A 56,922-nucleotide genomic window follows, 5' to 3' on the forward strand; every position below is an offset into this window, starting at 1 on the left:
CATCGCCGCGATAGCAGCCTGCGCGGCGCCTGCCACAGACAAAGCCGTGCTGGTCTCGATGTCGACTGATCGGGAGGTAAGAATCTTACCTGCTAGATCAACAATTGCTACCTCCATTCGGGAGACCGAGAATGTTATCCCCGCGGAAAGATACCGGTCAGCCCGCAAGCTCAGCAAGCGCCGAGGCTGGCCTTGGGCGCCGGTCCGCTCGACCACCTCGATGAGAAGTCCGATCTCAAGTAAGCGACCTATCAGCCGAGTGACAGAAGCGCCTGTCATGCCGGACCGTTCGGCCAGGTCGACGCGCGCAATCTTCTTGCCCACGAAAATCAGTTCGACCAGTCGTCGTTCGTTCCGTGAAAGGTCCATTGGTTCCAAGAGTGCCTCAAATCGTTAGTAGCCAAAGAGCTATTGCAATATATATTAAATTACGCAATGTAATTAAACTGTCATGTAGCTCCGGTAATAAGGCGCCAAGCCGGGGATGACCGGCCAAACTGAAACGAGAGGAACACCATGCATCAGATCAAACGTTTATTGACCCTCGCAGCCGTACTGATCGCGGTCACCTCTCCGGCCTTGGCCAATAGTCTTGTCGTCTATTCACCTCAGGGAGAAGAGAACGTTCAGTGGATAATCGACCAGGCTAAAGCCGCCGGTCACGATGTGCAGTTTCTGCGCGCACCCGGAGGAGAACTTTTTGATCGGCTGGTCGCCGAGAAGAACAACCCCCAGGCCGATGTCGTACTCGGCATGGTCGACACGTCTATGGCTCTGCTCAAAAAGAACGGCCTGTTCCAACCATACACACCAGCCTGGGCAGCGGACCTCCCTGCGCAATACAAGGACAAAGAAGGCATTGTCTACAAATTCTGGAGCACACCGGTTGTCATCGCCTATGATTCCGACAAGCTTGCCGCTGAGCGGGCGCCGAAAAGCTGGCTGGACCTGACAAGGGGCGAATACAAAGGCAAATACGTCATCGGCAACACCGCCTGGCAGACGACAAGGGTCTATCTTGCCGGCATCTTGGCCCGGTTCCTCGACGACAAGGGCGAAGTCACTCAGGCTGGATGGGATTTTCTTGGCGCATTCTATGCGAACGCCATCGTTGTCGATGACGCCGATGCGCGCAAAGAAGCCTTCAAATCGGGCGGTGCGATCATCAATCTGAACTGGTTCGGCGGCGTCATCAAAGACGCCAAGGAGCTCGGCATGCAAGTCAAGGTCATTGACCCGGAAGGTGGCACGCCCGTCATCTCCGAAGGCGTGGCGATCATGGCGGGAACCGATCAGCTGGAGCAGGCAAAGGCATTCGTCGACTGGTTCGGCTCTGCCGATGTCATGGCCGGCTACGCCAAAAAGTTCGGTCAGGTTCCGGTGCTACCGGCGGCGCTGGCGAAATCACCGCCAGAGGTGCAGGCGAATGCGGAACTAGTCAAGGCGCAGCCTATCGACTGGGATGCCGTCGCGCCCAAACTGGACGGCTGGTTGCAGAAGATCGAGCTTGAAATCCGGTGAGGATGCAGGACCGGGCGACACAGATCGCCAGGCTTCACAGGAGTATGATCATGCCGACCCCGATCCTCATCATCGATAAACTGCATATTGGCTATGGCGATAAGGTAGTCATCCGCGACCTCTCGCTTGAGGTTCACGAAGGCGAGTTCGTTGCTCTGCTCGGGGCCTCCGGCAGCGGCAAATCCAGCGTTCTAAGGACCCTCGCCGGCTTTCATCCGGCCATGAGTGGGCGGATTATTCTTGAAGGAAAAGATATCACCAACGAGCCGCCGGAGCGCCGTAATGTCGGTATGGTATTCCAGAACTATGCGCTGTTTCCAACGATGACGGCGTTCGAAAACATCGCCTTTGCTTTGCGTGTGGCGAAGATGCCGCAGAGCGAGATCGGCAAGCGCGTCGCCCAGATCGCCGAAACATCCGGGATTACGGAGCAGCTGCACAAGAAGCCAGCGACCATGTCAGGCGGGCAACAACAGCGGGTCGCGATTGCGCGCGCGCTTGTCGCGGGCTCCAAGGTGCTTTTGTTCGACGAACCATTGTCCAATCTCGACGCCAAGGTGCGAGTGACGATGCGCCGCGAGATCAAGAGGCTCCAGCAGGAATTTGGCTTCACGGCAGTCTTTGTCACGCATGATCAGGAAGATGCACTCACGATGTCCGACACGATCGTCGTGCTGGCGAACGGTGGCGTTGAACAGATCGGTGACGGACGTACTCTTTATCGAGAGCCGGCGACGCCGTTTATCTGCGAGTTCATCGGCACCGCCAACGAACTGCCCACGCCGCTTGCCGGGCAAATCCTGGGCAGCGACGTTCGGGGGCGCATTTTTGTTCGCCACGAAGATGTACTCGTTGGGAAAGTGATACCAGCCGGGTTGCCGGCGACCGTCCGTCATGTGGAATTCCTTGGCGCCCACAGCCGTATCGACCTGGATACCGGCGGATACTTCATTTCGGCCGCCAGGATGGGGCACGAGTTACCCGAAATCGGTGAGACCGTGTCCTGGACGATCCGGCCGGGCTCGGTGCATATCTTCGAGGAAGCGGACAGATGAACCGCGCGGCTGCCGTCGAGCGCGTAGTCTATTGGATCGGGTTGGCGGCCCTGATCTGGATCGTCGTCACCTTCCTGATACTGCCGCTCGTCGCGTCACTTCAAACGGCATTTTTCAGGGACGGCAGCCTGGTGGTCGGTCAGACCCTAAGCGAACTTTCAAGATCACGAAGAGTGCGCGCTGCCCTTTGGAACACGGTTTGGATGACGTCAGCGACCATGGTCACGGTGACCATTGTCGGGATTTTCCAGGTGGTCGTCCTTGAATATTTTCACGTACGCGGTCGCGCACTCTTGAAAATCGCCTATGCAACGCCGCTGGTCTTCGGCGGTGTCGTTGCGGCGGCGGGCTATAACTTCACCTATGGTCCCGGCGGTGCGGTGACACATCTGGTGAAGGCGATCGTTTCCAGCCTCCCGCAAGACTGGTTCATCGGCTGGTTTGGCGTGCTCTTCACGCATACCTTTCTGATGACCAACTTTTACTATCTTTTTCTGCGTGCTGCGATGCGCCGCGTCGACTGCGCAACCATCGAAGCCGCGCGCAGTATGGGTGCCTCGGAATATACGATCCTGTGGCGTGTGGTACTGCCCGCAATCATGCCGACGCTCCTCGCTGTCACCCTTCTCACCCTTTACACCGCGATCAGCTCTTTCGCCGCCCCTCAGGTGCTGGGCGGTCGCGATTTCCACATGCTGAGCCAGATGGTGCTGACTCTGAACAGCCTGCGCCGTCCCGACATGGCCGCCTTACTGGCGCTTATGATGGGACTGTGTCTGATGGCGCTTATCCTGCTGTCTCAATATTACGAAGCGCGCGGCTCCTATGTCGGCGGTGCGAAAGCGACTGCGCCCATCCAGCTACGCAAAATTTGCAGCCCGGTCGGCAATGCAGTGCTACATTTTTTTGCCTATCTTCTCGTGGCTATTTATGCGGTGCCGATCGCTCTTGTCGTACTCTTCTCCTTCGCCCCGGCCGCGAGCATCGGCATCGAAGTGATCCCATCCAGCCTGACACTGAAGAACTATGCCCGCGTCTTTACCGAAGGCACCGCCTTTCTTCCGTTCTTCAACTCCATAGTGATGAGCCTTGTCGCAGTATCGGCGGCGCTCGTCGTTACACTGTTTGCCGTCCCGGTTATTCTTGGCCGGCGCAGTTGGCTGACGCGCCTTCTGGACATCACTTTCTTCCTGCCATGGGTAGTTCCTAGCATTCTGCTCGCAGTCGGGCTGATCGTCACCTTCGACACGCCAAACCCGCTCGTTGGAAACGCAGTCCTCCTTGGCGGCTACTGGCTCCTGCCGATTGGCTACGCCATCGTCGCCTTGCCGCTTATGGTGAGGTTCCTGCGGGCAGCCTTCGTAGGAATCGATCCGGCCTATAACGAGGCGGCCCGCTCGATGGGCGCCACTGGTCTTTATCGCTATCGCCGCATCATTCTGCCGATAGTGGCGCCGACTGTAATCCTCGTCGCCGGGATGGCCTTCAACGATCTCCTGTCGGAATACCCCCTGTCGGCGTTTCTATACAACGTCAACAACAAACCGCTGCCGATTGCAATCGTAGACAGCTCGCTGTCTGTCGATCCTGAGCAGGCCGCGCTCAATCTTGTCTATGTCACTCTGATCATGGCGTTTTCACTGGCGATCATTCTGTTGGCCGAGCGCATCGGCCTTGGCAAAGGTCCAGAAACCACAACATTGTAGAACCGGAGACTGATCCATTGGATACCTGCATCACCGTCTGGCATTGGCCGCACCAGGAGCGTTGGTACGACGAAGGCATTCGCAACTCGCTGACCCTCATCAAGGAAGCTGGCTTCACACACATCAACTGGAATCCCGACTCCGGCAGTTCGTACTGGCTGGCCGACGCCGAGATTGATTTTACAAGCAGGATCGTGGCCGATGCTGGGCTGAAAGTGCACTCGGTTCATGGCAGCAATGGCCGCAATCCTATCACCGAGATCGGCCACAAAAACCCGGGCCCTTTCGCGATGGAGACGCGCAAGGACTTCCTGTCGCCGCATGAATGGCAGCGCCGCAGCGGAGTAGAGCTGTTGCGTAACCGTGTCGACTTGGCGGCCGCGTTCCAGTCCCCAAATATTGTTCTGCACATAGATATCAACGACAACGTCTTCGGCAGCGAAGCCGCCGAACGAGCGTTCTTCTATCCCCTTTACCAGTCTCTCGACGAGATCAGGCCTTACTGCGTCGAAAAGGGCGTCCAGATTGCCGCGGAAACTCTCCTTTGCGCCAACGCCCAGAATTTCCTCAACCTCTATGATCGATTGTTCGCTCGATACGGCAAGGAGTTCATCGGCGTCTGCTTCGATTGTGGCCACTGGGAACTGATCGAGCCAGGCAAGCTCAGCGTGCTTGAGCGTTTCGCGGATCGCCTCATCGCTACTCACATTCACGACAATTTCGGAGCAATGGATAACCATCTCTTGCCATTCGACGGACGATTAGATTGGCACACGATCGCCTCGGCGATCGCCGCAACTCCTTATCAGACTCCGCTCAACTTCGAGACGCCGATGGACCGGTATGGGATTCCAGAATCCGCCTACTATCGCCGCGCTCACAGTGTTGCTGTTAGGCTCGAGGAGATGGTCGCCGAGGCGCGCGAGAGGAAAAGCACGTGATGGCGAATGCGCTTACCCTCGACATTTCTCCACTATGTCGTGACAAAGGTAGCAGCGTTGACGCTTGAACAGTTCCGGGGCGGAAGCCGAAATGGGTCTGCTGCCGGTCGAGCCTTGAGAGATAGGCGATCGAGTCGTGGACATTGGCCGGCGTAACATGAGCATCGGTGATGATGGCGAGCTTGCCGTGCACCGTGCGATGATCGAGAGAGAAGAAGCCCTTCGGCTTGCCGTCGCGCACCATATAGTCGCCGTCTGGATCGCTGCGGGAGACCTTGGTCTTCTTCACCTCCGGCCGGCGTTCCTTGTCCTTCAAGGGCTTCTGGCCGTGCGGCTTGCGTTCGGCCTCGATCGCCGCATCCAGATCGGCCCAGTAGTCGGCGCGCGGCTTCTCGACCATCGCAAGATCGTATTTGCCCTTGTTGGCATTGGCCTTCAGATGGGGTGCCGTCGACCAGCCCGTGGCCGATCGCCTGTTCGACGATGTGATCGAAGATGTCCTGGGCAACCGATGTATCCTTGTAACTGCGGCGGTTCTGGGCTGAGCGTCGAGACGTCGAGCACTCCATCCGTCAGCTTCAACTGCAGAAACCAGCGATAGGCGACATTGACCTCAATCTCGCGCACCAGCTGCCGCTCCGAGCGGATGCCATAGAGATCGAGGAACAGCGCCTTGAACATCAAGGTCGGGTCGAGCAGAGGGCGGCCGTTGTCGGGGCAATAAAGTCCCGCAACACGATCACGAATGAACGAAAAGTCGATAACAGCGTCGATCTTGCGAAGCAGGTGATCCTTCGGAACCAAGCTGTCGAGCGTCACCATCTCGAGAGCGGCGCGGGTTTCATCAACATGTCCCACTGAATCATAAACCCGCAGCCAAGGCCAGGGGTTTGTCAGCAATCTGACGGCGGGGAAATCCCCGCCGCTTCGATGTTATTTTGGAAAGACAGGCTTACGCCATGGCCTTCTGCAGGTTCTGATCGATCTTGTCGAGGAAGGCAGTGGTCGAGAGCCACGGCTGGTCGGGGCCGATCAGCCGCGCCAGGTCCTTGGTCATGAAGCCGGATTCGACAGTGTCGACGCAGACCTTTTCGAGCGTTGCGGCGAAGCGGGCGAGCTCGGCATTGTCGTCGAGCTTGGCGCGGTGCGCCAGGCCGCGGGTCCAGGCGAAGATCGAGGCGATCGAGTTCGTCGAGGTTTCCTGACCCATCTGGTGCTGGCGGTAGTGGCGGGTGACCGTGCCGTGAGCGGCTTCGGCTTCGACCGTCTTGCCGTCGGGCGTGAGCAGAACCGAGGTCATCAGGCCGAGAGAGCCGAAGCCCTGGGCAACAGTGTCGGACTGGACGTCGCCGTCATAGTTCTTGCAGGCCCACACGTAGCCGCCAGACCACTTGAGCGCCGAGGCGACCATGTCGTCGATCAGGCGGTGTTCGTAGGTGATGCCGGCTTCCTTGAACTGATCCTTGAATTCGGTCTCGAAGACTTCTTCGAAGATGTCCTTGAAGCGGCCGTCATAGGCCTTGAGGATGGTGTTCTTGGTCGACAGATAGACCGGCCACTTGCGCATCAGACCGTACATCATCGAGGCGCGGGCGAATTCGCGGATCGATTCGTCGAGATTGTACATGGCCATGGCAACGCCGGCGCCCGGTGCGTTGAAGACTTCCCTCTCGATGACGGTGCCGTCTTCGCCGACGAACTTGATCGTCAGCTTGCCCTTGCCGGGGAACTTGAAATCGGTGGCGCGGTACTGGTCGCCGAAGGCGTGGCGGCCGACGACGATCGGCTTGGTCCAACCGGGAACGAGGCGCGGCACGTTCTTGCAGATGATCGGCTCGCGGAAGATGACGCCGCCGAGGATGTTGCGGATCGTGCCGTTCGGGCTCTTCCACATTTCCTTGAGGTTGAATTCCTTGACGCGGGCTTCGTCCGGCGTGATCGTCGCGCACTTGATACCGACGCCGTACTTCTTGATGGCATTGGCGGCATCGACGGTGACCTGGTCGTTGGTGGCGTCGCGGTTTTCGACCGAGAGGTCGAAATAGTCGATGTCGAGGTCGAGATACGGATGGATCAGCTTATCCTTGATGAGCTGCCAGATGATGCGCGTCATTTCATCGCCGTCGAGATCGGCGACGGGATTGGCGACCTTGATCTTGTTCATGTATCTGCCTCGTTCGAGCTTGAATGGGGACGGGGTCCCGGGTGGGTGATATGATCCGGAGCGCTGCCGGCGCCACAGGCTGGCCTCGCCAATACCCGCGTCGTGATCACGCGCTGATTCCGAATTCGGCAGATGATCCCGTTTTATGCGCTGATCATCCGCTCCAGTTCATCCATGTCGGGGACGATGATATGTCGAAAGTTCTCGATGCGAATGACACCGCTCTTGCGCAGCTTGGTCAACTGGCGGCTGACGGTTTCAATGGTCAGACCGAGAAAATCGGCGATCTCGGCGCGGGACAGCGGCAGGTCGAAAGAGGTGGTCGTGGCGGTCTGCGGTTCGGCGTGGGTGGCGATGAGGTGGAGCAGGCTTGCGACCTTCTCCTCGGCGGTGCGCCGGCCGAGCGTCAGCATCCATTCGCGCGCGGCGTCCAGCTCCTTCAGCGCCTGATCGTGCAGGCTGCGCTGCAGCTTCGGCGTCTCCGATATCATGCGGTCGAGCAGGTTGCGCGGGAAGACGCAGATTTCGGCGTCGGTCGCAGCCTGAGCCGACAGCATGCTTTCGGGCACGAAGGGCCTGCCGACGAAATCGGGGGCGAATTGCAGGCCGACGATCTGCTGGCGCCCGTCCGGCATCACCTTGCAGAGTTTTATCACCCCGCGCATGATGTTCGAATAGACAGAGCTTTCCGACCCCTGGGCGATGATCTCGCTGCCGGCATCGACCGTGCGGCGCAGCGACTGGCAGCCGAGCTCTCGGAGTTGGTCGCTCCACAGCGCGCCGCAGACGACGCCGTGCCGCGCTTGGCAGGAACGGCAGGCGACGGGAGTGCCGGCGTCGGAAACCTTACTGCGTGCAACGTCCATTTCCTGATTCCCTTCAAAATCCGCGTGTGCCATGATGTGGCTGCGCATGCTGGGCGTACCCCAGACGATTACGCCGTGATTGCGGGTTCGGCTATCCCGATTTCTTCCGGCGCGGCTTGATGATTACCAATTTCGCCGGGACCGCGAGTTGATCCAGATCAAAGTTTCGGTGCCATGGCTGTTTTTGTTAGCGCCTGCCTCGACACGAGGCCGTCCCGCAGAGTCCTTCAAACTTGAACGACGGAGCAAAGATCTTCCAATCCTGGGCGACGAAGCCGCCGACCTGTTTGCGCACGAGCATTTCCCAAATTGTATGACGGTTACCCGCGACGGGGAAAGGGTTCAGGTCGAAAGGCATTACGGGTTCCTTCAGCTGGGTCGCCCATACTCTCTCTAGCCGGCTTCCAGTTGACAGTCGAGTATGTTTGTGCGACGTACGTACTAACGCAGTGCGCGCAGCTGGTGTGGCCCGAACGCGATCGACGTTGTGTCAGATGACCTCCTGAAGGAACGGGCGGATGACTGTCTATCTAATCGGAATCGACGGCGGTGGCACCAGCTGCCGTGCGGCAGTCGCCGGTGCGAACGGTAGTATCCTTGCGCGGGCTCAAGCCGGGCCAGCCAACATTCTTTCCGATCCGGATACGGCGCTCGACAACATTGCCAGTGCGACCCGCGCGGCTTTCTACGCAGCTGGCATCAATGCGCGTAGCATCGCCTCGGCGCGTGCAGTTCTTGGGGTCGCGGGCAATAATGTCGGCGAGGCCGTTCACTACGTGAGAAACAGGCTACCCTTCGCCGAGGCGGACATCGAGTCAGACGGGCTGATCGCGCTACAAGGCGCGCTTGGCGATAAAGACGGAGCCGTCGCCATTTTAGGAACAGGGACGATCTACATCTCCCGCCACTGCGATTCGGTAACCTACACCGGCGGATGGGGCTTTACTGTCGGCGACCTCGGCAGCGGCGCTCGTATTGGACATGCGCTTTTGCAAGAAACGCTGCTCGCATATGACGGCATCCATGACATGTCCGCGATGACCGCCTCAGTCCTTGCGGAATTCAAGAATGACCCACGCAATATCGTCGAGTTTGCGCGGCAGGCAAAGCCCGGCGCCTTTGGTCGCTATGCGCCGCGCGTATTCGAGCACATCAAACAGGGTGATGCCGTCGCCGCGCGCCTGTTGAAAGAAGCCGCTGTTTCAGTTGACGAAGCACTTGATCGTCTAGTCGCTCGAGGAACGCAGAAGATTTGTCTGCTCGGGGGATTGGGGCCGCTGTATTCGTCCTGGATCGCTGCACGGCATCAAAGTTTATTGGTAACTCCCGAAGGCGATGCACTGAGCGGGGCCGTGGCCCTGGCTGTGTCGCGCTTCGGGCATCTGAAAGCGATCGAATGAGTGACAGGCTTGCGGCCATGCTTCCAGGATGGGGCATAGACATCAAGGGCGCCGGCCCGCTCTACCATAGGCTTCGCCTGGTGCTTGAAAAGGCAATCCTGTCGGGTAAACTCAAAGAGGGCGACGTTCTTTATTCCGAACGAGACCTCGCTGAACATCTCCGCGTTAGCCGTGTAACGGTCCGCAAAGCAATCGACCATCTCGTCCAAGACGGCTTTCTGGTCCGTCGCCGCGGCTCAGGAACCTTCGTTGGCGGATCGGCGGTCCACGCAGATCAGCCTCCGTTATGCGCGAACTCTTTGACGGGTAACATTTCCTGGCGTGGATCGGACACGAAAGTCGAGTGCATCGAGCGCAGCACGTCTCATCCCGCACCGGAGGAGATGATGACACTCGGCCTGTCAAGCGACAGTCACGTCGTGCGCATCACCTGCTTGCGGAGCTCGGTGGGCCAGCCGCTTGCGATCGAACGCACATGCATTTCCTCGGAGTTCCTGCCCCACGCTCGTACCGTTACCTCTTCTATCTGCAACACACTCGCGGACGCAAACTTTAGACCCGTTCGTGCGATCCAGCGCACTTTCGCATCCAACATCGAAGATCCGGACGCCTCCTTGCTTGGCGTGGCGATTGGAACGGCTGGTCTTTTGACAAAGCGCGTTGCCTATCTTGCTTCGGGCCGTGCGATCGAATTCACCCGCTCACTTTTTCGAGGCGATGCCGGAGGTTTTGTCAGCAAGCTCACCTTTCTCGAAAACTGACCGCTCTTCTTACAAGACAGGATCCTATCATGCAGGCCACCGTGCAAACGAACATGCGCCGTGAGATCGACGAAATTCCAGAAGCTGCGGCCAGATTACTCGATCGCTTAGCGAAAGACTTCGCTGCCACCGGAGCGGCTTTGCGGGCCGAGGACTCCACATTCGTCGTCACAGCCGCGTGCGGCTTGTCCGACCACGCCGCCATGTCCCTGAAATATTCAATCGAGCTAAGCGCGAAATTGCCGTCGCTTCGATTCGGCTTTCACTCGCTTCAATCTACGGTCTCGAGGCCAACTTGGTCGCGGGCCCCCTTCCCAAGGCAGCCACGCGCGCCATCGCCGCTTGGATTGCGCTGAAAATACGCTTCCCGCTTGCGGGACCCACCAACGCCATGAGCATGCTGAGCAGAGAGGTCGGCTTGTGCCTGAAGACGACGCAGATCTCTTGGTGTTGACCCTAAGTTTGAGTTGAAGTCGAGCTGGACCGGTGGGCCAAAGGGTTTCGAGACAAGCGATCATGGTGATCTTGGATCAAATTTGCACAGGTTCTCCAATCTTATGGTCGATGTTTTCCGCTCGGAAACCTACTGGCTTTAGCTGAGTGGGACCAGCGCGTCATGAAGATAGCAATGCTCTCGCCGTTTGAACGAACCTGTCTCCATTGGATATCGAGAGGCTGGACTGTAGCTGATATCGCGTTGATCGAGGGAAAGGATACCGCTGAAATTCAGGCGTGCGTGGAGCGTGCGGTTATTTCGCTCAACGCCGAATCATTGGAACAGGCGCTTGAGAAAGCGAAGCTCACGCGATCAGACTGATCGCATCATGGTGGCGGGCGCCGGACACTTTCACCTTACCTTGCATGCTGCTTGTAAATGCACCGTTTTGGCGACGTCAGGCACAGCAAGGTCGCGCCATCGGTTTTGAAATGGATCCAGCGGTCGTTGCGGAACGTAGCCGAACCGAGGTGGCCACGAAAGCAAACCAATCCGCGTTTTCCCCGCTGTAAGGTCCCACGCCTTTGAGAAGCCATCGAGCGGGAATTGGCCGGTTCCCGCTGGAGCCTCTTTAAAGTCGCTCGGTCTTTCCCGCGCACAGTGCCGCTCCTTCCAGCTCCCATGACCTCATGGTCCGGTCACGGTCTTTGAAGTCGACGGTGAATACAGCGTCTTTCCCTCTGCCGAGATCGATGCCGACGACGACCTTGAGATCGTCCATGAATCCTTTCCCTGGCCGGCTCATTGGAGGCGGCCTTGCCTTTGGCGTGCCGCCAGCGAGCCGCATGCCGCAAGGGAGGCTTCGCCGCGACCGGGCAGATCATTGCATGATCCGACAGTTGCCGGCCGCGCCCTTGCAGCCTTTGCTCTTCGCGGCGGGAGGAAGTGTCCGCGAAACAACGGGCAGGGACGGGCAACGAGGGCCGATCGCCGGGCGATCGGAAATAAAATGAAGAGAAGAAACATAGAAGCGCTCCGCGAACGGGTCAGTTGCGCGGCCGTTCTCGAAAAGGCGAGCTTCGCCATCGACATCAAGGAAAGCACCCGGCGGGCGATCAAGTTTCGCCGTGGCGGTGAAATCATCATCGTCACGCATGAAGGGCGTGGATGGTTCGATCCGCTCAGTGATGCGAAAGGCGATGTGTTCGGGCTTGTCGAGCATCTCGATCATGTCGGATTTTGCGAAGGCGCCGAAAGGGTCGCGGATCTCGTGGGATTCACGATCACCGAGCCGGAGTGGCAGTCGTTGGAGCCTGATGGAGGATACGACCTCTCCCTCCCCGATCGTTGGCAGGCGCGCCGCCGCCCATGGCCCGGATCGTCGACATGGCGTTATCTTAATGGCGAGCGTTGCCTGCCGTCGCCTTTACTCCGCACCGCGATCAAAGGCGGCCTTCTTCGAGAAGGTCCGCATGGCAGCATATGGGCAGCTCATACGGACAAGACCGGAGTTGTGACTGGCTGGGAGGCACGAGGGCCGCAATACCGCGGCTTCTCCTCTGGCGGAAGGAAGGTTCTCTTCCGTCTCGGGTCGGTTACTGCGTCGCGCCTGGCCGTCACGGAAGCTGCGATCGATGCCATGAGTCTCGCGGCGATCGAGGGGATGCGGGAAGGCACGCTCTATCTCAGCACCGGCGGCGGGTGGTCGCCGGCCACGCAGGCCGCGCTGTGGGACTTGGCCTCCCGACAGGATGCCCGGCTGGTCGCTGCGACGGACGCCAATGCACAAGGCGATCTGTTTGCCGAGCGGTTGCGGGCGCTTGCCGAGGATGCCGGCTGCGACTGGTCGCGGCTGCGCCCGCACGAGGAGGACTGGAACGAGACCCTGAAGATCAGGGAGAAGGAAATGAGGGAACGAAGAGAAAGAGGCGTGCCGCATTCCCGCCGCCCGCGTCAAGGGAGGCTTCGCCCGGCTGAGCCGGCCCTTGACCCGACCGGTCGCGATGCCGGCGGCAGGCAAGGGGTCATGGAGAACTGAAGAAGATGGCGAGGTCGAGAGGACGGCGCCGTACATCAGTTCGAAGACGCGCAAGGAGCCGCAGATGATCCCCTCTCCCACAACCACCTGGAAGCACTGCTTTTCACAAACCCGGAAGTGTCGCACCTGCGGGCGCAGTTTACGCCGGAAACCATGCAGGTCTCCGTAATCACGCGCTTGTAGCGCGCGATCGCTGCACAGCCGAAACCAAGTCCATCCCTCACCTCATTTTCATCCGCCTTCGCAGCCGCGGGACCTGTCCCGTGGGCGATGGCGCACATCCTCGAAAAGGAGTTTTCCATGTCCACCGATCCCTTCGCCCTCGATATATCAGGCAGCAGCGCATTGTCGTTCGGGCTTGGCTTGGGCGTCACCGCGTTTGGCGGTTTCGCCGCCAACGACGACGATCCCGATCCGCCGCCGCTCTCCCCGACGCCGGCATTGCATCTGCCAGCTGCGAAGCGGCCGGCACCGCGGAGACAGGGCGCGTGCGCTAACTTCTATCTCGAGGATGGCGATCGTGGACTTGCGATCGACTGGAAGCAAAGAGCGAAGGCGAATCTTGCAGCCATCCTGACCGCCAACGAAATCGAAAAGCAGGACCGACCCGCCATCCGTGACGAGCAGGCGAAGCTGATCCGCTTCACCGGTTTTGGCGCATCGGAACTCGCGAACGGCATGTTCCGGCGTCCAGGCGAAGTCGATTTCCGGGAAGGCTGGGATGACCTCGGCAGTTCGCTGGAAAGCGCCGTCACCGATGCCGATTATGCTTCGCTCGCGCGCTGCACCCAATATGCTCACTTCACTCCCGAGTTCATCGTCCGGGCGATCTGGGCGGGCTTGCGGCGGCTCGGATGGCGCGGGGGCCGCGTGCTGGAGCCGGGAATCGGCACGGGCCTGTTTCCGGCGCTGATGCCAACGGCGCTCCGCGACACAAGCTATGTCACCGGCATCGAAGTCGATCCGGTGACGGCGCGGATTGTCCGGCTTCTTCAGCCGAAGGCGCGGATCATCAACGCCGACTTCGCCCGCACCGAACTCAACGCGATCTATGATCTCGCGATCGGCAATCCGCCCTTCTCCGATCGAACAGTTCGGTCGGACCGGCAGTACCGTCCGCTCGGTCTGCGGCTGCACGACTACTTCATTGCCCGGTCGATCGATCTCTTGAAGCCCGGTGCACTCGCCGCGTTCGTGACAAGCAGCGGCACGATGGACAAGGTGGACAGCACAGCGCGAGAGCATATCGCCAGGTCCGCCGATCTGATCGCAGCGGCCCGCCTCCCCGAGGGCAGCTTCCGCCGCGCCGCTGGCACGGATGTGGTCGTGGACATCCTGTTTTTTCGCAAGCGCAAGGCCAGCGAGCCGGAGGGTGATCTATCATGGCTCGATCTCGAAGAGGTTCGTCCTGCGACATCCGACGAGGGGGCGATCCGCGTAAACCGCTGGTTCGCACGGCACCCGAATTTCGTGCTCGGCGAGCACGCCCTAACGTCTGGCCCGTTCGGCGAGACCTATACGTGCCGGCCACGCTCCGGTGAGGATCTGGAAACGGCACTGAAGGCAGTGATCGCTCTACTCCCCGAAGATCGGTATGACGGCGAGCCGTCGCAGATCGACATCAATCTGGAAGAGGAAGTGGGCGAGATCGTCGATCTCCGCCACAGCAACGACAAGGTCCGCGAAGGCAGCTTCTTCCTCAACAGCCGCCACGGTCTCATGCAAATGATCGACGGAGCACCGCTCGCGGTGTCGGTGCGGAAAGGCAGGTCAGGCGAGGGCCTGTCCGAAAAGCATGTCCGGATCATCAAGAAGCTGATTCCGATCCGCGACGCCGTGCGCGAGGTGCTGAAAGCGCAGGAACGCGATCAGCCGTGGCGGGATCTGCAGGTTCGGCTGCGCATCGCCTGGTCGAGCTTCGTCCGAGACTTCGGGCCGATCAACCATACGACGGTTTCGATTTCTGAGGATGATGAGACGGGCGAACTCCGCGAAACCCATCGCCGGCCGAATCTCCAGCCGTTCCTCGACGATCCCGATTGTTGGCTGGTGGCCTCGATCGAGGACTACGATCTCGAAACCGATACGGCAAAGCCCGGTCCGATCTTCACCGAGCGGGTGATCTCGCCGCCCGCGGCGCCGGTCATAACCTCGGCAGCCGACGCGCTCGCCGTCGTTCTCAATGAGCGTGGCCGCGTTGATCCCGACCATACTGCCGAACTGCTGCACCGTGATCCGGATGCTGTGATAGACGAACTCGGTGACGCCATCTTCCGCGATCCCGCCGATGGCTCCTGGCTGACGTCCGACGCCTATCTCTCCGGTTCGGTCCGCACCAAGCTCACAGTCGCCGAGGCAGCCGCGTCGCTTGATCCAGTATACGAGCGCAATGTCCGAGCGCTGCAGGATGTCCAGCCTGCCGACCTCCGGCCGTCGGATATCACCGCCCGTCTCGGCGCGCCATGGATCCCGGCTGCCGATGTCGTCGTCTTCGTCAAGGAGACGATGGATGCCGACATTCGGATCCGCCACCTGCCGGAGCTTGGGTCATGGACGGTGGAGGCGCGACAGCTTGGCTACAACGCCGCTGGAACCTCCGAATGGGGCACGAGCCGCCGTCACGCCGGTGAATTGTTGGCGGATGCGCTGAACAGCCGGGTGCCGCAGATCTTTGACGTGTTCAAGGACGTTGGCGGTGAACGTCGCGTTCTGAATGTCGTCGACACGGAAGCAGCCCGCGACAAGCTGCAAAAGATCAAGGAAGCTTTTCAGAACTGGGTCTGGACTGACCCCCACCGCACCGACCGGCTTGCGCGCGTCTATAATGACCGCTTCAACAACATCGCGCCGCGAAAATTCGACGGCTCCCATCTGAAGCTCCCCGGCGCCTCTGGCGCCTTTGTTTTGTATGGGCACCAAAAGCGCGGTATCTGGAGGATCATTTCCTCCGGCTCGACCTATCTCGCTCACGCTGTCGGCGCCGGCAAGACGATGACGATGGCAGCCGCGATCATGGAGCAGCGCCGGCTCGGCCTGATCGCCAAGGCGATGCTGGTCGTGCCAGGCCATTGCCTCGCACAGGCGGCGCGTGAGTTCCTGGCGCTGTATCCGAACGCTCGTATCCTCGTCGCCGACGAGACCAACTTCACCAAGGACAAGCGGGCACGTTTCCTGTCCCGAGGTGCCACGGCCCCCTGGGATGCAATCATCATCACCCATTCGGCCTTCAGGTTCATCGCCGTGCCGTCTGCGTTCGAGAGCCAAATGATCCATGACGAGCTGGAGCTCTACGAGGATCTTCTGACCAAGGTGGACAGCGAGGATCGGGTGTCGCGTAAGCGGCTCGAGCGCCTGAAGGAAGGTTTGCAAGAGCGGTTGGAAGCGCTCTCAACCCGCAAGGACGACCTTCTCACGATCTCGGAAATCGGCGTCGATCAGATCATTGTCGACGAGGCGCAGGAATTCCGCAAACTCTCTTTTGCGACCAACATGTCGACACTGAAAGGCATCGACCCGAACGGATCGCAGCGGGCTTGGGACCTCTATGTGAAGTCCCGCTATATCGAGACGAAGAATCCCGGCCGCGCGCTCGTGTTGGCCTCCGGGACACCGATCACCAACACGCTCGGTGAAATGTTCTCGATTCAGCGACTGCTCGGCCACGAGGCGCTCCGCGAACGCGGGCTGCATGAATTCGATGCCTGGGCCTCGACCTTTGGCGACACGACGACCGAACTCGAAATCCAGCCGTCCGGCAAATACAAGCCAGTGAGCCGGTTTGCGAGCTTCGTCAACGTGCCGGAGCTGATCGCCATGTTCCGCTCGTTCGCCGACGTTGTGATGCCGCAGGATCTGAAACAATATGTGAAGGTTCCGGCACTCTCGACCGGTCGGCGGCAGATCCTGACGGCGCAGCCGACGGCGGCATTCAAACTCTATCAGCAAATCCTCGACAGCCGCATCAAGGCGATCGAGATGCGCGAGGGGCCGGCTCAGCCCGGAGACGATATACTGCTGTCCGTCATCACTGACGGCCGCCATGGGGCGGTCGACCTGCGCCTGGTCATTCCGGCAAACGACAACGAGCCGGACAACAAGCTCAATCTTCTCATCGAGAACGCCTTTCGCATCTGGACGGAAACGAGCGAAAACACCTATCTTCGTCCGGACGGCAAGCCCTATGAGCTTCCGGGCGCCGCGCAGATGATTTTCTCCGATCTCGGCACCATCAATGTCGAGAAGACGCGCGGTTTCTCCGCCTACCGCTGGATCCGTGACGAATTGATCCGACTGGGCGTACCCGCGTCGGAAATCGCCTTCATGCAGGACTTCAAGAAGACCGAGGCCAAGCAACGTCTGTTCGGTGATGTCCGTTCGGGCAAGGTTCGCTTTCTGATCGGCTCGTCTGAGACCATGGGCACCGGCGTCAACGCTCAACTCAGGTTGAGGGCGTTGCATCACCTCGATGTGCCGTGGCTGCCGTCGCAGATCGAGCAGCGCGAGGGCCGCATCGTCCGCCAGGGCAATCAGCACGATGTCGTCGATATCTTCGCCTACGCCACGCAAGGGTCACTTGATGCTGCCATGTGGCAGAACAACGAGCGCAAGGCCCGCTTCATTGCGGCGGCCCTTTCCGGCGACACCTCGATCCGTCGGCTGGACGACCTCGGTGACGGCCAGGCCAACCAGTTCGCCATGGCCAAAGCGATTGCCTCGGGCGACGAGCGCCTGATGCAGAAGGCAGGGCTCGAAGCGGATATCGCTCGTCTCAAGCGGCTACGCGCCGCCCATGATGACGACCTGTTCGCCGTGCGCCGACAGGTCCGGGACGCCGAACGCGACATCGAGATATCAATCCGGCGGATCGGCGAGATTGGCAAGGACATCGCGCGGCTGGTTCCGACTGCGGGAGAGGCTTTCACAATGACTGTCACGGGTGTTTCATATGATGAGCGAAAGGATGCCGGCCGCGCGCTGATGAAGGAAATCCTCACTCTCGTTCAGCTTCAACAGGAGGGTGAGATCGTCACCGCCTCCATTGGTGGCTTCGATCTCCTCTACGATGGCGAGCGCTTCGGCAAGTCTGACGGATATCGCTACACCACCATGCTTCAGCGCACGGGCGCGGACTACGAGATCGATCTCGCCGTCACGGTGACACCGCTCGGCGCCGTCTCCCGCCTCGAGCATACGCTCGATGATTTCGACGGGGAGCGGGAACGCTATCGCCAACGGCTGGAGGAAGCGCGCCGGCGTCTTGCTTCCTACCAGTCCCGTCAAGGTGGCGATTTTGCCTTCGCAAGTGAACTGGCCGAAAAGCGTCGCCAGTTCCAGGAGGTTGAGGCGGAGCTCGCGGCCGAGGCGCGCGAGGCAGGGGCGTCTGCCAGGGAGGCAGCCTGATTTTGGAAGCAGTGCAGCATGTGCATAGGTGCATTGCACAATAAATGTTTTCCATCTGATCAAAATATCATCATAGTGCACACAGCTGATGCACATGGCGGTCTCCTCCCAGTGCCGCCGCAACAGCTGTTCCCCTCTGGAGGTTAAATAACCTTCACACTTCATGGGCCTCGGTTCTTCCGGCGGCCCATTTTTTTGTTCCCGCTCGACCCGAATTCTGACCTTCGCATGGGATCGCCCGTCTGAAAAAACAGGAAAAGAGGGTGAAAGGAAACCGGTCGCAGATCGGTCCTCCCGTCGCCGCTGGCGCTCAACCGCGGCCTACGCATCCCGGCCACTCGTCCTTCGCAAGGCTGTTAGCCCCGCTTATCCTTCGCGGCAGGGCCGCTCGCCCGCAGTTGCGCTGGTCGGACCGCTTTGCGGTCCGGGAGGTGTCTTCAGGAAAAAATGAGGACAGGAAGGACCGGCAGAGGGCCGCGTCCGCATCCCCGAAAAGGAACACTCCCATGCAACTCATGAAGGTCGATCCGCGTGCGCTGAAGGACAATCCCGACAATACGCGCCAGTCGAAGTCGACGCCCCAGGCCGACGCGCTGCTGCTTGCGACCATTAAGGCGGTCGGCGTGATCCAGCCGCCCGTGATTTTTGCGGAAACTGGCGGCAACGGCTATGTCATCGAAGCCGGTCACCGACGCACCCGCATGGCCATCGCCGCCGGCATCGAGGAAATCGATGTCATCGTCGTCGAGGCGGCCAACGACAACGGCGCCATGCGCTCGATGATCGAAAACATCGCGCGCGAACCGCTCAACCCAGTCGACCAATGGCGCGGCATCGAGCGCCTCGTTGCTCTCGGCTGGACCGAGGAGGCGATCGCGATTGCGCTGGCATTGCCGGTCAGACAGATCCGCAAGCTTCGACTGCTCGCCAACGTCCTGCCGGCGATGCTCGACCACATGGCCAAGGGCGACATGCCGAACGAGCAGCAGCTTCGCACGATTTCCGCGGCGTCGCTCGACGAGCAAAAGGAAGTCTGGAAGGCCCACAAGCCGAAGAAGGGTGACACAGCATCATGGTGGGCGATCGCCAACGGCCTCACCAAGACCCGCATGTTCGCGCGCGATGCGAGTTTCGGCGACGATCTTCGCCAGGCCTACGGCATCGAGTGGGCGGAAGACCTGTTCGGACCAGCCGACGAGGATAACCGCTACACCACCAACGTCGAAGCATTCCTCGGTGCGCAGCAAGAATGGATGAGTAGCAATCTTCCCAAGAAGGGTTCCATCGTCGAGGTCAACAATTGGGGCCAGCCGCAATTGCCGCCGAAGGCGGAGCGTGTCTACGGCAAGTCCGGCAAGGGCGATTGCACCGCCATGTTTCTCGATCGTGAGGGCAAGGTGCAGTCTGCCCATTTTCGGATGCCGGAAGCCAGACAAGCGAAAGGCAAGGGCGATCCGACCGCGCCCGGCGTCGAGGACGGAAACGAGGCCATCGACGTTTCAGCCAAGACCCGGCCGGACGTGACCCGAAACGGCATCGACATGATCGGCGATTTCCGCACCGACGCGCTGCACGAGGCGCTGGCACGGGCTCCGATCGAGGACGATACGCTCATGGCAATGCTGGTGCTCGCGTTTGCCGGGCAGAACGTCTCGGTCGACTCCGGCTCCGAAGTCTCCGGGCATCTCTATGGGTCCAGGCGGTTCGTCCGGCACGTCGTCCGGCTGATCGGTGAAAGCGGCAAGCTGGAGTTCGACATGGATACGCTTCGCGTCGTGGCTAGGTTGACCCTGATAGACGCGCTGTCGGCCCGCACCAATCGTTCGGATAGCGGCGTCGTTGTCCGGGTCGCCGGCGATGCCATCGGTGCCGACGCTTATCTTCCGAACATGGGTACGGAGGAGTTCCTCACGTGCCTCTCTCGCCCGGCATTGGAAGCGTCCTGCGGCGGCACGAGTGTCGTTCCCTGCCCGCGCGTCCGGGACACCCGCGCTGCCCTTGTCGAGCACTTCAAGGAAGAGCGCTTCGTGCATCAGTCTGCCCTCTTCGCGCCCGATGACGCGAAGCTGGCCGAGTGGCTTGCCAAGAACAGGGAACATGGTGGCGAGGACGGCGAAGCCCCCGCCGACGGGCCGGTCGGCGGCAGCGAGGACGACGGCAACGCGGCGGACGCCGAGCACGAAGAGTTGGACGAAGCCGACGCTGACGCCAGCGCCAATGGCCTCGAGACCGCTTACGGGATCGCCGCCGAGTAGCAATCTCCTCACTTCATTTCGACCAATACGGCCGCCGGCCATCGCCGGCGGCGGCTTTGTTTCCACACTCAAAACAGGAGAACGAAGATGTCTGCGTCCTTGGAATCGACCCGGAAACCTACCGGGCGCATGCGCTACATTCCGGCGAGCGCGCCTGGCCGGAAACCAATTGCTATGTCGATCTCTGGATCGAGGTTCTGGCAACATCAGGCGTTGCGCCGGAGGCGATGCTGGGCTTTACCCTGACGCAGGATTTCGAGGGCGACCAGTTCACTTTCTTCAAAGTGCCGCTCGAGGATCTCGAAGCGCTCTACGGCATTCGTGCGACCGAGCTTGCCATCTACGACCGTGTCGAACGCCATGTCGAGGTTCAGATCGCGCGGGCTCGTCTCTGCCTGATCGAAATGGATTCCTTCTACATGCCGGATACGCGCGGCACTGCTTACCGGCAGGAGCACGGCAAGACGACGGTTGCGATCAACCGGCTGGACGTTGCGGCCAAGCGCGTCGATTATTTCCACAATGCCGGTTATTTCCGGCTCGAAGGCGAGGATTTCGACGGGCTGTTCCAGCTGCTGATGGAAAACGACCCGCCGTTCCTGCCCTACACGGAATTTGCGCGGTTCCCGGAAAGGCCGGCAGACGAAGCGCATCTGCGCGCGACCGCATGGCAGCTTGCCGGCTTTCACTTCGCCCGGCGTCCCCGCGAAAACCCGATCCGCGCCTTTGCAAGCGTCTTTCCGCAACAGGTCGAATCGCTGGCGGAACGGCCGTTCGGCTTCTTCCACAAATACGCCTTCAACACGCTTCGCCAGGTGGGCGCCAATTTCGAGTTGGCGGCCGATTACCTCGCCTGGCTTTCCCCTGGTGAATTCGCCGCTGCCGCCGAGCATGCCAGGCGTATTTCGGAGGTGGCGAAATCGGTGCAGTTCCAGCTTGCTCGCGCCGTCACCCGCAGGAAGTTCGAGCCGTTGCAGGCAGCACTTGATCCGGCCGCCGATGCATGGGATTCCATGATGGCGTCGCTTGCGGGGCGAATCTGAGGCCGGAGATCTGACCATGCGGGGGGCGTTTGGCAAGCATCGGTGCCGAGGAAAGTCTACTTTCCGAAGGCTGGAACCTGATCCTGACGGAGCCGGGCGCGTGCGCCGTGCGATGACGCAGACAGCGCGGCGGCGTGAGCCTGGCCAGGGGGGCGCGTTTTTGGTGCGAGCTGATGTGCTGGAGGAGGAATGCGGGCTGTCGGTCGCAAGGGGTTCTCTCCCCGGGGTTTCGGAGTCATAGCCCGGCTCCCGCCGGTCTGCCCTTCGTTTTCGCTGCGGTCTGAACCGGCGGCCGGTCGTTTCAAGGCCGCTGGCGCGCCGCGGAGCGGCCGGTGCAGCCTTCCTCGCAAAACGGGTTCGCGCCCTTCGCAGGGCTTTACCCCGCTTGTCCGCAAACCCGTTTCGCTCTTCCAGCCGTCCCGGACCTGTGAAAGCGCCCGTCCTCAGCCGGTTCCTGTCGACCGCATCGAAGGGCAGACCGGCAGGGGCCGGAGCCGCTTCGGTGGAAACCACGAAAGGAAGATCCCATGGCCAAGCCCGTAACGACTCGATCCGCAGCCCGCGTCGTGCCACTCCGCAAGGGCGCCACCCTCGAAATGGTCAGGTTCACTTGCCCGGACACCGCGCAGGCAATGCTGATCGCCGAGAGTTTCGGGACCGCGGTGGTCGACAGCGATGGCATCCGTGAACTCCACGAGCGCCTGATAATCGAAACCGCCGACAGCCTCTCGAACGGCCTCGGCGAGAAGGCGATGCAGATCCATCTCCAGCGCATCGTCGGAGCCTATGTCGGCTCGGCGCACGGAGCCGGCCAGTTCTACAGCCGGGCAGTCTCCGAGGCGCGAGACGCCACCGCCAAGTCGGCAAACGATGCCCGTGACGAGGATCTCGATGGCCCGGTCGGCTACGACAGCGCCGCCCAGCGAAAACGCGAGTTCGCGGCCGACATGGGCATTCAGTCCCACGCGCTGCGGATGGCCGCTGAGGGTGCCGTCGCAGCCTACGGCCAAGTCATCGGCGAAGCCTGGAAGCCTTTCGACCGCCCGGTCGAAAACGCGGGCCACTCGCTCGACCGCAAGGCGGCCGAGGCGCAGCTGGCGGCTCTCGGTTGAGCCGCGTTTGGCGGAGCTTCGGCTCGCCCATTTCCCTCTCTCTTAATTCTCGGGCCGGTTCCTTTGGGACCGGCCTTTTCCGTGTCAGGGGAAGGAAAGGAAGGACAAGGACCCAGCCCGCCACGCCGGCCCCGTCCCGGTCGGCGGTCCTGCAGGAGCCGGCGGTCAGCCGCAACGGCTTTGCCGTCCTCCACTCCGTTCTGGCCGTTCCGGTGCCGCGAGCCGCCTGATCCTCCTGCCTTCGGACCTCCGCGACGGGGTCGCGATGGCGCGGCCTCAAACGAAGGATAAGGACATGAGCAGGAAAGCCGAAGGCGAACGCGCCGACATCTATGCGCGGATCACGGATAGAATCGTAGCCGACCTTGAAAAGGGCGTAAAACTCTGGATGAAGCCATGGCATGCGGCCAACATCAATGGCCGGATTACCCGGCCGCTGCGCCACAACGGTCAGCCCTATTCGGGCATGAACATTCTCTTGTTATGGTCGGAGGGGATGGCGCGCGGCTTCACTTCACCCATGTGGATGACCTTCAAGCAGGCGCTTGAACTGGGGGCGGCGGTGCGAAAGGGCGAGACCGGCTCGACGGTCGTCTTCGCCAGCCGGTTCACCAAGCCCGAGGCGGACGGTAGTGGTGGAGAAGTCGATCGGGAAATCCCATTCTTGAAGGCTTACACAGTGTTCAACATCGAGCAGATCGACGGACTGCCCGAACACTATCATCACCCACCGACCCCGGTGCTCGATGCGATCGAGCACATCGAGCACGCCGATCGCTTTTTCCGCAACACGGGCGCTGTCATTCGGCATGGTGGCGCGCAGGCCTATTATTCGCCGGTCACGGACCACATCCAGATGCCGCCGTTCGAGACATTCCGAGACGCGGCGTCCTACGTGGCCACGCTCAGTCACGAAAGTTGCCATTGGACTGCGCGCCCCGATCGCGTCGATCGCGATCTTAGCCGCTATACGAAGGACAAGACCGAGCGGGCTCGCGAAGAGCTGATTGCGGAGCTCGGGAGTTGCTTCCTATGCGCCGATCTCGGGATCGCACCGGAGCTGGAGCCCCGGCCGGACCATGCGTCGTACCTCCGCTCGTGGCTGAAGGTTCTATCCGACGACAAGCGGGCCATCTTCCAAGCCGCGGCGCATGCCCAGCGTGCCGTCAGCTTCCTGCACGGTCTCCAGCCCATTCAGGCCGACGAGAGAGCGGCCGCGTAGGAGACGTCAAGGTCGGTCGTTGTCACCCGCAACGGCCGACAGCTCTTTCGGCGCTCTCTCCGCGAGCGCGTGCTCATCGGGCGTGAGGTCCAGCCTCCCCCAGATCGATGGTTTCCGATCGTTGGCTTTCAGCTTTCGGGACTGCTTGATTTCGACGGTAAACGGCTTTGTCTGCTGACGCATAGATCCTCCAGGCGACGAATCGCGGCCCGACAATATTGCGTGATGAGAGGAGACAACTGCCCGGGCGGCCGAGTTTGTCGCATCGGAAGCCGACGCTATGCTTTAGAGACTGGGGAACGGCTTTGCGGCCGGGCTGTTCTGCCGGGGCAACGCACGGCGAGGGCCATGACCAAGTTCCCTCCACCGCTGTCATAGGCCACGCCCTCCGCGGGCTCGATGAGGCATGTCTGATCGGAGACCGGCTTCGCCTCGATCGTTCTCCCGCAACGGCCGTCCGCAACTTTCTTCCCCAGCGAACTGCGTTCGCATTCCTCGCGCGACAACAAAGTTTCTCCCGACCGCCCTCCATTTCATTACGGCCTTCCAGGTGCGGTCCGATCGTCCCCGATCCTTACGACAGCCATCGAGGCCGCGAAGGGCGCGGCTCGAAACAACCGAAAGGAACAGACAATGGCTACCATCGGCACTTTCACCGCAAACGAAAACGGCTTCACCGGCTCGATCCGCACCCTCGCACTCAACGTCAAGGCCCGCATCGCCCGCGTCGACAGCCCCTCCGACAAGGGCCCGCACTTCCGCATCTACGCCGGCAATGTCGAGCTGGGTGCGGCTTGGCAGAAGCGCTCCGGCGAGAGCGACCGCGATTATCTCTCGGTCAAGCTGGACGACCCGAGCTTCCCCGCCCCGATCTACGCAACGCTCTCCGAGGTCGATGGCGAGGACGGCTACCAGTTGATCTGGTCCCGCCCCAATCGGGATTGAGATCCCAACAAGGCCCCGCCACCGAGGCGGGGCCAACTGGCCGCTTTGAGAAAGCCGGCAACGGACATCGAGCCCGCTCCCGACTTTTAGGGTGCCATACGGAGAGGTGGGGGTCTGCTCATATCGGGCCTATCGTGCCGTGGAGCCGGGACAGCCTCAAGGACGAGCGGTTCCCCCCCCAAAATGCCGGCGCATTTCGGCTCCCCCACTCACCGCCGCTGGCGGTCGCATGCGCGATCCTTGACCCTGACCCACCGCCACGCCGGAGGGCGTCATCTTTCTCAAACATCAAGGAGATGACGATGATCGAACAACAAATCGAAGAACTGCGCGCCGAGCTGAACGCTTGCATCGAGCCCGCCGAGCGTCGCGAGATCGAAGCCGAGCTCGAAATCGCCCAGGCCGAGCTGATCATGATGCTTGGCGAACAGGATGGTTCCATCGACGCCGAGCCGCCCTTCTGAGGGCGGCATACCACCAGCACTGGGGGACCGCCGGCATCCAGGATCCCGAGAGGGGCGATCCGCTGCGACTCTCCTTTCGATCTACCGTCATCGACATCGGGGATGTTGCATCCCGTCCGTCGCCCGCAACCAGCCGGCGCCAGAATTTTCCCCGCCGTATTGCGGCTCCTCGCGTGCTAAATTCTTGGCGCCGGCAGGTCCTTCACTCTCGTTTCGTCCTTTCAGGTGCGTCCCTCCTTGTCCGCCATGCGGCCTATCCCCGCGATATCCGCATTTCGAAAGGAGAAAATACCGTGCAACAGCTCGCTCAGTTCCTCACCGCCACCGGCCGTCGGCTCCGCACCCTCGGCAAGGTGATCTGTCACTACTTCCGCAAGGGGAAACTCGGCCTGAAACTGGCCATCAAGATTCCGTTCTTCGTCGAGATCGAGGCGTCGTTCGAGACCGACTGGAACCGGCGCGAATAACACGCCGTGGGCCGCTTCAGCGGCCCCTCCTCTACCAGCTGGAACGCGGAACACAATCATCGTCAGCTCGGCGAATATCGGCAGGTTGTTTTTGGGCGATAGCCGCGACCACGTTTTTGCTTCAACAGCTCAAGGAACAAGCGAACCGCTTCCTCCTCCCGTTCGAACACATGCTGTTTTTCCTGTCCACGCTTGCCGATCCGTCCCCATCGCCGAGTCAGGCAGGCCTCTCCGAACATCGTCTGCTCAATCTCCATGGCATAATACCGCGCCATGTTCTTGGCTGGATCCGTTCGTTCGACATAGAGCTGGTATGGTTGCGAAATCATGCCGGCATGATCGTCACACGGCGCCGCTACGTCCAACGACATATGTGAATCCCACAGATGCGACCGATTCATTTTCGTGAAGAATGGGGCTTGGGCGAGGCGCCGATGGCGCACGGCTCTGGTCGCACCGCGACCGGAGCCCGCACGCGGCCTCCGCGCCGCCGGGTTACGATCCTCTCGCAGCAAGAAGCATGCCTCTGCGAAATCTCATTGTCCGGAGACAGCCGGAGCCTCCCGTCGCCATCGGAGATGGCAAGCGGTCGCGTCCCTTCAGGACGCGGTTCTATCTCTCTCTGACGTCCCATTTTGCACCCGCCGTTCCGGCGTCAAGGACATCGCGGCCCCTCCAATTTTCCCAACGCCGCAAGCGGCACAGAGAAAATCGGTTCCTCCGCTCGCCGCAGGGCGGCCGCGTTCCGCGGTCCCTGACCCCTCACGGACTACGGTGCCGACACCTTTCGTCAGAAAACGAAAAGGAGACTCTGATGACAAAGCATCAATTGGCTCGTGTGGTGGAAGGAGATCAGAAGCGGCCGGATCAACAGCCGGATTGGCTTGAACGACTGCGCCGAAATTTTGATGCGGAAGTGCATCTTCCCGCCGATATCTCGCGGGAGTTTCTGTCTGCAGCGCTGCTTTGGGCAGTCGACAACAAGGTCGATTTCGCTTTGTTCCACGAGGCCAGCGAGATCATCATTGCGCACTTCGGCGGTGATGAGATCTACCTCCCGTCGCGGTGGTCCGACAAACGATGGCACATCGGCCTTGAGGACAAAGAGCCTTTCGATCCGAGCGACTGAGGTCGAGACCAGAGGCGGCTTTTCGCCTCTGGTCTTTGCCTATTCACATGAGCCCTTCCAGCCGGATCGACCGAGCCGAGCGGCTATGAAAGGGGGGCTCTGCCGCCCCTCTCAATCTCACCCCATGAAGGAAGGGCAATGCCCCTCCTTCAAACTTCCTCCCATGGAGAAAGGGGACGGTTCCCTCCTCCCTTTCCCCAAGCCCCTATCCCTCTCCCGTGCAGGGAAGGTGATGATGGCTGTCACCCGCCCTGGCACCAGCCGTGTCGGGCACCATCCCATGATCGGGCAAGCCCTTCCTTGATCAAGACATCGCCCAGCGAATTGCCTGCACGAAATACGGTTCGCAGTTTGCGTCCATATTTGTCTTCGTCACGGAACCCGGCCGCTAGCGAGAATTTTCCAGCGTTGAGCAGCGTCAGCAGGCGGGATTTTGCCGCCTCACCCTTTATCCGTTCCGCCTCGCAGCGGGGCGGGCTGAGTTCGGGCGTATCGATATCGGCGATGCGGATTTTCTGGCCCTCGAACCAGAAGGTGTCGCCGTCGACGACGCAGTTTGCTCGATGGCTTCCGTCGCAGATCGAAAATGCGGCCGACAATGAATCCGTCGTCGGTGTCTTGGCCAAAGTGGCGAAACCGGGGAGAGCGTCGGCGCCGCCATAGGCAAGCCAACCTCCAAAAGCAATGATCACGGTGCATAGAACTGCCGTCGAGCGTTTACGCCATCTGTTCCGGCGAGATCTCAGCAATCCTCCACCCGCGCGCTGCCGATCGCGGCCGCCTCCGGCCTTCGGCGGCTTTCTGAACGGAACCACATTTGATTTCGCCACTTTCCGATCCCCTCGTTTCGCCTCAGCCTATGTCGGACCCGGTTTCATCTGCGTTTACGGAGGAGCTTGGCTCCGGGCTGCGGTGTGGCCTGCAAAATGGTGCGCGACGGGCGGGGGCAGTCGATCCCGCCTCCCCTTCGGGCCACTATGTTGAGGCTCCTGCGGCTGCCCTGTTTCCCACCCATCGCACGACGAGAATTCCCGAAATCCCGCCCGCCGGGCGTCGCTATGCTGATTTCTCCGATACTCTTCATTTTTCTGGATCAGCCTTGCTCGGTTGCACCGCGCGCCGGCTTGGATCATGCAGGCTTTGGCGTATCCCCGACCATGTGAAACCTGTTTGTGCCGACGCATGCTTTCATGTCGTTACGACGGAACCAGATGGCTCGTCCGCATCGGAGTGGGGCGTTTCCTGCGGTGAAGACGATCTGTTCGTCGGCGCGCATGCGCAAAACTTCATGCGGCTGGATGAGCGGTCTGGCGGCAAGCTGTTTCGAGCGCGTGCGCGATGAACCCTTCGACTGGACACTGCGACTGACCTGATCGCTCTCGACAGTCGTCATGCCGCAGCGTCGCGAGATGTAGTCGGCCGTTTCCGGATCGTTGATGGCAGCAAACGAGATCCAGCTCGCACTCTCAAACCATTTGCTCGCCGCGTCGCGGCCGCCATAGGTTTCTCGCATCTGGCCGATCGACTGGTAGATCATTGTCAGCGTGATGCCGTATTTTCGGCCGGCGTCACGAGCCGTTTCGAGAATCCGCATGTAGCCCAGGCGTGCCACCTCGTCCAAAAGGAACAGCGCCCTGCCCTTCAAGGCGCCATCACGATTGTAGATCGCGTTCAGGAAGGACCCGATGATGACGCGGGCAAGACCGGAATGGGTCTCCAAGGTCTTGAGGTCTATGTTGATGAAGACGTCCGTATTGCCGGCCGCGATGTCGTTGGTCGCGAACTTCTTTCCAGACACGAGTGCTGCGTAGTTCGGATAGGAAAGCCAGTGTGTTTCCTTGACCGCGTTGGCGTAGACGCCGGAGAAAGTTTCCGGCGTCATGTTGACGAAGGCTGCGACGTTTTCCTTCACAAAATCCGAGCCCGAATTGTCGTAGATGTCTTGCAGTCGTTTGCGCAATGTCGGCTCCGGCTCCGAGAGGTTCATGCGCACCTGCCGAAGCGTCTGGTCGTGCTCGTCCGTGCGGCCGGACAGGCAGACATCGGCGATCAGCGCCGTCAGCAGTTGCAGCGCCGATGCGCGAAAGAAGTCGTCACGGACACCACGCACGCCTCCGCCGTCGCTCATGATCCATGAGGCGACCGAGGCAATATCCTCTTCCTTCGTCCCGCCGAAACGACCAACCCAGTCCAGCACGTTAAAACCGATGTCAGGCTTCCTTGGATCGAGGACGAATACATCCCTTCCGGCTCCGCCGCGATGCACGGAGACCATCGGTGCGACCTCGTTCGAAGGATCGAGCACGATCAGCGTGCCGCCCCATTTCAGTGCCGTCGGGATCGTCACCGACGTCGTCTTGAAGCCACCGGAACCGGCAAAGACGATCCCGTGCGACGAGCCGAACGAGCCATCGAAGCACAGCAACGGCGACTTGCCGCCGGCGCCCCACGTCTCAGCGCTGTCGGCGCGAAACGCTTGGCTCCCGACACTGTCCTTGTCGACCCGATAGCGCTCGCCGATGACGATACCACCGGCATCGGGAAACAGCTTTGCTGCCTCCGTCAGTTTCATCCAATCCGCTTCGCCATGGAGCGCCCGCTTGCCCTGAATGCGTTTTGGCTCGGCCCTTGCGAATGCCGCATTGCCGATGAGCGCGACGCGAAGCGCGAAGCAGGCACATAAGAGCGCCGCACTCGCGCCGATCGACGTCGCCGGATCGAGAAAGGCCCAGACCGTCTTGTCGGCGGGTACTGTCATGAAAGCGGAAAGGCGCATTGTTTCGCGAATGGCTGCGATCAAGATCGTCCCACTGCATCCCGCGACGACGCCCCAACCTGCCTGCTTGATATTGATCGAACCCGCGCTCGAAAACAGCAACAGAATTCCGATCGCCGCACTGGCCACATAGGGCAATGCGATGCCCGCCCGCCCCCATGCCAGTCGCGCGGCCTCGGTCTTGCCAAAACCGGAAAGCCACTGCTCTACCCCTGTCATCCCGATGACGACCAGGATCATCAACGTCCCTGGCATGACGACGAGCGCAATCCTATTGATCGTCATTGCCGAAGGCCTCCACGCCGATTGCCGTGAGCCTGGACCGCTCGGTATCGTCACTCTTGATGCGGCGCGCTGCATCGACCAGCGCGCCCAGCAACAGCGCTCGCTTCTCGTAGCGCAGACCGGCCTTGACGATCAGTCCGCCGAGCTCGATCTTTTCCCGCGTGTCCTTCTTGCGGGCGTCGGATGTCATCGTCCTCGCCATGCGTTCAAGCCTCGCCAGCGCTGCCCGCGCCCGCGCCAGACGTGACCGGCGCGGTTTGCTGCGAGACGACGGCTGCCCCTCCCCTTTCTTTTCCGGCCGTAGCGCCCTGCCCTCCGCGAAATCGCTTGGTCAGTTGCTCAAACGCTGCCTGAAGCTCCGCCTCGTCGATCTCGATCTCGCCAAGGCCCGCCTTGAGCGCGATCCGTCCGATGCGTTCCGCTTCCCGGGTCTCGGCGATCTTGAGCTGTTCCTGCAGCTTGGCGATTTCGTCGCGAAGTTTCGCGGATGGCTTCTTCATGTCCGTCTGTCTCCCTGGGTGCGAAAGCTTGTCTTTCGAACCCAGTTTTTCGGACCGGAGTGCGGAACGCACTACTGTGAATCCTACAATCGCCAAGGGCGATGCTTTCGGGAATGATCCCGGCCGTTCCGAAGGAGCGGCTTCCAAGGGCGCAATTATACGTCGCTGGCGCGACGTGTTGCTGAGAGAGCCTCGTGGGGCGGCAGCTCCCGACGAACCTTTTGATTTCATTCGCAACCGGGAGAGAACTCCGCCGTGGCCGTCCCTCACTTCTCCGTCAGCGTCGTCGCCCGTGGCTCCGGCCGCAGTGCCGTGCTGTCGGCGGCCTACCGGCACTGCGCTAAGATGGAGTTCGAGCGGGAAGCCCGGACGATCGACTACACGCGAAAGCAGGGGCTCCTGCATGAGGAGTTCGTGATCCCTGCCGACGCGCCTGAATGGGTGTGCAGCATGACTGCCGATCGCTCGGTCGCCGGCGCATCCGAGTCCTTCTGGAACAAGGTGGAGGGCTTCGAGAAGCGATCCGACGCGCAGCTCGCCAAGGACGTCACCATAGCTCTGCCGCTCGAGCTGACGGCCGTGCAGAACATCGCGCTCATGCACGACTTTGTGGCGGGCCACATCACTGCGCAGGGCATGGTCGCGGACTGGGTCTATCACGACGCCCCCGGCAATCCTCACGTCCACCTCATGACCACATTGCGCCCGCTGACCGAAGACGGTTTCGGTTCGAAGAAGGTCGCGGTGCTCGGCCCGGATGGCAAGCCAATCCGAAATGACGCCGGTAAAATCGTCTATCAGCTGTGGGCCGGTAGCACTGAGGATTTCAACGCGTTTCGCGACGGTTGGTTTGCCTGCCAGAACAAACATCTGGCGCTTGCCGGCCTCGATATCCGCATCGATGGCCGTTCCTTCGAAAAGCAGGGTATTGACCTCGAGCCAACCATTCACCTCGGCGTCGGCGCCAAAGCCATCGAGCGCAAGGCCGAGCAATCCGACCACAAGTCGGAGACCTCGACTCCCAAACTCGAACGCATCGAGCTTCAGGAGGAGCGCCGCAGTGAGAATGCTCGACGCATCCGGCGTCGTCCCGAGATCGTGCTTGAGCTGATCACGCGGGAGAAGAGCGTCTTTGACGAGCGCGATGTAGCGAAGGTCCTGTACCGGTACATCGACGATGCCCGGCTTTTCCAAAGCCTGATGGTGAGGATACTGCAGAGGCCGGAAGCGCTCCGGCTCGAACGCGAGCGGATTAATCTTGCGACCGGGGTCCGGGAGGCGGCGAAATACACCACGCGCGAGATGATCCGGCTCGAAGCCGAGATGGCCAACCGTGCGATCTGGCTCTCCGGCCGCGCCTCCCGTGGGGTCCGTGAGACGGTGCTGCAAGCGACATTTGCGCGCCATTCCCGTCTGTCGGATGAGCAGCGAACGGCGATCGAGCATGTCGCCGGGGCCGCGCGGATCGCCGCTGTCATCGGCCGCGCCGGCGCCGGCAAGACGACGATGATGAAGGCTGCGCGCGAGGCATGGGAAGCGGCCGGCTATCGTGTCGTCGGCGGCGCCTTGGCGGGCAAAGCCGCCGAGGGATTGGAGAAGGAAGCCGGCATTGTTTCCCGCACGGTGTCGTCGTGGGAGCTTCGCTGGAACCAGGGTCGCAACCAGCTCGACGACAAGACTGTTTTCGTACTCGACGAGGCGGGCATGGTGTCGTCACGGCAGATGGCGCTGTTGGTCGAAACTGCGACCAAGGCCGGCGCCAAGCTCGTCCTTGTCGGCGATCCGGAACAACTGCAGCCGATCGAAGCGGGCGCCGCCTTCCGTGCGATCGTCGATCGCATCGGCTATGCCGAACTCGAGACTATCTACCGCCAGCGCCAGCAATGGATGCGCGACGCCTCGCTCGATCTGGCGCGTGGCAAGGTCCGCAAGGCTGTCGATGCCTACACCGCCCATGGTCGAATGATTGGTTTGAGACTGAAGGACGAGGCCGTCGAAAGCCTGATCGCAGCTTGGGACCGGGACTACGACCCTTCGAAGACCAGCCTGATCCTCGCACACCTTCGCCGCGACGTCCGAAAGCTCAATGATATGGCCCGCGCCAAGCTGGTCGAGCGTGGCGTCGTCGCACACGGATTTGCGTTCAAGACAGAGGACGGAACCCGCATGTTTGCGACCGGCGATCAGATTGTGTTCCTCAAGAACGAGGGCAGCCTTGGCGTCAAGAACGGCATGCTCGCAAAGGTGCTTGAAGCCGTAGCTGGCCGGATCGTTGCGGAGATTGGTGACGGCGAGCACCGCCGTCAGGTTACGATCGAGCAGCGCTTCTACAACAATCTCGATCACGGCTATGCGACGACGATCCACAAGAGCCAAGGCGCGACCGTCGACCGGGTGAAGGTACTTGCTTCCCTGTCGTTGGACCGGCATCTGACCTATGTGGCTATGACTCGCCATCGTGAGGATCTCGCCGTCTATTACGGCAGTCGCTCCTTCGCGAAATCCGGCGGCCTCATCCCGATCTTGTCGCGCCGAAACGCCAAGGAGACGACCCTCGATTACGAGAAGGCGTCGTTCTACGGCCAAGCGCTGCGCTTCGCGGAAGCGCGGGGCCTTCATCTTGTCAACGTCGCCCGCACGATCGCACACGATCGCCTCCAATGGGCCGTCCGGCAAAGCTCGAGGCTCGCCGACCTCGGCGCCCGTCTAGCCGCCATCGGTGCGGCACTTGGACTGGTCCGCGACAGCAACAAACACTCCATCCCGGACACAATCAAGGAGGCCAAGCCCATGGTATCAGGCATCACCACCTTCCCGAAATCGCTCGACCAGGCTGTCGAAGACAAGCTCGCCGCCGATCCCGGGCTCAAGAAGCAATGGGAGGACGTCTCGACCCGCTTCCAGCTCGTCTACGCGAAGCCGGAAGCTGCCTTCAAGGCGATCAATGTCGATACGATGTTGAAGGACCAGTCGGTCGCGCAGTCCACCCTGGCAAAGATTGCCGGCGAGCCGGAGAGCTTTGGCGCGCTCAAGGGCAAGACCGGTCTTCTCGCGAGCCGTGTCGACAAGCAGGACCGGGAAAAAGCGGTCGCCAATGTGCCGGCGCTCGCCCGAAATCTTGAACGCTACCTTCGTGAGCGGGCCGAGGCCGAATTCAAACACGAGACGGAGGAGCGCGCGGTCCGGCTCAAGGTTTCGGTAGACATCCCGGCGCTCTCCCCATCTGCCAAGCGAACGCTCGAACGCGTGCGCGATGCGATCGATCGCAACGATCTTCCGTCCGGCCTCGAATACGCGCTCGCCGACAAGATGGTGAAGGCCGAACTCGAAGGTTTTGCCAAGGCGGTTTCCGAGCGTTTCGGGGAAAGGACCTTCCTGCCTTTGGCTGCGAAAGACACTGATGGCAAGACTTTCGAGACCGTCACATCGGGCATGACGGCCGGCCAGAAGGCCGAGGTCCGGTCCGCGTGGAATTCCATGCGGACGGTCCAGCAACTTGGCTCTCATGAACGAACGACGGAAGCGGCCAAGCAGGCTGAGACGATGCGTCAGACGAAGAGCCAGGGGCTTTCGCTGAAATGACCGCGGGAGCTGGAACGCGGCGGGCGATGACCGCGGAACAACGACGAGCGGCTGGAATCATTTTTATGGCCGCATTGGTGGTCATACTGGCGATCGGCACCGGCCTCGCCGGCGGCTACCGCATCAATCTGACGCCGAGCGAGCCACTCGGCGTATGGCGTATCGTTCCGCTCCATCGCCCCGTTACTGTCAATGATCTGGTGTTCATCTGCCCACCGGCTACCGCGGAAATGCGGGAGGCACGAGCGCGTGGCTATTTTCGTTCTGGTTCCTGCCCGGGCGGCGTCGCACCGTTGATCAAGACAGTGATCGCCGTAGGAGGACAAAATGTCGAAATCAGCGTCAGCGTGAGCGTGGATGGGTGGAGGGTTTCCTCTTCCAGTCTCGCACTACGAGATGGAAAAGGCCGGCCGTTGACGCCCTCTCCGAGCGGCATCGTACCGCCAGGATATGTCTTCCTGCATTCCGCATTCCCCGGCTCCTATGACTCCCGATATTTTGGTCCGGTGCCAGCTTCCGGCATCCTCGGCCTGGCGCAGGAGGTGTTCACCTATGTGCCGTGATTACCTTCGGCCGTTGCTGCTGATATTCGCTTCGATTGCGGTCGGCGTGGTGGGCTGGAGCGGCTATATGTTGCTCCTTCCTGTCGCGCTGGGGTTTCCGGTTCTTTGGTCGCTCGCGCGAACGAGATCAGTGGCGGCACTTGTCTCCGCCGGATATTTTCTGGCCGCATCACGTGGTTTGCCGCAAGGCGTGGCCGCCTTCTATTCGTCGGATATCTGGCCGGGCTTGTTGCTCTGGCTGTGCGCCTCTTTGAGCTTTGTGGTGGTGCATGCTGTCCTCTGGTCAAAGAACACGCGCGTTCGTCCTTCTCGCTATCTCCTTGCGGCCGTCATCATGGCCATCCCACCATTCGGCATCACGGGCTGGGCACATCCTGTCACGGCGGCGGGTGTTCTGTTCCCGGGATGGGGATGGTGGGGCCTTGGCTTCATGACAGCCGGCCTTGCGGGCCTCGCAACACGCATTTGGCCAGCTGTCGCCACCGCCTTTGCAGGCCTTTGGCTGTGGTCCGCCGCGATCTGGACCGATCCGAAACTACCGGAAGGCTGGCGCGGCGTCGATCTGGAGTTGAGCGCTTCGCTCGGCCGAGAGGCCGGTCTTCAACGCCAGCGTGACATAATCGCAACGGTGCGGAACGCCGCCAGCGACGGTGCCCGCTATGTCGTGCTGCCGGAAAGTGCGCTTGGCTTCTGGACCCCGACCGTGGCGCGGCTTTGGACAGGCGCCCTCAGCGATAGCAATGCCACAGTGATGGCCGGGGCCGCGGTGGTCGATCCCAGGGGCTACAACAATGTTCTGGTCGCGATCGACAGGAAGGGCAGCCGCATCCTCTATCGCGAACGCATGCCGGTTCCCGGCTCGATGTGGCAGCCGTGGCGTTTCTTGTTCGGGGAGAGTGGCGGTGCCAGCGTGGATTTTTTTGCGAACCCGGTCGTCCCGATCGGTGCCGGCCGCGCGGCGCCATTGATCTGCTACGAGCAACTGATCGTTTGGCCGGTGCTTCAGTCCATGCTCCACGATCCCGATCTCGTCGTTGCCGTCGGAAACGGATGGTGGACCGAAGGGACGTCGATCGTTGCCATTCAGCGCGCCGCTGCCACCGCATGGGCAAAGCTCTTCGCAAAACCGCTTGTCATTGCCTTCAACACCTGACTGCCCAGGAGACATCATGCTCGACGCCGCCCTGATAAAAGAATGCGCAGACCCTTCCCTCAAGCCCGCGATCGTGGAGCAGTTCGTGATGGCAGCGGGCTCGGGTGATCCCCTCGCCGTCACTGTTAAATCGGGCGGCCGGTTAATACTCGTTCCGAAAGCCACATCGACTGAGGAGGCGATGGCGATCATGCGCCAATACGCTGGTCAGGCGGTCGTCCGAGTCGGCCTGACCCAGTTTCCTGCTGAGGTTGGAGTCAAGGAGCCCGCCGATTTGAAGCCTGATCTCGTCGATCCTTGCCAGAACCTCCGCAAAGGCACGGCGATGTTCGCCAAGGTCCTGAGGATCGTTGCGAAATGGTATGGCAACCCCACGAGCAAAGATGTCTTCCCGCAGATTTTTGATGATGCAGTCTACGCATGGAAAACCGGCGAGTTCGAGGGCGTGAGTGTGTTTCAGGCGGAGGATCCTGGAATACCCATCGAAGCGCCGCAGCAAAGCGATGAGACTCGTCCCGCCGAGTCAGTGGATGGCGAGGAAGCGACGCCAAAACACGTACAGCCAGAGACGATGCAGGATGTTAGGCATGCGGGGATACGGATCGATCTTTCCCGCATCGGTGGTCAGCAATAGCGTTGAGTTCACCTCGCATTGGCGAGGCATGTTCCGGCCAACCCAAAGTCTAGGCGACTCCAAAGCATGAAATTACTGTGCTTCCAGATGCCTGGTCCGTGGTTGTAATGGCGGCGAGCCAGTAAGAAACCGCATACTGACGGGTTCCAGCTATGGAGTTGCCCGATAAAAAACCCGACAGGATCTGATTTCTGTTCGCTGAGCCATGAACTCGCGTGGTTGCGACCAAACCGCTCATTCGTCCAGCCTCGCAGCCGCAACCGCGTGCGGCATCAGGAATGTGGCAATCTCCGCGATGACGTCTGTCAGATCGCCAGGATTGTGTGCAACGCCTTCAACGAAAGCTCGCCATTGCCGCTGCTTTTGCTGGTCCTTGGCAAAGGCGTCCGTTAGGGCGTCGGGGAGGTCAATGGGGATCGATGTCTCGCGGCGATCAAAGGTAGCGGCTATTGCGCGCGCCAGCCGATCATCGCCGAAGTCGAAAGACCTGCTGAGGATCCAGATGTCGTAGAAATCCTTCATACGGCTGTTTACTCGCCCCAGCATCACCATTGCCTGGAACTTCTCGGCAATGACCGTTTCTCGCGCATAGGCCCGAAGCCGCGGCATCGGAAAATCGAGCATGGAAGGATAATCCAAAACCTCCACCCCAGGCTCAAGCGCATCGCCAAAACCGATGTCGATCGTCAGGTTAATCCGGGCTCCGCTGATCGAAGCGATCACCCGCAGCCTGAGCCCACCATAATCCAATGCCTCGCGAATACGATCCACATGCAGCGTATCAGCGTCGAACGTAACGCCATCGTCGGCCTCTTGCGCCAGAATTTCCCGAAATGTCTCAAGCATCGGGTCCGGACTCGGATCACCGAAACCCAAAAGGTCGAGGTCGCGCGTGCCTCGGTGCGGATTGTCGAACCAACTCATCATCAACATCGCCCCTTTTAGAACGAAGCGACCGGCGTGGGGCGACTGGCTAAGCCGGAACAATAACCGTTCAAGAGCAAAACGCGTCAGGACCAGATCGAAGCTTTGCCCGCTTGCCTTGGCGAGTTGCAATAGGCGGGCGCGCACCGAGGCGCCGACGTTTCTGATTTCTTTAGCCATTGGCGGTCAGCGCCTCGAGATACGGCCGGATCACCGATCCGACGCCACCGCGTTCGGCCTGGTTGGCGATTTCGCCAGGAGTAGCCCTTCGTTGCCGCAGCGCCTCCTGCAGCCCTTCTATCGCTACCGAAAGGCCGATCTTGTTGCGATAGCGAAAGCAATCGGCAATTGTCTTGGCAATTCCAAAGACCCTCACGGGAACGCCTTCAATGACATGGGGTTCGACGCTTTCGTTGAGAAGGCCGTCTGTGAAACGCACGATGCGCATAGCGGGGCCGTCCAGTTTCGGAGCCCAGTCCTTACGGCCTATGGCAAGCCAGATTTGTCCTGGGAGCTGATCTGTCAGGCCGTGGAACGCCAGTGCCGAAACGAGGCAGATAACGCCTTTGGGTGCGCGTTTGGCAACCTCCGCCAGGCTGTGGTTGACGTCGAGCTGCGCATCAGGAAGTTGATAAAGACCGCGGGCAAGCCGGAGCACTTCACCATCTCGTTCCATTCGGCTCATGGTGGCAGCCGTCACACCTGCGTTCCGCAGTTCCACCAAACGTGCTATTCCGCGCTCAGTTAGCACGGTTCGGGCGATCTGGCGTTGCGTGACGGAACCGGGCATTGATATAAAAGCTCGGAAAGTGGATCTATTATCCTAGGATTTGTATCACAGTCCCTGAGGTGGAGAAAGCCCTCGCTCTTGGAATTTCATCCAGCGATTGTTCGGACTGGGACGCGCATACCCTTGCCTTTGAAAACCGGCTCGCCGCCAACTAACCTTTCACGCAGTGGATGATCTAGTCCACTCCAGAGCACTTCGCCGCGCGCGGCCCAGTGCTCCCTCGCTCTCGCGACGTCGATGATCAGATAGTCGTCCGCTCTAACAGTTTCTTCTGCATAGGGGTTCTGGTCAATGATACGAACAAACGCTTGCGACGCTCTGCCGACAGGATCGAACCGACACCGTACGAGAGTTTCAACGAAGCAGATCTTCGTCTGCCAGCGCTCGGGCGGAACTGCGCGACAGTCGGGTTGAGAGGATGCGCTTATCGATGGCATTGTGTACCGCCTTCACAGCGATCTCGCTGACGGCTGCGGCTTCGGCAGCCATACATTCACGAAGAGCGTTGCTAATAATCATTCCTTTTAGAGAGAGTATATACGAGAAGCGAACAGTCTCAATGCCGCCGGCTTGCGAAGACGATTCTCGCTGTCCCAGGCCGGAGGTGTTACAAGGTTATGCACCTGCTTTCGCACCAACCTGGGTCTCACCAATTGGTCGAACTAATTCGACGTGGCTGACATCTAAGGCTTGAGCCAGTTCATAAAGCGTAATTACAGTTGGGTTGCGACGACCTCGCTCCAGGCTACTAAGATATTGCTGACTGAATCCGGAACGCGCCTCGACCTCTTCCTGTGTCAGGCCTTTCTCCCGACGCAGGCGGGCAAAATTCGAGCCGACCAGTTTGCGCATGTCCATGCGCCGAAAGATCGCCGTTTACACACTTTGAGTTTATCAACTAAAGTATGTAAAAGCCTTTCCTATAAATGCCCGCCAATGCGGGGCGGGTAATGGGTTTAGGGTCGATATAAGCATCAGCGCTTTGCCAGCAACCCAGAGATTTCGGACGTAACGGTGCCGGATTTGATGTAGGCGAACCTTCGGGCCACTTGGTGAGAAAATGAAAGTTTGGGAGAAGCGGGTGAACAAAGCGAGCTCATCCGATGCAAATGGTCAAGAAAATGAAAGAGAATCGCGCTTCAGCTCGATGCAACAGCCGGAGCTGGAGGCGTTGGCTGTCTCGGCAATTCTCGAACACCGCCGCCTGATTGCCGCCGACGAAGCTGTCTACGAGGAATGGACTCGCGCGAGCGGCGATCCGTCCGTTTCCGGTGCCGTACTAAAAAGTCTGCAGGATGAGTACGTCGCGCGTCAGAACAAATCTGAGGCCCAGCAGGAGGTGCTGTCGGAAATCATCGATGCGCTTGGTTACATCCCTGAAGTTGCCCCAGATTGCGAAGAGTGACGCTCATACCAGACCGTGGTCTTTGGCGATCGCGACAAGTTGCGGAACGGTCGCTGCGTCGAGCTTTTCGCGCGCTTTATCCAGGTAGTGCTGCACTGTCCTCGGATTGATCCCTGTCAACATTGCCGTTTCCGGAGCGCTTTTGCCCTTTGCCGCCCACATGAGGCACATTGCTTCTCTTGGTGAAAGCAACCGTTTCGGAGCGACAATCGTCGTCGCAGCGATGATCTTCAGGCGGTAATGGATCGCCAGAACCGCCCGGATCGCTTTTTGCGCATCCCGCAGTTTTGAAACGTCAGCCGTCTGCGCTGAGGATGCAAAGGTCAGCATCATCGTTGACCCGAAACTTCCTTCGACGGGAATCGTCACCCCACTCCGAATGCCGTAATCGATCGCCTGGTCCCGAAAACGCCTGAGTTCGGAGGTTCCACGAGCGGGCCAATCGTCGGCCGTCCAGGAAAACATTTCCATGCGACGCTTGGCTTCAGTAACGACCGGGTCGATGCGGGAGTACTGGCCTTCGAGATAAACGCCCTGCCATTCCTCCGGATAGGAGTTGAATGTGCGGATTTCCAACCCCTCGGTCTGCAGATAAGCAAAACGGTCGAAGCCACATGCGTGCGCAAATGTCTTCAAAGCACTTTTGATCATACGTTCATCATGCGCGGCTTCTGTCATATCGATGAGAGAGCGAAGGTCACCGTCCACTAACTTTTCTCCTTTTGCGACGGTGCAAGCCTCCCACTCGTGGCGCCGTTCTGACGCCGCGAGGTACCGGTTGGCACCGTTCGGCTAGCCGGAGCCACATGGGACATTGGACCATACGGCGGTTGCTTTTACGCGAAGCAGATCCACGTTCGTTGCATCCCTTAGGTCTATTCACCTCTGCCGAGTATTCAACTCTTTCTGATCTAAAGACGATGATTTTTGTAGAGATTTTTAGTCACACCTGCGCCGCCGCGCGGAATGACCTTGCGATGTTCAGCGATAAGCGAAAATCTGAGGGTCCATTAGCTGGTTAGCGGCCGCTATAGACTGACGGAAAAACAATATCCTGATCGACCAGGACGTTGAACTTGTAGCCCGGCCGGATGCGAATTGTCGGCTGAACGTTCAGATTCTTCGAGATCGTCTCTTCCGCTACCCGGCCGAATGATTCGGCAAAATTACGTCGTGCTGCATCCGAGGCCGTGTCCTGCATCGCGAGCGTCGAACTCTCAGGCATCGACATATCGATACCAGTTCCGATGATTGCCACCAGCGCAGCCGAACGGAAAGTCCTCCAGAGATGGCGGTCGACCTTATCCTTGAAGCCCCCATATCCTTCTGCGTCTGTGCCAGCCATGCCGCCGATCTGCAGGGTAGACCCATTCGGGAAAATGAGGTCCGTCCAGACAACGAGTACCCGCTCCTGGCCGAATGAAACCTTGGAATCGTAGCGACCGAACAGCTTTGCGCCCTGGGGGATGAGAAGGCGATAGCCGGTCGCGCTGTCGTAGACATTCTGGCTGACCTGAGCCGTGATCCGCCCTGGCAAATCGGAATTCAGGCCGGTGATCAAGGTGGCGGGAATGACTGAGCCGCGCTTCAATTCATTGGGTGACATCTGCGGCACCACCTGGTTTGGCAGGTAGCCAAGATTCTTGATGTCCTGATTGAAGAAGTCCTCCTTCGACGTCTGGCCGTTCTGATCGACGTTCTGACCCATCAGTCCGGATTTCATGGCCGCGGCATAAAGGTCTGAGGCGCTGTTCGCCACGGCATTTGTCGGCTGGCGGCCGATGTCATTGGTGGAACTTGCAGCGTTCTCGACATCGGAGATGTCTACCTTCAGCGGCGAATCGAGCGCCGTAGAACGAGCCTGGAGGCGCGCCATCCGTTGCCGCTGGGCCTCGCGCATATATTGTTCATCCTGCTCTCGCTTCAGGCGAGCCTTCCACTCCTCTTCGGATTCGAGCCTTTGTCGGCGATCTTGTCTATCTGCTGGTTGGCGCTCGACGACCTGTTCCTGCTTCTCCTTTTTCTCCGCGACGACGGGTGTCGGTTGAAACACCTCCTGCTTGTCTGGGTCACCGATAATGCCATCCGTGACACCCCGCTTCAGCTGGTCGCCAAAACTGGTCGCAGGGCTGTTGGAAGCACCCTCGATGTCACCACGATTGAAGGAAAGCCCACGAAGCGAGAGACCAATCACAACGACGCCGACGAACAGCACGATGACGATGATGGCGATGATGATCGGCAGGCGGTTGAGCCGGCGCATGACCTGCTGATCGTCGGCTTGGCTCGATGTGCCAAGCTGGAGCGACTGGACCATGTTAATCTCCGTCAGTTGCGCTGCATGATCGAAAGCGGACCGGCCGGCGCGGCGCCGGCCGCCGTCGGTGTGTAAGCGCGGCCAAGAGCGATGGAAGGCGTCGAGACCTGCACTAGCACCTGTCCGTCGAAGCCCTCGATTGCATAAGCAAGCTCGACCGGCTTGACGTCTTTGGCGACTTTGCCGTCCGTGACCACTGTGTAGCCCCACCCCTTCAGCGCCACCTCGAGGGCGGATGCGAACTCCGATGTGTCCGTCCCCATTTTGATCGTTGTCGTAGCACCTGCCGGGCCGATCTGTTCAGCCAGGCGGCTTGCCATGTCGCCGGCGATGGCGCTTGCAGCCGGTCCGGTGACGGCCACCGGGGTCGAGCTGGTCGTCAGTGCGTCGTCGGCCGTTTGGCAGCTGGAGAGCAGCGCGGCCGCGATGAAGAATGCGAGAAGCTTCCGCATGGTTCAGCCTCCCCGCCGGATGGTGATCTTCTGCTGCTGCCAACCGACACCGGAAATGAGGATCGCCTTGTCGATCGCATAGTCGACGGTCATCATGTCGTTCTTCATCCGGTAATTGACGATGCGGTTCTGGCCGCCAGAGACGACAAACAGCACCGGCGCGTCCTGGCCGGAGATAGACTTCGGGAACTGGATGTAGGTCTTGACCCCGTCCGAATAGACCCGCTTCGGCCTCCACGAAGCCCCGCCGCTGATCGAATAAGAAAAGTTCAGCTTGTCCGGCGCCGCGCCCGGAATGCCGCCGGTTTCGATACGGGCGTTGATGTCGGCGAGTTTGGGCGACACGTCTTCCGGATATTCGAACCCGACACGTGCCATGTACTGGCTGGGATGGGACTTAAGCTGGATATGATAGGTTCGCCGTGAGGTGGTGACGACCATCGAGGTGAGAAGGCCGGGCTCCGACGGTTTGACGATGAGATGGATCGCCTGCCCGCCTGTCGCCCCCGAGGTGGCCGGCTCCACCTTCCAGCGTACGGTGTCGCCGACGAGCACATCGCGGACGATCTCGCCACCCTGAAGTTCGATGTCGCAGACCTGTAGCGGCGAGCAGACGACGGAGGGTTGGGTCTCGCCGAACAGAAAGATGACCTTTCCATCCGGACCCGTCGTCACCAGTCCCGCCGTACCGCGCCACTTTCTGGAAAGATTTGTTCCCTTCACCTCGTTGCTTGTCATGCTTTGCGCCTGCGCGCCCGCCGCAAGCAAGAGTCCGGCTATGCAGCCGGCGGCTGCGATCAATTCCGTTTTTTTCATTGAAAGAATCCCTGCCATTAAAGCTGTGCCGTCCAGTCGAAATCCCGGACATAGAGGCCGATCGGATTGAGGCGGATCGTCGCCTCATCCTGTGGCGCGGTGAGTGTCACAGTTGCGATGCCGCGGAACCGCCGCGTGCCGATCTCTTTGCCCTTGCGATCCCGCTCGTATTCCGTCCAGTCGATCTGATAGGTCTGGTTCGAAAGCGCCACGATGTTGTTGACCTCGATGGCAACTGTCGAAGACTTCGCCTTCTCGAACGGAGAATTGCCTCGGAACCAGGCGTTGACCTTCTCCGTCGACGGATCGGACGTGCGAAGAAGGGCGTAGGTGCGGTCGATATATTGCTTCTGCACCACCGCATCTGGAGTGATCGAGCGAAAGCTCGTGACGAAGCTACCGAGTGTGGCGCGCACCACGCGGACATCGGCATATTCTATTTGCTCCGGAAAGCCTGCCGTGACCGCGGTTCCGAGCTTGTCGACCTCGACGATGTAAGGCACGAGCCTCACCTGCGTGCTCAGATACATCGAGTAGCTGAAGCCGATGACGGCCATGACCAGACCGAGGACACCAACGACGCGCCATGCGGCGGCGGCTTTCACATAGGAGCCATAGCGTTCGCTCCATTCCTGGCGGGCGGCAAGATACGGGTTTTCCGGGGCGCGGTTCGCTGCCATTTATTCTTCCCTTGTCTCGATTACGGTTTGTCGTTGCGTTCGGGAGGAGGCTTCGGTCCGCTATGACCGCCGCGCTGTTGATCGAGCTTGGCATTGGCCAGTCCGAGAATGGACCCGGCATAAGCGCCCGGAGAGCCGATTGCCTTTTCCTTCGCGGCGGATCCGGCTGCTTGCGCGCCGGAACTGAAGCTCGCGGCCATGCCGCGAAGAGCAGCACCTGCAACGGATGAACCGCCAGCTCGTGCGGCTTGAGCCGCCGCAAACCCCGCGCCGGCAGCGCCGGCGGCGAGGAAACCAGCACCGGCGGCGAAGGACGCCGCTTGCCCGCCGTGCCGGATTGCCTCCATGCCACCGGAGACCGACGCGCCCTGGACGACGCCCTGGATGATGTTCGGGACGTACATGGCGATGATGAAAACAACGACGGCAATTCCAGCGATGGCAAGAGCGGTTTGAAACTGGTCGCCGATATCGGGCTGGTTGGCGAGGCCGATCAACACTTCCGAACCAATGCGAGAGATCATCACAAGGCCCATGAGCTTCATCCCGACGGAGAAGGCGTAGACCAGGTAGCGGACTGCAAAATCCTTGGTGAACGACGATCCACCAAGGCCGAGCATGATCATGCCGGCCAGCAGCCCGATATACATTTCGACCATGACCGACACGAAAATCGCTGCGACCAGAGAAAATGCGATGACTGTCACGACCATCGCGAACGCTGCCGAGATTGCGAGAGCATTGTCTTCGAAGAGGCCGAACTGTACCTTTTCCGACATTTTCGTTGCAACTGCGAGCCCGGCGTTGAACACGTCAGCTGGTGATGCCGTCCCTCCTCCGGCGCCGATTTGGAAGAGACTGTCTGCGACCGCCTTGGCGAAGGTGGGTCCCTGCGCTAGCACAAACGCGAAGAAGCCCACAAACATGATCCGCCGCACCAGTTCGGCGAACCAGCTATCCAGCGAGGCCGACTGGATGGCCAGCCAGACGGCCGCTATGCCGATCTCGATCGTTGCGAGGATCCAGAACAGAGATCTCGCAGCGTCCATGACGGTGCTTTCCCACCCCTTCGCGGCGGTAGTGATCTGGCTCTGGAGGGAGGTCAAAACTGACCCTTCTTGCGCAAGCGCCGGCTGGGTCGCCATCACCGCGAACGCGGCAACGAGCATGGCGACCCGTAGCTGATGAAGTCTCGTCATGGTTGGCATGCGATCACCATTCGACCTTCATCTTTTCGCCGCCCGATGTGGGATACTCCTTCGATGAACCAAAAAACTTCTCCCGGCGCTCCCATGCGGCCTGTTTTTCCGAGATGAGCAACCATAGGCCGGTGCTGCCGACAGCGAGACTCGTCGCGATCGCGACTAGGATCAGTTTCGTTTTCACCACTCCACCTTCATCTTTTCGCCACCTGAGGTGGAAGGAGCCGTCGCACTGAAGAATTTTTCCCGCCGCGCCTGTGCCAGATCCTTGTCGGTCTGTTCGGTCTGCAGCCAGGTTCCCATCATGGTCATCTGTTGGGAGACGAGACCGCGAAGCTTCTGCATTTGCGCGACTTGCTGAGCGGCGATCTCGTGGCCGACCTGCAAAGCCTTCATCTGCCCGTCAGCCGTTTCGGACATCGACCGCAGCGAGGACATCGTATCCTCCTCGCTGTCGAACTGGTCGGCCGTGAGGCTCGCCGCCTTCAGCGAGCTGGCGATCGTGTCACGGTTGGTGTTTGACCAGGACTGATAGGTCGAGGAGAACGTCGTGTTGTCCGGCAAATTCGTCTTGAGATCGGCATAGCTTTGAAAGCGTTGCTGAAGAACGTCGTCCGCATTTCCCATCGAAAAAGCGATGCCCTGTCCCTGGTCGATGATAGTGCGTAGCTGGTTGAGATCGCTTTCGACCTGCCCCCAGACATGGTCAGGAAGCTGCGCGGTGTTTTGCAGCATGTTCTCGTAGATCTTCAGCTGGTTCTGAATCTGCTCTGCAAGCTGGCTGATCTGGGTCAGTTGATTGTCGACCTGGATGCCGGAGCTTTTCATGAGGTCCACGAGCTGCGCATTGTTGGCGAGCTGCGTCCATTCGGTCGCGGCGCCGGTGGCTGTACCGGCTTGCACTGAGCCTGCGCGTCCAATCGTAAGAGCGGCGGCCGCCAAGCCGGCGAACCATCTATTTGAGCAGCGATGCGGCATCTTGAACTCCTCTCGTTTCAAGCCAGTGGATCGGCCAGTCGTGGCCATGTTCGGATTTCAGTGTGCGGATGCGTTTGAGGTCCTCTTTGCCCGACGCGCCGACAAAGCTCAGCGCGACTGGCCCAAGCGACATGTTGAAGAGCCGCCGGCCTTCCGGCGTGGCGACGTAGTATTCGCGCTTCGGCATGGCGGTAGCGACGATCTCGATCTGCCGCTCGTTGAAGCCGATGCGCTCGTAGAATTCGCGCGTTCCCGACTCCCGGGCGGCGCCATTCGGAAGGCAAATCTTGGTGGGGCAGGATTCCTTCAGCACGTCGACAATGCCGGACCGTTCGGCATCGGAGATCGATTGGGTGGCAAGAACGACAGCGCAGTTCGCCTTGCGCAGCACCTTCAGCCACTCGCGAATTTTGTCGCGGAACACAGGGTGGCCGAGCATCAGCCACGCCTCGTCAAGCACGATCAGACTTGGCGATCCGTCCAGGCGCTTTTCGATCCGGCGGAACAGGTAGGTCAATACTGGCACGAGGTTACGCTCGCCCATATTCATCAGTTGCTCGATCTCGAAGGTCTGGAAGGCGCCAAGCGTGAGGCCATCCTCTTCCGCATCAAGGAACTGACCCATTGGACCATCGACGGTATAGTGATGCAGCGCGTCCTTGATCTCGCGCAATTGCACGCCGCTGACGAAATCCGAGAGCGAGCGACCAGAGGCGCTCGCCATCAGTCCGACCTGCCGAGAGATGGCGTTACGATGATCGGGTGTGATGGTGACGCCCTGCAGGCCGATCAGCATCTCGATCCATTCCGTCGCCCAAGCCCGGTCGGCGTCACTCTTGAGTTCGGAGAGTGGGCAGAAGGCCAAGGCCCTCCCCTCTTCCGCATTGTCGCCGCCGATCTCATAATGATCGCCGCCAGCAGCGAGCGTCAGGGGTTGAAGTGAACTGCCTTTGTCAAAGGCGAAGATCTGCGCATTTTCGTACCGGCGAAACTGCGCGGCTATCAGGGCGAGAAGCGTCGACTTGCCCGAACCCGTTGGACCGAAGATCAGTGTGTGGCCGACATCATCGACGTGCAGGTTCAGACGAAACGATGTCGATCCGCTCGCAACCTGCATCAACGGCGGGGAATTCGCTGCGTAAAAGGGGCATGGCGCGACCGGGTTTCCCGACCAGACCGAGTTCAGCGGAATCAAGTCGGCGAGATTGCTGGTGTTGATCAGCGGCTCACGGATGTTGCAATACCAGTTGCCCGGCAAGCTGCCGAGATAGGCGTCGGTGGCATTGAGCGTTTCGATCCGCGCACCGAAACCTTCCGCCTGGATCAACCGCCGGATCGCTTCGGCCTTTTCCTGGAGTGCTTCGCGATTGCTGTCGAACAGCACGACGACCGGTGTGTAATAGCCATAGGCAACCAGCTGTGACGAGGCCTGCGCGATGGCATCCTCCGTCTCGACCACCATGGTCATCGCGTCCTGGTCGACGGATCGACTTTGTGTCTGGAATATCTGGTCGAAGAACGGCCGGACCTTCTGCTGCCATTTCTTGCGTGTGCGTTCGAGCTTCTGTCGAGCCTCCTCGGCATCGAGAAAGATGAAACGTGACGACCACCGATAGGTCAGCGGCATCATATCAAGGCTGTTCAAAATCCCCGGCCAGCTTTCGGCCGGCAGACCGTCGATCGCGATGACGCCGAGGAAACGGTTTTCGACCTTTGGCGTCAGTCCGTGCTCAAGCTCCGCCGTGGCAATCCAGTCGAGATACATCGGAATATCGGGAAGCCGGATTGGATGGCTTTCCCCAGTGGTGCAGAATCGGGCGAACTGGAGCAACTCGTCATACCGGGCAATTCGCTCCCCTCCCCTCTCAAGTGTTTCGCGGGTTTCCATTCGCCGGATCGTAAGTGTGTTGGCAAAATACTGCTCAAGCTCACGCACCGCGTTCTTGAACACGAAGAGCACCGTGTCCGCGTAGGACTTCTTCCGGCTCTCCTCATCCGAATAGACGTATTTGCTGAGTGCAGTCTTCTTGGACTCAAGTGGCCGGTAGGTCAGGATCAGCGCATGCTTGCTCTCGAAATGCCCCTGCTCGCGCGCGAAATGCGCCCGACGCTCGGCATCGATTGCGCGGGTCACGGGGTCGGGGAAATGGCATCGATCCTCTGATGGATAGTCGACTGTTGGAATACGGATGGCCTCGACCTGGATCATCCAGCCGCTTCCGAGCCGTGACAGAACGGCATTGATCTGCCGCGACAACTCGTTGCGCTCGAGGTCGGTCGCACTTTCCGAGTCCGGTCCCGCGAAGTACCAGCCGGCCATCAGGCTTCCGTCCTTCAAGAGGAGAACACCATTGTCGACGAGGCCGGCATAGGGAACGAGATCGGCGAAGGACGGGCCGGTTACCCGGAAGCGTTTGAGAGCTACCATGGCCGCCTCCTCAATACCGGCGCCACGGCGAAGTGGTTGCCTTGTAGTAGGGCTTGTAAGAAATGTGCCTGATATAGACTTGGCGCATGATCGGATCCGACTTCGCCATCATCCTGAGCGCCCCGACGATGACGATCCAGACGGCGATGCCGAAGAGCGCCGAATAGACCGTGAGAACCACGAAGATGAGAATGACGGCCGCAAGGCCGGTGATCAGCACCAATTCGCGGTCCGCGCCCATCAGAAGGTTCGGGCGCGAGAGGGCACGATGGATGCGATTGCGTCGCAAGCCGGACACGGACTCAGCCATCATCTCCCTCCCCTCCCCCGTTCGAACCAATTGACGTGACCTGCTCGTCGGTTAGCCCGATCGAAGCGCCGGTCGCACCGAACAGGCCGACGATGTTGGTGGCGCCGAGCAGGATGCCGGCGACGAGAACGACGTACACAAGGCGCCGTGCGAAATCGTTGAGCTCGCCGCCGAAGATGAGCATGCCGCCGGCAATGGCCACGGCTGCAAGCGCGATCGCACCCGCGACCGGGCCGGTGATCGACTCCTGAATCTGCTGCAGTGGCCCTTCCCATGGGAGGCTGCCGCCGGAACTGGCGAGCGCCGGCGCGACAGAGGCAAGAACGATTTGCGCCGCCACGAGCGCGGCGGCGATGAGGGTATGCTTACGCGACATGGCGCGCCTCCTGTTCTTCGGTGAGCTGATCGGATTCGATCTCGTACTGTCCGTTGATGAACCGCTCGACTTGAATGATGTCGCGAACAAGCCGCCCACGCGGCGTCCGCTCGATCGAGATGACCAAGTCGACGGCCTCTCCGATCACCTCGTGCATCGGCTGCTGGCTTGCTTCGGCGGTCAGCTGTTCAAGCCGACGCAGCGCTGACATGGCGGAGTTCGAGTGAATGGTCGCCACGCCGCCTGGGTGACCGGTGTTCCAGGCCTTGAGCAACGTCAGGGCCGCGCCGTCGCGAACTTCGCCAACGACGATCCGGTCGGGGCGCAAGCGCATTGTGCTCTTCAAGAGCCGCGCCATGTCGATCGAATCGCTGGTATGCAGGAGAACGGCGTTTTCGGCCGCGCATTGGATTTCCGCGGTATCCTCAAGAATGACGAGACGATCCTGCGGCGCAGATTTGACGATCTCGTGGATGACCGCGTTCGCTAGCGTCGTCTTGCCCGAGCCCGTTCCGCCGGAAATGATGATGTTCAGCCTCGTGGAAATGGCGCTGCGGATCGTGGCGGCTTGGTATTCTGTCATCACGCCGGCGCGAATATAGTCTTCGAGCGGAATGAGGCGCGATACCCGGCGACGAATCGTGAAGGCAGGCTTGGTGACAACGGGCGGCAACAGTCCCTCGAAGCGGTGGCCACCGATTGGCAGCTCGCCGGAGATGATTGGCTGTTCCGTGTCGACCTCTGACTGAAGCGCGTGCGCCACTGTACCGATCACCATCTCCGCTGCAGCCGACGACATCTCGCCGGCGGGCGTAACGCCGTGACCGAGCCGTTCGATGAACAACTTTCCGTCCGGATTAAGCATGATCTCGACGACGTTCGCGTCGTCCAGGGCAACACAAAGCTGGTCGCCGAGCGCCTCCTGAAGTTTGCGGACGAGCCGAGGGTGAGAGCGAAGCTGGTTCACGGATTTCTCCTTACGCTGCCTGGCTGACAGGGGGCGAGTTCAGAACGGTAGTTGGAGGGGCGAAGCCTGAGGAACGTGGCCGCATTGGCGGCCAGCGTGCCCGCTACGGCCGTCGTCACGCCGATCTTCTTGGGTTCGCCTAAACGATGCAGCTGCCACCCCACGCGGGCGAGGATGCGCTCAAACCGAAGATCGGTCACCGTAACAATCTCAGTGTACCCGTTTGCCAGGCACCATTCGATGATGCCAGCGAACATGGTCAGCGTCGCTTCATGGACCGAGCCGACGCCCCTCCCCTCCGCGAGAGCCGTGTCGACACAGAAGCGAGAACTCTCGATCATCGCGGCATGCCCCTTGAGTTGGCCGTCGGGGAGCAGCGACGGGAAAACGTCGGCCACCATTGTCGGTCCGAGCGCAGGAAGAAGCCTCGCGCACCCCGCCAATTCGCCGGTCTCTGCGATGGCGAGAATATAGGTCGGCCGAAGCGCGTCGAAACGATCGGACTCGCACCCCGCCGTTACATCGACTTCCCAGCCCAGGCGATCGGAAAAGACCCGAGCACGAAGCTGATAGTGGATGTGTAGGAGATGCGCCTCTTGGATCGTCCGGGGTGTTGAGAGCGCGAGAGCCCGCATGATCTTTCTCCGTCGTTGTTGGTCGGCGGGAAATCAGCACAGTTTGGAATCGGAGGGCAGTTGTAGGATTCAACATGCACGTAGCGAGGTGAGTCGTGGCTCATGAGGGGTGTGGCGCTACAGAGCCGCCTAATCTACTTGCTGCTACACTGTTCGGATTTGTAGGATTCACAGGAGAACATTCCGGGATCAGGGAGCCGGGCATTTGTGGCTAACTCCCGGAGCGGAAAAGCAAAAAACCGAACAGCCTTATGCAGATTGCCCCCGGTCGTTAACCTTTTGTTAACCCTAAACCTCTGGACCAGTTCGGAGAATCGTGTTCTATTTTTAGCGGGCAATGGCCGGTAAACCGGCGAAAAGCCGCCAAGAGGGACAGATGGCGATAGCAAACCGAGTAGAAGCAAGTGTTGGCTCGAAGGAAGATGCCGGCAGCAAAATCATGCGCCATGCCGGGCTTCTGTCCGGGCAATTGCAGCAGCTCAGAACTCGTATGTATCCGCCAAAATCGGAAAAGACCCTGCGTCCCTTTCTGACCAACGAAGTGTCGAAGCTGACGTCTATACCCGATTCCACCCTGAAGCTCATGTCCACCGAAGGACGTGGGCCGATTCCCAGTAGGCTGGAAAATAACCATCGCGTCTACACGCTGGACCAGATCAATGAACTGCGTGAATTGTTCGCGATTCAGAAACCTGCAGACGCCTTGCGATTCCTTCCTCGTCGACGTGCCGGCGAGCACCTCCAGGTTCTTGCGATAGCCAACTTCAAGGGCGGCAGCGCGAAGACGACAACCTGTGTCCACCTTGCCCACTATCTCGCCCTTCATGGGTATCGCGTCCTCGCACTCGACCTGGACCCGCAAGCATCCTTGTCCGCTTTGTTCGGTGCTCAGCCAGAAGTTGATGTTGGGTCGAATGAAACGATCTATGCCGCTTTGCGTTACGATGACGCCGAGCGTCGTCCCATCCGCGATATAATTCGCAGGACATATTTCGATGGCATCGACCTCATTCCGGGCAATCTTGAAGTCATGGAGTATGAGCACGAAACGCCACGGATCTTGGCGAACAAGGCCAACTCCGGCGCAATCTTTTTTGAGCGGCTGAAACTCGCCCTTTCGGAAGTCGCGGCGGACTACGACATCGTGATTCTCGACACTCCGCCGTCCCTCGGCTTTCTGACCTTGAGCGCGATATACGCAGCGACTAGCATGATCATTACGGTCCACCCTGCCATGCTGGACGTCGCGTCAATGAGCCAGTTCCTTCTCATGATGGGTGATCTGATTAGTGTTCTGAACGAGAGCGGCGCTCAGTTGGACCAGGACTTCATCCGGTATCTGGTTACACGACACGACCCCAATGACGCGCCACAGTCGCAAGTCGTTGCGATGCTTCGGCACCTGTTCGGCTCCGATGTATTATTGCCGACCGCCATTGAAAGCACCGCCGTTGAAGCAGCCGGCTTGGCGAAGCGCTCGGTATACGAGCTCGAATTGGGACAGATCGGACGCGATACTCACAAGCGTGCCCGCGAGGCGGTAGATGCTGTGAACGAGGCGATTGTTCGCCTCGTCAATGAGAGCTGGGGGCGGACATGAGCAAATCCCCTCGCAAGTCGATTGTCGCCAGCTTCGGGTTGCTTTCCGCAGAGCTGGAAAGCGATCAGGCTGCGGATCAACAGCAGCCGTCGCAGGCCCCTGCCCCGGTTCCGGGAAATCGTGTCGGAGCAGGTGTGATCGGTGCTGCACACCGAGCAATCGACGACATTCGAACAGAGCGAGATCGCTTGAAGGCTATCGTGGAGTCGGGCGGTGGTTCGGTTCGCGAGTTGGATCCGTCGCTCATCGACCCATCCCCCTATCCGGACAGACTGCCGGACGATGACGCAACGAGCTTCGAGGCGTTCAAACGGTCGATCGAGACTGAGGGGCAAAAGGTTCCCGTCCAGGTTCGCAAACACCCTTCGTCCCCAGGTCGCTATCAGATCGTTTACGGTCATCGACGCTGGCTCGCTGCCATGCAGCTTGACAGGCCTGTTCGCGCTCTCGAAGTCGAGATTTCCGACCTCGACCTAGTTCTTGCACAAGGCATCGAAAACGCGGGTCGCCAAGACCTCACCTGGATCGAGCGCGCGCTGTTTGCCTCCCGAATGGATGATGCGGGGATCAAGCCTCGGCACATCTACGCTGCGCTTTCGATCGAGGACGCAGAACTGGCTCGGATGCGGAATGTCTACAGGATCGTTCCCGCGGATATCATCGAGGCCATTGGGCGGGCGCCGAAGATCGGGCGGCCACGTTGGCTCGACCTTGCCAAGACGGTTGCGGGCGACACGGGAGCGCTCGATGCCCTAAGGGCAGCACTGGTTGGGAGGGGCGATGCGGTTGAGACGTCCGATCAAAGGTTTCAGCGTGCATTGAACGCCATCAAGCCAGTATCGGCTGGTCGGAGAGAGCCAAGCCCGATTACAGACAAGAGCGGAACGAAGCTTGGCGCCCTGTTGATATCCTCGAAAGAGGTTCGAATTTCGGCTGAGGGTTCACTCGGGGTCGACTTTTTGAAGTTTGTTGAAGCGGAGCTCCCAGCGCTAACGGAGCGCTTTGTCCGCCTGCGAGAAGACGAGAAACCCTGACAGCTGTCAGGGTTTGGAGATAAAAAAAGGACGAACTGCAAAAGAAAAAGGCCCCCCAAACGTTGCCGTCGTGGAAGCCTCTCTCAATGTGTGACAACTAGAGAATCGCATTTCCCCGAATCCCAGTCAAGAGTCTTTGGCACCGTAATTTGGTGAGCAGGTTTCTTTTGCCTTTTTGAAGGTGAAGAAAATGCAGATTGGAAGTGTGACGACGCCCTTTGGGCGGCGGCCGGCGACGCTTGCCCTGGTGAAGCGGCAAATCGAGACGAGTAAGATTAAGCCGGGCAAGACAGCGGACAAATGGAAAGTCTTTCGGGACGCATCCGAAGCAAGGGAGCTGCTTGGCCTGCAGGATCGCAGCCTGGCCGTCCTTGACGCGCTCCTGAGCTTTCATCCAGACACCGAATTGCGCCAGGATGCGCAACTCATCGTTTTTCCGTCCAACACACAATTGACACTTCGGGCGCACGGTATCGCCGGCGCTACCCTTCGCAGACATCTGGCCCTTCTCGTTGAGGCAGGACTGATCGTGCGGAAGGACAGCGCGAATGGAAAGCGCTACGCCCGGAAGGACAAGGCGGGTGCGATCGATAGCGCATTCGGCTTTGATCTGTCACCGTTGCTCATGCGAACAGATGAGCTTGCCATGATGGCGCAACAGGTCGTTGCAGATCGTTTCGCCCTCCGTCGGGCGAAGGAGAATTTGACAATATGCCGGCGTGACGTTCGAAAGCTCATTTCTGCCGCGATCGAGGAAGGAGCGTCAGGCAACTGGGAAAACATCGAAGCGATGTACGTCGGTCTCGTAGGCAGGATTCCGCGCGCTCCGACGCTCAGCGATGTGAATTCAATCCTGGACGAGATGGAGCTCCTGCTGCAGGAGGCGGTCAACATCCTGGAAGTGCAGCAAAAAGACGAAAATAGTAGCACCAATGGTGACCAAAGTGAGCGTCACATACAGAATTCAAACACCGAATCCATCAATGAACTTGAACCTACCTCTGAAAACGAGAAGGGCGCAAAGGCGGTGGACGATGATCGGCCGAAGCGGGAGCCAGTCCGGAATTTTCCACTTGGCATGGTGATGCGGGCTTGCCCCGAGATCGTGATATATGGCCCGGGCGGTACGATCGGAAGTTGGCGCGAGATGATGGGTGCAGCGGTGGTCGTCCGGTCGATGCTGGGCGTCAGCCCCTCAGCCTATCAGGAGGCCTGCGAGGTGATGGGGCCGGAGAATGCGGCCACGGCGATCGCCTGCATCCTTGAGCGGGCAGGGCACATCAACTCGCCTGGCGGATATCTGCGAGACCTGACACGGAAGGCGGCACGGGGCGAATTTTCACTTGGCCCGGCGCTTATGGCGCTGCTTCGGGTCGATGGCGATAGCAATCGCAGGACGGGATAGTTGGTTGCCTATGCTTGCGGTCGGCTGGTCAAAACCCTGACAGCTGTCAGGGTTTTGCGATCGGCGGATGCTGGAGCGGGGAAGGGTAGATCAACTCGGCCGGCGGATGCTGACATCATCCGGCAAGGCAGGTTTTCGCTCGGTCCGATGGGCAAATTAAATGAAGTTGCTTGCCTGGTCCGAGCCGTGCTCTGCTGGCCTTCGAAACCGTTTTAAAAGTGAGGAAGAGCAATGCCGTCTGAAACTCGATCTCCGCGCCTCGCTGTTCTGATTGATGCGGACAATACATCCGCTAAAATCGCCGACGGGCTGTTCGAAGAGGTAGCCAAAATCGGGGAGGCGAGCGTGCGTCGCATCTACGGTGATTTTTCCGGCACCCGCTCCAAGGGTTGGGCGGACGTGCTCGCAAAGCACGCGATTATCCCGCAGCAGCAATTTGCGTATACAACGGGAAAGAATGCTTCCGATATCACTTTGGTCATCGATGCAATGGATTTGCTGCACAGCGGGAGGTTCGACGGCTTCTGCCTAGTGTCCTCGGACAGCGATTTCACGCGGCTTGCCGCCCGGATCCGCGAGCAGGGTGTCGATGTATTCGGCTTCGGCGAGCAGAAGACACCGGAAAGTTTTCGCCAGGCCTGCCGGCGGTTCGTCTATACCGAAAATCTGCTTCCTGGCGCGATCAAGGACGAGCAGAATACTGCTTCCACCGACAAGCCGCTGCAGCCGGCAACATCGGCCGTGCCGCTGATCAAGAAGGTGCTGTCCCAGGAGGATAGCGATGACGGCTGGGTCAACCTGGGCACCGTCGGCAAGCAGTTGTTGAACCTGGCGCCGGATTTCGACCCGCGTACATTCGGCTTCCGAAAACTCAGCGATCTTATCCGCAAGACGAACCAGTTCGAGATTCGCCAGGCCGAGGGCGGTCCGATCAGCATCCGGGTGAAACAACGAGGTAACAAGTAGCACCATCGTCGCGGCGATAGAGCGAGGAGTACCGGGACACCTCGACGGTGAGTATGGGCTTTCCCCGCGGCAAGAAGCGTCTATCAGTGCTGCCCGCAAAAAAAGTGTCAGCCGAGCACGCTTCGGAAATGCGATTGATCAAAGGAAGACGTCATGGCGACCGGTACGGTAAAGTGGTTCAACGCAACGAAGGGCTTCGGGTTCATCGAGCCGGACGACGGCAGCGCCGATGTGTTCGTCCAGGTGGAGCGGGCCGGCATGCGCGGCCTCAACGACGGCCAGAAAATTACCTATGAGCTGGTAAAGGATCGCAAGTCCGGCAAGATGTCTGCGGACAACCTGCAGGCCTGAGTCTAACTGCAGGTGAATGGTCGGATAGGCCGGGTTCGCCCGGACTATCCTTTTTTGCAGGCCGAGATATGTGCGCGGTGCAAGCGCGGGACTTAAATGTTCTGCATGGCAGTATTACCCTCAGAGTGTTCAAGCGGTTCACCTCCTCCCGAACCGCTTGGGTCCGACGGACAGCAGGCTGTCAGTCTCTATCGGACCCCTCCGCCCCTTGCATGTTCAATTAGCGCTGATTGTTGGATGATCGGTGCGCACTCCGGCGGATGGCCATCCGCCGGAGTGCGGACGGCCGGGACCGCAGGCCCCTTGGCTTGAACCGGGGATGAGATTGGTCCGGCCGTCCTCGCGTTTGTCCTGAACAGATGATGGGGAGCAAGTCCCGCATGCAAGGCAAGGTTTCGTTCCAAGAAGACGCGATGCCGGTAGTTTATGCCGGTGTGGACGTGAGTAAAGAGTGGCTTGATGTTCATCTGCATCCGCTGGGCGAAAGCCGGCGGTTTAGCAATGACAAGACCGGCATCCGCCAGCTGAAACGGCTGCTGGCCAGGCATCAGCCCAAAAGCATCGTGATGGAGGCAACCGGCAAGTTCCATCGCCCCGCCCATCGCTCGCTTTGGCTCGATGGCTTTGCCGTCGCCGTGGTCGATCCGCTGCGCGCCCGCATGTTTGCCCGCGCCTGCGGCTATCTCGCCAAGACCGACCGTCTCGATGCCCGTTTCCTGGCGCTCCTGGCCGAGAGCCTGCGCCCGCCGGCCGACACGCCGCCAAGTCCTCACATCGAGGCCTTGCAGGAGCTGGTCAATGCACGATCGGCAGCCAAATGCGACATCACCGCCCTGCAGAACCGCAGCAAGACTGCCACCACCGCCCT

54 protein-coding genes and 3 pseudogenes (2 of these 57 cut by a window edge) are annotated in these 56,922 nt (G+C 60.1%); 29 read left to right on the forward strand and 28 right to left on the reverse strand.

Features of this window, described 5'->3' with window-relative positions; translation table 11 throughout:
• Positions 1-369, reverse strand: the beginning of a protein-coding gene (locus tag J3O30_RS30130) for an ROK family transcriptional regulator (RefSeq protein WP_018482070.1). 789 nt of this gene lie to the left of the window's left edge; only the first 369 of its 1,158 coding nucleotides appear in the window; the start codon lies at positions 367-369; its stop codon lies off the left edge, out of view.
• Between the two features lie 147 nt (positions 370-516).
• Between J3O30_RS30130 and J3O30_RS30135 the strand changes: the two genes are divergently transcribed.
• Genes J3O30_RS30135 through J3O30_RS30150 form a run of 4 tightly spaced genes read left to right on the forward strand, consistent with a single transcriptional unit; the run spans position 517 to position 5,223 of the window.
• On the forward strand, positions 517-1,521 hold the full coding sequence (locus tag J3O30_RS30135) for an extracellular solute-binding protein (protein ID WP_018482069.1): 1,005 nt from the start codon (positions 517-519) through the stop codon (positions 1,519-1,521).
• Positions 1,522-1,571: 50 nt separating this feature from the next.
• Entirely contained in the window at positions 1,572-2,576 is a 1,005-nt protein-coding gene (locus J3O30_RS30140) for an ABC transporter ATP-binding protein (RefSeq protein ID WP_207585644.1), read from the forward strand.
• The gene (locus J3O30_RS30145) at positions 2,573-4,282 is read left to right on the forward strand and encodes an iron ABC transporter permease (protein ID WP_207585645.1); all 1,710 of its coding nucleotides are present in this window, start codon (positions 2,573-2,575) and stop codon (positions 4,280-4,282) included. Before J3O30_RS30140 ends, J3O30_RS30145 begins: the two co-directional genes overlap by 4 nt.
• 17 nt (positions 4,283-4,299) lie before the next feature.
• The gene (locus J3O30_RS30150) at positions 4,300-5,223 is read left to right on the forward strand and encodes a sugar phosphate isomerase/epimerase family protein (protein ID WP_131704792.1); all 924 of its coding nucleotides are present in this window, start codon (positions 4,300-4,302) and stop codon (positions 5,221-5,223) included.
• An 82-nt stretch (positions 5,224-5,305) separates the two neighbouring features.
• Here J3O30_RS30150 and J3O30_RS30155 read toward each other — a convergent pair.
• From J3O30_RS30155 to J3O30_RS30165, 3 genes and pseudogenes are all read right to left on the reverse strand, one after another.
• Positions 5,306-6,045: pseudogene (locus J3O30_RS30155) on the reverse strand (transposase); the annotation flags it as partial.
• 130 nt (positions 6,046-6,175) lie between these two features.
• Entirely contained in the window at positions 6,176-7,387 is a 1,212-nt protein-coding gene (locus tag J3O30_RS30160) for an NADP-dependent isocitrate dehydrogenase (protein ID WP_207585646.1), read from the reverse strand.
• Between the two features lie 143 nt (positions 7,388-7,530).
• Entirely contained in the window at positions 7,531-8,253 is a 723-nt protein-coding gene (locus J3O30_RS30165) for a Crp/Fnr family transcriptional regulator (protein ID WP_207585647.1), read from the reverse strand.
• 518 nt (positions 8,254-8,771) lie between these two features.
• Here J3O30_RS30165 and J3O30_RS30170 point away from each other — a divergent pair.
• From J3O30_RS30170 to J3O30_RS30185, 4 genes and pseudogenes are all read left to right on the forward strand, one after another.
• The gene (locus J3O30_RS30170; RefSeq protein WP_131598869.1) at positions 8,772-9,653 is read left to right on the forward strand and encodes an N-acetylglucosamine kinase; all 882 of its coding nucleotides are present in this window, start codon (positions 8,772-8,774) and stop codon (positions 9,651-9,653) included.
• Entirely contained in the window at positions 9,650-10,414 is a 765-nt protein-coding gene (locus J3O30_RS30175; RefSeq protein ID WP_131598867.1) for a GntR family transcriptional regulator, read from the forward strand. Before J3O30_RS30170 ends, J3O30_RS30175 begins: the two co-directional genes overlap by 4 nt.
• Positions 10,415-10,455: 41 nt before the next feature.
• Positions 10,456-10,694 (forward strand): annotated as a pseudogene (locus J3O30_RS30180) (aminotransferase); the annotation flags it as partial.
• Positions 10,695-11,030: 336 nt separating this feature from the next.
• Complete coding sequence (locus J3O30_RS30185) at positions 11,031-11,231, forward strand: hypothetical protein (protein WP_018516749.1); 201 nt, start codon at positions 11,031-11,033, stop codon at positions 11,229-11,231.
• 250 nt (positions 11,232-11,481) lie between these two features.
• Here J3O30_RS30185 and J3O30_RS30190 read toward each other — a convergent pair whose 3' ends face one another.
• A complete protein-coding gene (locus tag J3O30_RS30190; protein ID WP_157633391.1) occupies positions 11,482-11,631 on the reverse strand; it encodes a hypothetical protein in 150 nt (49 codons plus the stop codon).
• Between the two features lie 228 nt (positions 11,632-11,859).
• Between J3O30_RS30190 and J3O30_RS30195 the strand changes: the two genes are divergently transcribed.
• The 6 genes from J3O30_RS30195 to J3O30_RS30220 all read left to right on the forward strand — a co-directional run bounded on the left by J3O30_RS30195 (position 11,860) and on the right by J3O30_RS30220 (position 23,920).
• Entirely contained in the window at positions 11,860-12,888 is a 1,029-nt protein-coding gene (locus tag J3O30_RS30195; RefSeq protein WP_207585648.1) for a DUF3991 and toprim domain-containing protein, read from the forward strand.
• A gap of 300 nt (positions 12,889-13,188) precedes the next feature.
• Positions 13,189-18,288: a DEAD/DEAH box helicase family protein gene (locus J3O30_RS30200; RefSeq protein ID WP_207585649.1), complete on the forward strand. Its 5,100-nt coding sequence runs from the start codon at positions 13,189-13,191 to the stop codon at positions 18,286-18,288.
• A gap of 506 nt (positions 18,289-18,794) precedes the next feature.
• Entirely contained in the window at positions 18,795-20,543 is a 1,749-nt protein-coding gene (locus J3O30_RS30205) for a ParB N-terminal domain-containing protein (RefSeq protein WP_207585650.1), read from the forward strand.
• Between the two features lie 56 nt (positions 20,544-20,599).
• Positions 20,600-21,586: a DUF1839 family protein gene (locus tag J3O30_RS30210; RefSeq protein WP_207585651.1), complete on the forward strand. Its 987-nt coding sequence runs from the start codon at positions 20,600-20,602 to the stop codon at positions 21,584-21,586.
• 527 nt (positions 21,587-22,113) lie between these two features.
• On the forward strand, positions 22,114-22,698 hold the full coding sequence (locus tag J3O30_RS30215; protein ID WP_168575533.1) for a hypothetical protein: 585 nt from the start codon (positions 22,114-22,116) through the stop codon (positions 22,696-22,698).
• 295 nt (positions 22,699-22,993) lie between these two features.
• Positions 22,994-23,920 carry a zincin-like metallopeptidase domain-containing protein gene (locus J3O30_RS30220; protein WP_207585652.1) on the forward strand — a complete coding sequence of 309 codons (927 nt, stop codon included), beginning with the start codon at positions 22,994-22,996 and terminating at the stop codon, positions 23,918-23,920.
• A 6-nt stretch (positions 23,921-23,926) separates the two neighbouring features.
• Here the strand turns inward: J3O30_RS30220 and J3O30_RS30225 are convergent, their stop codons facing one another.
• Positions 23,927-24,103, reverse strand: coding sequence for a hypothetical protein (locus tag J3O30_RS30225; RefSeq protein ID WP_184500836.1), 177 nt, complete (start codon positions 24,101-24,103; stop codon positions 23,927-23,929).
• A gap of 450 nt (positions 24,104-24,553) precedes the next feature.
• On the opposite strand from J3O30_RS30225, the gene J3O30_RS30230 reads away from it, so the two are divergent.
• The 3 genes from J3O30_RS30230 (at position 24,554) to J3O30_RS30240 (ending at position 25,796) form a co-directional block, all read left to right on the forward strand.
• A complete protein-coding gene (locus J3O30_RS30230; protein ID WP_018516740.1) occupies positions 24,554-24,865 on the forward strand; it encodes a DUF736 domain-containing protein in 312 nt (103 codons plus the stop codon).
• 302 nt (positions 24,866-25,167) lie between these two features.
• A complete protein-coding gene (locus J3O30_RS30235; RefSeq protein ID WP_018516739.1) occupies positions 25,168-25,329 on the forward strand; it encodes a hypothetical protein in 162 nt (53 codons plus the stop codon).
• Between the two features lie 293 nt (positions 25,330-25,622).
• Positions 25,623-25,796, forward strand: a complete 174-nt coding sequence (locus tag J3O30_RS30240) for a hypothetical protein (RefSeq protein ID WP_018482048.1) — start codon at positions 25,623-25,625, stop codon at positions 25,794-25,796.
• A gap of 62 nt (positions 25,797-25,858) precedes the next feature.
• On the opposite strand, the gene J3O30_RS30245 is transcribed toward J3O30_RS30240, so the two are convergent.
• Positions 25,859-26,167 carry a WGR domain-containing protein gene (locus tag J3O30_RS30245; protein WP_018482047.1) on the reverse strand — a complete coding sequence of 103 codons (309 nt, stop codon included), beginning with the start codon at positions 26,165-26,167 and terminating at the stop codon, positions 25,859-25,861.
• A 443-nt stretch (positions 26,168-26,610) separates the two neighbouring features.
• Here J3O30_RS30245 and J3O30_RS30250 point away from each other — a divergent pair, with 443 nt between their 5' ends.
• Positions 26,611-26,925, forward strand: coding sequence for a hypothetical protein (locus tag J3O30_RS30250; RefSeq protein WP_184500835.1), 315 nt, complete (start codon positions 26,611-26,613; stop codon positions 26,923-26,925).
• Positions 26,926-27,167: 242 nt separating this feature from the next.
• Here J3O30_RS30250 and J3O30_RS30255 read toward each other — a convergent pair whose 3' ends face one another.
• From J3O30_RS30255 to traC, 4 genes are all read right to left on the reverse strand, one after another.
• Positions 27,168-27,617, reverse strand: coding sequence for a thermonuclease family protein (locus J3O30_RS30255; RefSeq protein ID WP_184500834.1), 450 nt, complete (start codon positions 27,615-27,617; stop codon positions 27,168-27,170).
• A gap of 437 nt (positions 27,618-28,054) precedes the next feature.
• On the reverse strand, positions 28,055-29,986 hold the full coding sequence (gene traG / locus J3O30_RS30260) for a Ti-type conjugative transfer system protein TraG (RefSeq protein WP_207585653.1): 1,932 nt from the start codon (positions 29,984-29,986) through the stop codon (positions 28,055-28,057).
• Positions 29,973-30,188 (reverse strand): type IV conjugative transfer system coupling protein TraD, encoded by a 216-nt coding sequence (locus tag J3O30_RS30265; protein ID WP_011654561.1) that lies wholly within the window; start codon positions 30,186-30,188, stop codon positions 29,973-29,975. Before J3O30_RS30265 ends, traG begins: the two co-directional genes overlap by 14 nt.
• A 4-nt stretch (positions 30,189-30,192) precedes the next feature.
• Positions 30,193-30,486 carry a conjugal transfer protein TraC gene (gene traC / locus J3O30_RS30270; RefSeq protein ID WP_011654562.1) on the reverse strand — a complete coding sequence of 98 codons (294 nt, stop codon included), beginning with the start codon at positions 30,484-30,486 and terminating at the stop codon, positions 30,193-30,195.
• Positions 30,487-30,741: 255 nt separating this feature from the next.
• On the opposite strand from traC, the gene traA reads away from it, so the two are divergent.
• From traA to J3O30_RS30290, 4 genes are all read left to right on the forward strand, one after another.
• Positions 30,742-34,068, forward strand: a complete 3,327-nt coding sequence (traA, locus tag J3O30_RS30275; RefSeq protein WP_207585654.1) for a Ti-type conjugative transfer relaxase TraA — start codon at positions 30,742-30,744, stop codon at positions 34,066-34,068.
• Positions 34,069-34,133: 65 nt separating this feature from the next.
• The gene (gene traF, locus J3O30_RS30280) at positions 34,134-34,631 is read left to right on the forward strand and encodes a conjugative transfer signal peptidase TraF (RefSeq protein ID WP_246762898.1); all 498 of its coding nucleotides are present in this window, start codon (positions 34,134-34,136) and stop codon (positions 34,629-34,631) included.
• The gene (locus tag J3O30_RS30285) at positions 34,621-35,784 is read left to right on the forward strand and encodes a conjugal transfer protein TraB (protein ID WP_207585656.1); all 1,164 of its coding nucleotides are present in this window, start codon (positions 34,621-34,623) and stop codon (positions 35,782-35,784) included. Before traF ends, J3O30_RS30285 begins: the two co-directional genes overlap by 11 nt.
• Positions 35,785-35,800: 16 nt before the next feature.
• Positions 35,801-36,418, forward strand: a complete 618-nt coding sequence (locus J3O30_RS30290; RefSeq protein ID WP_131704616.1) for a TraH family protein — start codon at positions 35,801-35,803, stop codon at positions 36,416-36,418.
• 234 nt (positions 36,419-36,652) lie between these two features.
• Here J3O30_RS30290 and J3O30_RS30295 read toward each other — a convergent pair whose 3' ends face one another.
• The 4 genes and pseudogenes from J3O30_RS30295 to J3O30_RS30305 all read right to left on the reverse strand — a co-directional run bounded on the left by J3O30_RS30295 (position 36,653) and on the right by J3O30_RS30305 (position 38,990).
• Positions 36,653-37,522, reverse strand: a complete 870-nt coding sequence (locus J3O30_RS30295; RefSeq protein ID WP_131704615.1) for a nucleotidyl transferase AbiEii/AbiGii toxin family protein — start codon at positions 37,520-37,522, stop codon at positions 36,653-36,655.
• Complete coding sequence (locus J3O30_RS30300; RefSeq protein WP_131598842.1) at positions 37,515-38,132, reverse strand: type IV toxin-antitoxin system AbiEi family antitoxin domain-containing protein; 618 nt, start codon at positions 38,130-38,132, stop codon at positions 37,515-37,517. Before J3O30_RS30300 ends, J3O30_RS30295 begins: the two co-directional genes overlap by 8 nt.
• A gap of 89 nt (positions 38,133-38,221) precedes the next feature.
• Positions 38,222-38,651 (reverse strand): annotated as a pseudogene (locus J3O30_RS33540) (hypothetical protein); the annotation flags it as partial.
• A gap of 96 nt (positions 38,652-38,747) precedes the next feature.
• Entirely contained in the window at positions 38,748-38,990 is a 243-nt protein-coding gene (locus J3O30_RS30305; RefSeq protein ID WP_130654290.1) for a helix-turn-helix transcriptional regulator, read from the reverse strand.
• Between the two features lie 223 nt (positions 38,991-39,213).
• Here J3O30_RS30305 and J3O30_RS30310 point away from each other — a divergent pair, with 223 nt between their 5' ends.
• Entirely contained in the window at positions 39,214-39,537 is a 324-nt protein-coding gene (locus tag J3O30_RS30310) for a transcriptional repressor TraM (RefSeq protein WP_131614000.1), read from the forward strand.
• 3 nt (positions 39,538-39,540) lie between these two features.
• Here J3O30_RS30310 and J3O30_RS30315 read toward each other — a convergent pair whose 3' ends face one another.
• The 13 genes from J3O30_RS30315 to J3O30_RS30375 all read right to left on the reverse strand — a co-directional run bounded on the left by J3O30_RS30315 (position 39,541) and on the right by J3O30_RS30375 (position 50,698).
• A complete protein-coding gene (locus J3O30_RS30315) occupies positions 39,541-40,245 on the reverse strand; it encodes an autoinducer binding domain-containing protein (RefSeq protein ID WP_131614001.1) in 705 nt (234 codons plus the stop codon).
• 310 nt (positions 40,246-40,555) lie between these two features.
• The gene (gene trbI / locus J3O30_RS30320; RefSeq protein WP_207585657.1) at positions 40,556-41,854 is read right to left on the reverse strand and encodes an IncP-type conjugal transfer protein TrbI; all 1,299 of its coding nucleotides are present in this window, start codon (positions 41,852-41,854) and stop codon (positions 40,556-40,558) included.
• Positions 41,855-41,865: 11 nt separating this feature from the next.
• Positions 41,866-42,306: a conjugal transfer protein TrbH gene (gene trbH, locus J3O30_RS30325; protein WP_207585658.1), complete on the reverse strand. Its 441-nt coding sequence runs from the start codon at positions 42,304-42,306 to the stop codon at positions 41,866-41,868.
• A gap of 3 nt (positions 42,307-42,309) precedes the next feature.
• On the reverse strand, positions 42,310-43,122 hold the full coding sequence (trbG, locus tag J3O30_RS30330; protein ID WP_207585659.1) for a P-type conjugative transfer protein TrbG: 813 nt from the start codon (positions 43,120-43,122) through the stop codon (positions 42,310-42,312).
• Between the two features lie 17 nt (positions 43,123-43,139).
• Positions 43,140-43,802, reverse strand: a complete 663-nt coding sequence (locus tag J3O30_RS30335; protein WP_131614005.1) for a conjugal transfer protein TrbF — start codon at positions 43,800-43,802, stop codon at positions 43,140-43,142.
• Positions 43,803-43,822: 20 nt separating this feature from the next.
• A complete protein-coding gene (trbL, locus tag J3O30_RS30340; RefSeq protein ID WP_207585660.1) occupies positions 43,823-45,001 on the reverse strand; it encodes a P-type conjugative transfer protein TrbL in 1,179 nt (392 codons plus the stop codon).
• A 13-nt stretch (positions 45,002-45,014) separates the two neighbouring features.
• Positions 45,015-45,191, reverse strand: a complete 177-nt coding sequence (trbK, locus tag J3O30_RS30345) for an entry exclusion protein TrbK (protein WP_018516718.1) — start codon at positions 45,189-45,191, stop codon at positions 45,015-45,017.
• A complete protein-coding gene (trbJ, locus tag J3O30_RS30350; protein WP_131645513.1) occupies positions 45,185-45,982 on the reverse strand; it encodes a P-type conjugative transfer protein TrbJ in 798 nt (265 codons plus the stop codon). Before trbJ ends, trbK begins: the two co-directional genes overlap by 7 nt.
• The gene (locus tag J3O30_RS30355) at positions 45,960-48,410 is read right to left on the reverse strand and encodes a conjugal transfer protein TrbE (RefSeq protein ID WP_131645514.1); all 2,451 of its coding nucleotides are present in this window, start codon (positions 48,408-48,410) and stop codon (positions 45,960-45,962) included. The genes trbJ and J3O30_RS30355 overlap by 23 nt, the downstream gene beginning before the upstream one ends.
• Before the next feature lie 10 nt (positions 48,411-48,420).
• Positions 48,421-48,720, reverse strand: coding sequence for a conjugal transfer protein TrbD (locus J3O30_RS30360; protein ID WP_131645515.1), 300 nt, complete (start codon positions 48,718-48,720; stop codon positions 48,421-48,423).
• Positions 48,713-49,096: a TrbC/VirB2 family protein gene (locus J3O30_RS30365; protein WP_207585661.1), complete on the reverse strand. Its 384-nt coding sequence runs from the start codon at positions 49,094-49,096 to the stop codon at positions 48,713-48,715. Before J3O30_RS30365 ends, J3O30_RS30360 begins: the two co-directional genes overlap by 8 nt.
• Complete coding sequence (trbB, locus tag J3O30_RS30370) at positions 49,086-50,063, reverse strand: P-type conjugative transfer ATPase TrbB (protein WP_207585662.1); 978 nt, start codon at positions 50,061-50,063, stop codon at positions 49,086-49,088. The genes J3O30_RS30365 and trbB overlap by 11 nt, the downstream gene beginning before the upstream one ends.
• A complete protein-coding gene (locus tag J3O30_RS30375; RefSeq protein WP_131645517.1) occupies positions 50,060-50,698 on the reverse strand; it encodes an acyl-homoserine-lactone synthase in 639 nt (212 codons plus the stop codon). Before J3O30_RS30375 ends, trbB begins: the two co-directional genes overlap by 4 nt.
• A gap of 376 nt (positions 50,699-51,074) precedes the next feature.
• Here J3O30_RS30375 and repA point away from each other — a divergent pair, with 376 nt between their 5' ends.
• From repA to J3O30_RS30405, 6 genes are all read left to right on the forward strand, one after another.
• Positions 51,075-52,298 carry a plasmid partitioning protein RepA gene (repA, locus tag J3O30_RS30380; RefSeq protein WP_032982647.1) on the forward strand — a complete coding sequence of 408 codons (1,224 nt, stop codon included), beginning with the start codon at positions 51,075-51,077 and terminating at the stop codon, positions 52,296-52,298.
• Positions 52,295-53,332: a plasmid partitioning protein RepB gene (gene repB / locus J3O30_RS30385; RefSeq protein WP_207585663.1), complete on the forward strand. Its 1,038-nt coding sequence runs from the start codon at positions 52,295-52,297 to the stop codon at positions 53,330-53,332. The genes repA and repB overlap by 4 nt, the downstream gene beginning before the upstream one ends.
• 190 nt (positions 53,333-53,522) lie before the next feature.
• Entirely contained in the window at positions 53,523-54,737 is a 1,215-nt protein-coding gene (gene repC / locus J3O30_RS30390) for a plasmid replication protein RepC (protein ID WP_207585703.1), read from the forward strand.
• Between the two features lie 231 nt (positions 54,738-54,968).
• Positions 54,969-55,703 carry an NYN domain-containing protein gene (locus J3O30_RS30395; RefSeq protein ID WP_018482017.1) on the forward strand — a complete coding sequence of 245 codons (735 nt, stop codon included), beginning with the start codon at positions 54,969-54,971 and terminating at the stop codon, positions 55,701-55,703.
• Between the two features lie 153 nt (positions 55,704-55,856).
• Positions 55,857-56,054, forward strand: coding sequence for a cold-shock protein (locus tag J3O30_RS30400; protein WP_131645520.1), 198 nt, complete (start codon positions 55,857-55,859; stop codon positions 56,052-56,054).
• Positions 56,055-56,434: 380 nt separating this feature from the next.
• On the forward strand, positions 56,435-56,922 hold the 5' portion of the coding sequence (locus tag J3O30_RS30405; protein ID WP_207585664.1) for an IS110 family transposase. It continues 484 nt past the right edge of the window; only the first 488 of its 972 coding nucleotides appear in the window; its start codon is at positions 56,435-56,437; its stop codon lies off the right edge, out of view.

This window comes from Rhizobium sp. NZLR1 (assembly GCF_017357385.1).
In the GTDB taxonomy this organism is placed as follows: Bacteria; Pseudomonadota; Alphaproteobacteria; order Rhizobiales; family Rhizobiaceae; genus Rhizobium.

Excerpts from the sequence above, each read along its gene's own strand:
- J3O30_RS30175 (WP_131598867.1), top strand. The coding sequence starts at position 9,650 with ATGAGTGACAGGCTTGCGGCCATGCTTCCAGGATGGGGCATAGACATC.
- J3O30_RS30205 (WP_207585650.1), top strand. The coding sequence starts at position 18,795 with ATGCAACTCATGAAGGTCGATCCGCGTGCGCTGAAGGACAATCCCGAC.
- traG (WP_207585653.1), bottom strand. The coding sequence starts at position 29,986 with ATGACGATCAATAGGATTGCGCTCGTCGTCATGCCAGGGACGTTGATG.
- J3O30_RS30395 (WP_018482017.1), top strand. The coding sequence starts at position 54,969 with ATGCCGTCTGAAACTCGATCTCCGCGCCTCGCTGTTCTGATTGATGCG.
- trbH (WP_207585658.1), bottom strand. The coding sequence starts at position 42,306 with ATGCGGAAGCTTCTCGCATTCTTCATCGCGGCCGCGCTGCTCTCCAGC.
- J3O30_RS30250 (WP_184500835.1), top strand. The coding sequence starts at position 26,611 with ATGACAAAGCATCAATTGGCTCGTGTGGTGGAAGGAGATCAGAAGCGG.
- J3O30_RS30290 (WP_131704616.1), top strand. The coding sequence starts at position 35,801 with ATGCTCGACGCCGCCCTGATAAAAGAATGCGCAGACCCTTCCCTCAAG.
- J3O30_RS30245 (WP_018482047.1), bottom strand. The coding sequence starts at position 26,167 with ATGTCGTTGGACGTAGCGGCGCCGTGTGACGATCATGCCGGCATGATT.
- repA (WP_032982647.1), top strand. The coding sequence starts at position 51,075 with ATGGCGATAGCAAACCGAGTAGAAGCAAGTGTTGGCTCGAAGGAAGAT.
- J3O30_RS30135 (WP_018482069.1), top strand. The coding sequence starts at position 517 with ATGCATCAGATCAAACGTTTATTGACCCTCGCAGCCGTACTGATCGCG.
- trbG (WP_207585659.1), bottom strand. The coding sequence starts at position 43,122 with ATGAAAAAAACGGAATTGATCGCAGCCGCCGGCTGCATAGCCGGACTC.
- trbI (WP_207585657.1), bottom strand. The coding sequence starts at position 41,854 with ATGGTCCAGTCGCTCCAGCTTGGCACATCGAGCCAAGCCGACGATCAG.
- J3O30_RS30355 (WP_131645514.1), bottom strand. The coding sequence starts at position 48,410 with ATGGTAGCTCTCAAACGCTTCCGGGTAACCGGCCCGTCCTTCGCCGAT.
- J3O30_RS30265 (WP_011654561.1), bottom strand. The coding sequence starts at position 30,188 with ATGGCGAGGACGATGACATCCGACGCCCGCAAGAAGGACACGCGGGAA.
- J3O30_RS30400 (WP_131645520.1), top strand. The coding sequence starts at position 55,857 with ATGGCGACCGGTACGGTAAAGTGGTTCAACGCAACGAAGGGCTTCGGG.
- J3O30_RS30140 (WP_207585644.1), top strand. The coding sequence starts at position 1,572 with ATGCCGACCCCGATCCTCATCATCGATAAACTGCATATTGGCTATGGC.
- J3O30_RS30160 (WP_207585646.1), bottom strand. The coding sequence starts at position 7,387 with ATGAACAAGATCAAGGTCGCCAATCCCGTCGCCGATCTCGACGGCGAT.
- trbJ (WP_131645513.1), bottom strand. The coding sequence starts at position 45,982 with ATGCCGCATCGCTGCTCAAATAGATGGTTCGCCGGCTTGGCGGCCGCC.
- J3O30_RS30235 (WP_018516739.1), top strand. The coding sequence starts at position 25,168 with ATGATCGAACAACAAATCGAAGAACTGCGCGCCGAGCTGAACGCTTGC.
- J3O30_RS30145 (WP_207585645.1), top strand. The coding sequence starts at position 2,573 with ATGAACCGCGCGGCTGCCGTCGAGCGCGTAGTCTATTGGATCGGGTTG.
- J3O30_RS30190 (WP_157633391.1), bottom strand. The coding sequence starts at position 11,631 with ATGGACGATCTCAAGGTCGTCGTCGGCATCGATCTCGGCAGAGGGAAA.
- J3O30_RS30220 (WP_207585652.1), top strand. The coding sequence starts at position 22,994 with ATGAGCAGGAAAGCCGAAGGCGAACGCGCCGACATCTATGCGCGGATC.
- J3O30_RS30375 (WP_131645517.1), bottom strand. The coding sequence starts at position 50,698 with ATGCGGGCTCTCGCGCTCTCAACACCCCGGACGATCCAAGAGGCGCAT.
- J3O30_RS30225 (WP_184500836.1), bottom strand. The coding sequence starts at position 24,103 with ATGCGTCAGCAGACAAAGCCGTTTACCGTCGAAATCAAGCAGTCCCGA.
- J3O30_RS30185 (WP_018516749.1), top strand. The coding sequence starts at position 11,031 with ATGAAGATAGCAATGCTCTCGCCGTTTGAACGAACCTGTCTCCATTGG.
- J3O30_RS30305 (WP_130654290.1), bottom strand. The coding sequence starts at position 38,990 with ATGGACATGCGCAAACTGGTCGGCTCGAATTTTGCCCGCCTGCGTCGG.
- J3O30_RS30365 (WP_207585661.1), bottom strand. The coding sequence starts at position 49,096 with ATGTCGCGTAAGCATACCCTCATCGCCGCCGCGCTCGTGGCGGCGCAA.
- J3O30_RS30285 (WP_207585656.1), top strand. The coding sequence starts at position 34,621 with ATGTGCCGTGATTACCTTCGGCCGTTGCTGCTGATATTCGCTTCGATT.
- J3O30_RS30170 (WP_131598869.1), top strand. The coding sequence starts at position 8,772 with ATGACTGTCTATCTAATCGGAATCGACGGCGGTGGCACCAGCTGCCGT.
- traF (WP_246762898.1), top strand. The coding sequence starts at position 34,134 with ATGGCCGCATTGGTGGTCATACTGGCGATCGGCACCGGCCTCGCCGGC.
- J3O30_RS30300 (WP_131598842.1), bottom strand. The coding sequence starts at position 38,132 with ATGCCCGGTTCCGTCACGCAACGCCAGATCGCCCGAACCGTGCTAACT.
- traC (WP_011654562.1), bottom strand. The coding sequence starts at position 30,486 with ATGAAGAAGCCATCCGCGAAACTTCGCGACGAAATCGCCAAGCTGCAG.
- J3O30_RS30165 (WP_207585647.1), bottom strand. The coding sequence starts at position 8,253 with ATGGACGTTGCACGCAGTAAGGTTTCCGACGCCGGCACTCCCGTCGCC.
- repC (WP_207585703.1), top strand. The coding sequence starts at position 53,523 with ATGCAGATTGGAAGTGTGACGACGCCCTTTGGGCGGCGGCCGGCGACG.
- J3O30_RS30200 (WP_207585649.1), top strand. The coding sequence starts at position 13,189 with ATGTCCACCGATCCCTTCGCCCTCGATATATCAGGCAGCAGCGCATTG.
- J3O30_RS30335 (WP_131614005.1), bottom strand. The coding sequence starts at position 43,802 with ATGGCAGCGAACCGCGCCCCGGAAAACCCGTATCTTGCCGCCCGCCAG.
- J3O30_RS30230 (WP_018516740.1), top strand. The coding sequence starts at position 24,554 with ATGGCTACCATCGGCACTTTCACCGCAAACGAAAACGGCTTCACCGGC.
- repB (WP_207585663.1), top strand. The coding sequence starts at position 52,295 with ATGAGCAAATCCCCTCGCAAGTCGATTGTCGCCAGCTTCGGGTTGCTT.
- J3O30_RS30215 (WP_168575533.1), top strand. The coding sequence starts at position 22,114 with ATGGCCAAGCCCGTAACGACTCGATCCGCAGCCCGCGTCGTGCCACTC.
- trbL (WP_207585660.1), bottom strand. The coding sequence starts at position 45,001 with ATGACGAGACTTCATCAGCTACGGGTCGCCATGCTCGTTGCCGCGTTC.
- J3O30_RS30195 (WP_207585648.1), top strand. The coding sequence starts at position 11,860 with ATGAAGAGAAGAAACATAGAAGCGCTCCGCGAACGGGTCAGTTGCGCG.
- J3O30_RS30360 (WP_131645515.1), bottom strand. The coding sequence starts at position 48,720 with ATGGCTGAGTCCGTGTCCGGCTTGCGACGCAATCGCATCCATCGTGCC.
- J3O30_RS30295 (WP_131704615.1), bottom strand. The coding sequence starts at position 37,522 with ATGGCTAAAGAAATCAGAAACGTCGGCGCCTCGGTGCGCGCCCGCCTA.